This window comes from Paenibacillus sp. LHD-117 (assembly GCF_030929555.1).
Classification (GTDB): domain Bacteria; phylum Bacillota; class Bacilli; order Paenibacillales; family Paenibacillaceae; genus Pristimantibacillus.
Genome location: NZ_JAVFVT010000012.1, coordinates 1 through 57,671, shown reverse-complemented (window position 1 = coordinate 57,671; position 57,671 = coordinate 1). Strand labels below are relative to the sequence as shown.

Here is a 57,671-nt window from a genome sequence, read left to right as displayed (position 1 = left end):
GACGACAAAGATCCGTTCTGCGCGATCGACAGCGACTTTCGTCGGCGTATATTGAAAGCCTTCTCGTAATAGCGATGATTCCGGCGCGCCGATCTCACGGACGAAAGAACCATCGGCTTCCAGCACGATGAGCCTTCTGTTTTGAGTATCGGCCACATAAATAAGCCCCTTGTCATCTACGAAAACGCCTTCCGGCCCCTTAAGCGCATCCGGCTTGCCATGGTTGTCGAATTCCGATAGGACTTGCTCAACCTGCAGCGTTTCATCCAGAACGACTATTCGGTTATTGCCGGTGTCAGCGACATAGATGCCATTATCCGAACTAACGAACAGATCTTGCGGCGCTCCGAAAGCCCCTATTCCTAGGTCGCCGCCGTTTATATTTGTCTCCAGCACGTATGGACTGGGGGATGGCACCGCATCGCCCCAAAAGTTATACGTATAGTTATAGTTCTCCTTCGGGCCCGCATGCACAGGAGCAGCGAACCCGATTAAGAACGTCATGATGAATAATACCGCAATCGTTCTTTTCAAACGGCTTCCCCCCTGTTATTCTTTCAGACCTGATGTGGACATCGTCTGGATAATATTGCTCTGTGTTACGATGAATACCGTCACAGGCACGGAAAGCATGAGCAGCGCAACGGCTGACACGGTTCCCGTTCTGGCAATACCGCCTGCGCCAATCTGTCCGAACACGTAATCCACTGTTTTTAACTGCTCGCTAAATATAAATCTTGATGAACCGCTCGCCCACAAGTTTTGCAACGAGAAAATGATCAGCGTAAGCCACGCGGGCTTCACGATCGGCATAATAATGGTCCAAAAAATCCGGTATTCGCTTGCTCCGTCAATCTTTGCCGCTTCCAGCAGCGCATCCGGAATTTGCTCAATGAACTGCTTCATCAGGTATAATCCGAGCGTCATGCCGAAGGCGGGCAAAATGATCGCCCAGTACGAATTGATTAACCCCAGCCAAGTAATCGTCATATAATTGGGCACTTGCGTTACGTAAGAAGTGAACATTAGAGACAGAACAACGATGCTGAACAGCACCTTCCGTCCCGGAAACGATATTTTGGCGAGCGGATACGCGGCAGCCGAGGCTAGAATAACATGGCCGACCGTCCCGATAATTGTAATGAAAAACGTGTTGAATACATACCGGGAAAATGGCACCCACGAATCCGCAAATATATAGGAGAGGTCCGTAAAGTTCTTTAATGTCGGGTTGCGCACGAACAGCTTGGGCGGAAACAGAAATATTTCGTTAATCGGCTTGAACGCGTTATTAATCGTAAAGACGAGCGGCAGCGCCATGAAGCAGGCGACGATGCCAATCAATACAAATAACGTGATATCCATGCCCCAAGAACGATTCAAGCGCTTCCCCGGTTTTAACAGTTGTACCTTCATTCTATTCTCCCACCTTCTTCAGAAGCGTCTGTGTGACCAGGTTGGTCAGGAGCATGATAGAGAACAGAACCGTCGCTATAGCTGAAGCATAACCGAGCTCAAATCGGATCGTACCGTAATCGATCATATGCGTGACGATGGTATGCCCGGCATAATTGACGCTTGGGAATCCCAGCAGGGCAATCGAAACCTCCGCAACGGCAAAAGCGATCGAGATTTGTATAACGGCTCCGAACAACAATTGCGGCCGCATCGCAGGCAAAGTTATAAACCATAGCTCCTGCCAACGGTTTCGCACTCCGTCGATCGCTCCCGCTTCATACAGCGTACGGTCTACGTTCTGAAGACCGGCAATAAACGCAAGGAACGAGGTGCCAAGACTAAGCCACAGCTGAACCATAATCAGGATGCCGAGCATATAACGCGTATCTTTAAGCCATTGGATCGGTTCCAGAATAAAGCCCCAACTCATTAAAAATGCGTTGGCCAATCCGTATGAATCGCTGGAAAACAGAAGCTGCCACACCAAATAAGTGTTGCCTGAAATAGACGGCACGTACAGTACGAGCGTCAGTACGGCGCGAAGCTTCGGCGGCAGCTCATTAATCAGCCAGGCGAACAGGAAGCAGGCCATATAGCTGACCGGCCCTGTGATCGCCGCAAATAAAAGGGTGTTCTTTAATGCAATCATGAACACGTCATCCTGCACAAACAGACGCGCATAGTTTTGCCAGCCTACCCATTTCGGCGCCTCCAGCATGTTGAAGTACGTGAAGCTGAGCAGCAGAGACATCAAAACCGGAAGAACCGTAAATGTAATGAAAATAATGAAGAACGGCGCCAGCAGCGCATAGGCATGTCTATGTTTTTTAATTTCGACTAAAGTTTTTATAACGGCCCCTCCCCTCATTCCTTGTAGGGTAGATTGAATTCTTTCCGCTTCAGCGTAATTTCTTCATTAATATAGCGAACATAGTTCTCTATCGTTTCCCGCGGATCATTGCCTTGAACGACAACGCTGTGGAACGCGTTGTCGATATGGCGGCCGGACATATATCCGCCCGGCACTTCCGGAATGCCGCGCACCCAGTCCATTTGCTCCTTGAGCGCTTCATAGTCTCTCCTAGGCCACGGCAGCAGCGATTGCGCTTCAAGATTCGCGGTCGGGTAACGCGCCGAGGTGCCCAGACGAATTTCCATTTGCCTTCCGAAAGCAAGCTGCGTCTCCGCACTCGTCCACCACTTCATAAATTCCCACGCCTCTTCCTTGTTCTTCGCTTGCTTCAGCATGACCGACGCTGTTCCTCCGCTGCCGACATCGCGGCGGATTTGTCCATTCGCGTCTATCGTGCCCGGTACCGGAACGAACTCCCATAGCCCTTTAATTTCCGGCGCAAATACGCTTAGCATGTTATACATCGTATAATCCTCGATCCCGATCGGCATTTCGCCCGTACGGAAGCGGTTCGCGAAATCCATTCTGATCGGCAGCTTATAATTGACGTACAAATCGGTCCATTTTTTGAATTGCTGAATCGCAATTTCCTCATCCAAACCGGTGACCAGGCCGTCATCGCCGTATAAGGCGCCTCCATTCTGGAACAACAGCATCGCCATTGCGGCGTTCGGCGGAAGGACCGATACGGTCGCTTCGTCGGAGAGACGCGGCATGCCGAAAACCAGCTTATTCTTCTGCAATTTCGGTATAAGCGCATAAACATCTTCCCAGGTTTCCGGAGCTTTAAGCTTCAGCTCATCTTCAAGGATATCCTTGCGATAAAACATTACCGGGAACGTCTGCTGCTCCGGAAGGGCGAAATAGCCGCCGTTATATTCGTAGGGAACGATAGCGCTTTCATGGAACCTCTTCGTTACTTCCTTGAAATCCGGGAATATGGACAAGTCCTGCACGGCGTTGCGCGTCGCATAGTTTACAGGAATATCGTTGCCCATTTGCAGCGCTACGTCGGGGCCTCGACCGGCTATCGTAGCCGACTGCACCACGTCTGCTCCAACCAGTCTCAAATCAACGTTGATTCCCGTTTCATTCGTGAACGTATCATCGATGAGACGCTTCATAATCTGCGCCTGATCCCTTGCGGTCGTTATCCATACGGTTACAGTTTCCCCGGTCGCGTCTTTCTTTGAAAACTCATCGTATTTCTCCGTAAACGAAGCGAGGAACGATTGAACGCCGGAGCTGACATTTTGCAACGAAGTGGCTTCCGGATCAGGCAATGTCGCTCCCGGTGAGCTGACGATCAAATAGTCAATCGAAAGCGGCTGCTCCTTAAATGCGTTCAGCCAGTTACCCACTCCGCCGACGTTCGTCTTAAAGCTGTCGATTCGGGAAGGGACGGTATCCGGACGCTCAGCCATATCATTCAATTGATGTGCAAGCGTTTTCAAAGCCGCCGAGCGCTCGCTGCCTTCGCCGGATCCATCGATCAGCTCGGCCACATCGAACAGAACATCCCGCTCTTTGGCGAACAGCTCGGTCATCTCTGGAATCCGCTTATCCAGCTCGTAGTCGCGGAACGTATCCGGAACCGTGCCGGTAAAGCTAATGATTTGGCGGTACATGGCATTAAGCTGCAAAATGCTGGATTCAACCGTCCGAATAATTGGCGCCATGTCCCCTAATGTTGTCTCCAAACGGATCGTATGCGTGCCCTCGGTCAAATAAAAGAGATACGGCTCGTCGGCGGAATTTCCGATAACGCCCATTTGCCAATCGGCGGCATAAGGGAACGCCATCCCTCTTGCCTCGCGGAACGGAATTTCTCCGTCAACGTACAAGGTGCGCAGCGCGCTGCCGTCCCGCAAATAATTTTGGCGATGTTTGACGGCGATTTGGTATAAACCGTCCTTCGGCACTTCAATTTCCCATTCGATCCATTGTCCCGGCATACGCCAGTTCAAGCCGCCAATCGCATTGTTCCGAAGCTTGGATACATGGAAGGGCTCATTGGCAGGGCTTGTGCGATCGTTATAGGGCAGCAAGGTTGGAGATGACTTTGTCGATGTATGTTCGCCTTGAACTTTGACCGAAAAGCGCTCCGCCTCCTCGTATCCCTTTTCCTTATATATAGCAGCCAACTGGTCGTAAGTCGGCATTTCTTCCACGTTTATCAGCTTGAAATAATCGATTGTCAGCGGTTCTTTCACGGATTCCAAGGATAAGGTGTGTTTCCCCTTCGAGAAGTAAAAGAGATACGGTTCTGTATAATAGCCTGTCGTATCTTGCAGGAGCGTCTCCTGCCATTCTGGGGCTTCAATCTGAGCCGGGATCAAATCATTGCCGCGATGATCCCTTATGAAATCATTCGTCTCGTTTTTCCATATCCGGCTGAATACCAGACTTCTTGCTTCCGAGAACGGCAGCTTGCCGTCAATGCGAATTTCTCTTTCTACATCAGATTCCTTGCCTTCCGGAATAAAAAAATTCATCTGCAGATTATAGAGTCCATCCTTAGGAACCTCGAATTCCCAGTTCACAGTGCCAGAATCGCCTGTGAGGAGCGATTGTCCTTGACCGTCCTCCGAGTCGTCGACAACGGACACCTCCATATCCTGAGCGCTTGCATAGCTCTCTCCCTCAATCTTTACTTCGACATCGGGTCTTGAGGCGGATGATTGAAGCTTCGATAAATATTCATCATAGCTCCCTCTCTTGTAGGAACCGCCCAATTGCGCGATTTGCGATACGTCGTATTGCGTGTTTCCAGCCATTACGGCTTGACCGCCAGACGTGCCGGACCGCGAAAATGAGACGGATACGGCTGCGATGATGAAGAGCGATATGCCGATTAATATAAAAAGCGGTCGCCGCATGACCTTCCCCCTCTTATAGCCGCCGTAATCCCGCATGTGCAATGCTGCGGGATTACGGGACAAATTATAGATTGCAAATATTTAGATCAATCACTTGCTTTCGTCGATCAATTTTTTAATATTTGCTTCGAATTGCGGCTTCACTTTTTCGACAGCCGTAGCCGGAGACACTTTGCCTTCCGTAATGTCTGTAATTACGTTTCCAAACAAGGTGCCTGCATCAGGAATCGCATAGAACGAAATGTACCCGATGCTGTCAAGCATCTGAACACGCGTATCCATTGATTCTTTCGATGGGTACGAGGTCTCATACGATTTCAAAGTCAGCTTGCGGCCTTCTTCAAACAGGTTGATTTCGTCAAATATGCGAATCGCCGCTTCCGGATGCTTCGAATATTTGGACAACATGTACATATTTCCGTATGGCGTGTAGCTTACATGTTTGTCTGCTTTCGGACCTTTTGGAATGAATACATAACCGATCTCTTGACCCGCTCCCGCCAAGCCGTCCTTCAAGCCGCCAAGCTCCCAGCTGAAGCCGCCATAGAGCACGCCTTTGCCGGCGATAAACTCAGCGCCTCCATTTTCCGGTTGCGGCTGCATGATCGACTTGTCAACGTTATACAAATCGGATACGAATTGCAGCGCGGCGATCGAATCTTCGCTGTCCATGGAGAACTTAAGGTCGCCATTGGCATCTATATCGATAGACGCATTGTTTGTGTGAATGAATTGCTCGGTAAGCGCATTCACTTTTCCGTAAGCGCCCGCAATACCGTAGACATCTGTTTTGCCGTCGCCGTCTGTGTCTTTTGTAGCCGCTTTCGCGAACTCGCGCATTTTATCCCATGTCCATTCGCCTTTTTGCTGCAATTCATATGGATCTTCCAAACCAAACTTCTCAACGAGCGTTTTGTTGTAGAAGAAGCCGTATGGCGACGGTGAGCCGTCATAGAAGCCGTATTGCTTGCCGCCGAAGGAGCCGCCCTTCTTCATCCAGTCATTGTATTTCGGATCGTTCATATCGAGATATTCATCGATCGGTTGAAGGAAGCCTTTATTTACAAGTGTCGGGAACGCCCAGAACAATTCCATCACTACGATATCCGCGAACGGCTCGCCCGCAAGGGAAGTCGTCGTGAAGTTCTCGACGTATTTGCCATAGTCGCCGAACTTTACGTATTCAATTTTGGTGTTATATTTTTTTTCAACTTCTCCGAGCTTTTGAATCATCAACTCATCAGAAGGAGTGCGGTCAGCTTCCGCTATCCCACGAGGATCCGCGCCGTCCCACCACAATCCGATTTTGATCGGCTCGCCTTTCAGATCGAACTCCGCTTCCGGCTCAGGCGTCGGGGTTGCGGATGGCGACGCTGAGGGCGTATTTGAAGCAGCTTGTCCGTTGTTTGGCTGTTCTCCATTATTGGAGCATGCGGCCAGGGCGATAGTGAGAATCAATGAAATAAGAACTAATGGTTTTTTAAGCGCTTTCATTTCAATTCCTCCAAATCGTATTATTTTTCAATACATGTGACGAACCAAAAATACCCCCTAAAGCTTTTTCCAATTCGCCCCCCCTTGCTTGAAGGTAGAACCTCGGCGTGAACAAGTTTGATATGACGTTCTCCTATAATGATGTATCCTCTTTACAGGAATTTCGGCACTCCTTCAAGTATAGGATATACCATATAACTCATCACATTTGTATTATAGCTTCATATTTGAATTCTGTAAATAATAGATATACCATTTTTGAAATTTATAAATCAAAAGAAAAAGAAAAACCTCTCGCAGTTATAACTGCGAGAGGCGTTAGTATATCAAATTCACTCGACCGTAATGGAGCAGATGCCTGTTGATTGTCGTTCGATTAACCGGACCGGAACTTTTATCTTCACATTCTCCGGACTGCCGCTTTCGTTTGCGGAAATGATCAACTCGGCAGCTTTGCGCCCCAATTCATAAAAGTCCTGCGCAATTGTCGTTAACGGCACCTCGACATGCCTTGAAACTTCATCATCGTCGAATCCGGCAATGGAGAGCTGTCCTGGAATATCAATGCCTAATTCCAAACCGTTTTTCAGCAGCTCGACAGCCAATAAGTCATGCTCCGCTTGGATGGCGGTCGCTTTATGGGATTGCAGCCGGGCAAGCATAGCTTTATAGAACTGCTTCGAATTTTTCTCGGTAACGTCCCGGTAAAAATCCGTGAAGATCAGCTCGGGGTCAATCGGAATCTGATGATCCTTTAAAGCTTGGCAATATCCAAGATAACGGTCCCTGACAGAGCTCCGGTATTCGATGCTGACGCTGGAGACGAAAGCAATTCGTTCGTGTCCGAGCTCGATAAGCCTGCTCGCCAGCATATATCCGCCGTTATAGTTATCGGAAACGACGCTGTTCACCTTCAAACGGTCAAAGTATTGATCTACAGTAACAATAGGATAACCATTGCTGCAAATCGCATTGACCACTTCCACATTGCTGATTGTACTCAAAGGATACAAAATAATGCCGCATATTCCACTTTTCGACAGCTTGGAAAGCAGATTCTTTTCTTTGTCCTTGCTCCAATCGCTATTATGAATGCTTAGATAATAACCTTTGGAATCAATATAATCTGTTGCGCCTTTAATATAATCGAGCTCATTGGTAGCCAGATACGGCAAAATCATAGAGATAATCGGACTCGCGTTTTGAATAACGCCATCATGCGTCCGATTTGGCACCTTCTGTTCTTTAACATAGCTGCCGCTGCCTCTTTTGCGGTAGATCAGGCCTTCCCGCTCGAGCTCGATAAAAGCGCGTTTCGAAGTAATGCGGCTGACGCCGTATTGCTCCGCCAGCTCTATTTCTGTTGGAAGTTGCTGTTCCGGCGCATACTGGCCCTCTTCGATTTTGCTCTTCAATTCGTCTAGAATAACCTTATACAACGGTTTATTATCAACTGTCACTCAAAATCACTTCTCTCCATCCCAGATCAATTCGATTGTTATATTGTATTGATTATAAATAAAGTATACCATTTTACGCAACTTTTATATATAATTGTCTCGGCATTCGCCGAGGCAGATGGGACAAGGCTTCCTTCTTTTATTCTTTGTCAACTTCAGACCATTTAATCTTTTTTTACGGTTCATTTTGTTTACATTATAACAAATGAAATATAAAATGTGTATTGGATATATCAACAAAAAGAGAGGGGATTTATCATGGTTCCTAAGTGGTTTGAAGAGGCTAAGCTAGGCATCTTTATTCATTGGGGGATTTATGCCGTAAAAGGAATTTCGGAATCTTGGTCCTTTTATCACAACAGAATCTCGCATGAGGACTATTTGAAACAATTAGACGGGTTTACGGCAAAAAATTTCGACGCCAACAAGTGGGCCGACCTGATCGCCAAAGCGGGGGCGAAATATGCAATCCTAACAACAAAGCACCACGATGGCGTGGCTTTATGGGATACTCAGTACTCCGATTTAAATGTGGTCAAACAATCACCTGCAAATAGGGATCTTGTGAAAGAATACGCAGAAGCAATGACGAACAATGGGATACGGCTGGGAATGTACTACTCCTTAATAGATTGGTCACACCCAGATTATGCGAGCGTATATGAAGGCGGCAAAGTGCCGGCGGATCTAACTACGGTCAATAAGTTCACATCCCCTGCCAACGGTATTCAAGACGAAGAAAAGTGGAAACGATTCCTCGCTTTTAATAACAACCAATTAGGAGAACTGTTATCAAACTACGGACAAGTGGATCTATTATGGTTCGACGGGGACTGGGAGCGAAGCGCCGAGCAATGGAATTTGCCGGAATTCAAGAACTACTTGAAATCCTTTAATCCGGAACTAATCATTAATTCTCGGTTGCAAGGACATGGTGACTACAAGACGCCGGAGCAAGGTATTCCGATCACAAGACCGGAAGGAGCTTGGGAATTCTGCACCACCATTAACCGCTCTTGGGGCTATCAACCGGCCGACAACACATATAAATCTCTGAAGCAGATCATCCGAATGTTTTGTGACTGCATAACCTTGGGCGGCAACATGCTGCTCAATATCGGTCCGATGGAGGATGGAACGATAGACAAAAGGCAGGAAGATATTTTGCTGGGTCTCGGCGCATGGATAAGCGCTCATGAGGAAGCCATCTATACGACAACCGAAGGAATTCATACACGTTATTACTTGGGCGGCAGCACCATATCCAAGGATCGGCAAACGCTCTATCTCTTTGTATATGATGATCCGAAGGAAAATATCTGTCTGAAAGGGTTATCCAATGCCATTAAAAAAATCACTGTGCTTCACTCGGGGAAAGAGCTTCGCCACGAAATCCATGGGGGCGTGCCTTGGTTTAATATCCCGGGTACCACTTGGATCTATATGACCCCTGAAGATACGCACGAAGATGTAACCGTTCTGAAGCTGGAACTGGAGGGCGAACTTGATCTGTACGGCGGCGCCGGCGAAGTGGTGACGCATAATTAATACAGGAAAGCGCGAGATCTCCGTAATCGGAGTTCTCGCGCCCCAAAAGATCATTCCTTTGTAACAGAAATTACGACTTTAACCAATCCAATGTGAAGGTACCGAACTGAATGTCCATGTTATTCCAATCCGAATAGTCATATACGCGTTCATACAGGACACCGATTTCGCCGGTTTTTAATACCGTCAGGCAGGAATAACCGTAATACCCGTCTTCGATCACTTTGCTGTAAGGCCATGTTAATCCGCCGTCTTCGCTTAAGCGAACCGTGCCTTTAATTCTTGTCTTCTCATCGGCCGGATTGGCGAAGAGCACACGCACCTTGCCGTCTCCCTGATCGGGATACAGAATAACGCTGGATTGGCAGATCGGATCGAGAAGCGCCATGTCGAACGTCACTTCGCCCCAGGTTTCTCCTCCGTCCGTACTCGTCGTCACCGCGGTTCGTTGGAGCCCGTAATGATTCCTCAAATAATACTTCAGCTCACCCGTTGGCATTTCAATAATCTGGGATTCCGTCAAGTACTGCTTCCCTTCGGAGATCGTCCTCGCCGTGAGCACATTGCCGTCCAGCTCTCTTCCATCGTTCGGAGACGCGCCGCGCTGCCAAGTAGCTCCATGATCGTCGCTATAGATGCATGCGCAAGAAAGATGCCCTCCCTCATTCGAGAAATAAATCGGGAATACCAATCGGCCGGCCTTGTTCCCATGCTTTAACTGAATGCCGCACCCGGGACCGGATCCGATAAACCGCATCCATTCCTCTTTCACCAAGAGATTCAGTTCTTTCGGTTTCGACCATGTAAGTCCGTCGTCTTCGCTTTGGATGATTTGTAAATAGGACGTTCTCGCTTCGAGTAAACTCTCCTTTGGGTCGATGCCCTTTTTATAATACATATTCCCACGGGGCTCCCCTGACTTGAACGCATATCCTTCGGCATCAACTCTATAATCCGTGGCGTGTCCCTGCGAATCCGCAACGTCTCCGCCCTCGCCGAGGAAATACACATTCCCTTCCGCGTCATATAGCTTTCTGCGGCCATCCGAATCAAAGGCTATTCCGGACTCGCTTGCCCAAAGGCCGATTCCGCCGGGGGTATGGCAATAAAGCATGAAAATTGTGCCGGTTATTTCATCCTGCAAGAGGGCCGTATCAATCGCAGCCGCACCGTCCAATCCTTCCCCGGCGAAAGAAACCAGCTTTTGCACGGGACCCCACGTTCTCCCGTTGTCTTCGCTCCGTCGGATCGTTGCGTCGATCTGATTCGGATTATCCGTCTGGTCTACGATCCTGGCATCAATACCCGCAATCACGGTTCCTTTGTTCGTTGTAATCATCGATGGAATCCTGTAGGCTTTTGAATCGGCTAAATTCGGATAAAATAAGGCTTGCGTTTCGATATTCGGCATCTGCGAAGTCTCCCTATTGCTTTATTACTTTCAGTTAGAGAGTATAATAGAATTGAAGATGTTGCAAAAATGCCGAGCCAACTCTCAACTCTTCTTCGGTCACATCTTTCAGCCTCGTTATTTGTTGCGGAAAAAAGGAAACAGCACCGTTTGGCTTTCGAGCGTATATAAGTTTTCCTTCGTAACGACCAGCGTGTCCCCAGCTTCTTGTCCTGCTTCTCATTTCGCGCCCGCAACCACTGGAGTCTACAGGGATATCCCTTGGCGACTTTGGATTTCATCGTGTATGGGTGACTCATCCGACTAGCCCTGCCTCTAATCCAGTTCGTATACCTTGGCTCGTGCATTTGCCTCCAGCTTCCTTCAGATTCCGCCTCACCCTAGAGATGACGCCCATGCTGGACTACCACAAAAAGCAACCCCGAAGCGTCCGCTCCGAGGTTGCCTGTACCGCAAGATTCTATTGCTCGCGTACGTTGACGACGATGCTCTCGACCAATCTGCCATTCACGAAAGGCAGCAGCCTCCAAACGCCCGCCTCGGGAAGCGACATGCTGCTCGGCAAATGCGCGTCGGCGCCATTGTTAGCCCCTCCGAGATTACGCCCTTGAAGAACTGGAATCATCTCCGTAGTCCCCTGCTTGACGGCCAGCACTTCGAGCTCCCCTCCGTGTTTGAAGGTTTCCCCCCAGAAATGCCACATATATTTGTTCGGCTGCCCGGCAATAAAACCCGCATCGATAAAGCCCACCTTGCCCTCGATTCCCGTCATCTCGTAGTTCTCCGTCCTAAAGGACGGGCTTAGCTCCCAATCGGGCTCCGCGACATCGAGCTCAACCCTCGCGTACGGCGCGCCGTCCAAGCTCACTTCGAATCGCCATAACCCGCCGAGCGGCAAGGCGAAGCTCACGGTATGCCTCTTTAGCGTAGCGTAACCGCTGCTCGGGTTTTCGATAACGGAGACGGTCGGAGGGGTGACTGCCACGGTCTGGTTCGTTGCGTCATGCACCGCTTGTATCTCAAGAACCTTCCCCGCTAAGTTCGCAAAAGGTTCCGTAAAACTAAAGATATACCCGAATTCCCTGCCGGCCTTTAGCTCCGGATCGGGGTATACTTGCAGCAATAGCTCCCCGTCCTTGTAATAAGCGCCTCTCGGCTGCCGCTCCGCTTCCTTAACCGGGAGCCAACCGGCCATGCCTGCCGCATAAAAGACCCCCATCCCAAGTACGGCCACAGCGCAGACAAGCGCAACCGGCCAACCGTAACGTCTCGCGCGCGCATCAGATGTAATTCTTCTCCGCACGTTTTTTCTCAGCTCCTCGTTAAATTGCGATTGGGCGAACGGAGCGGCTTTCAATTGCTCCTCCCAGCCCGCATGCTCATCCTTCATCGTCGTCAGCCTCCTTTCGCTCGAGATTCGTCCAGCAGTTCGGACATTTTGCGTTTAGCCCGGGAGAGCCGTGACTTGACCGTTCCCTCGGAAACGCCGAGCGCCGAAGCGATTTCCGTCATCGTCATCTCGTAATGGTAAGCCATCAGCACGACCTCGCGATGTTTCCGTTGGAGCGTCATGACCGTCTCCCATACGCCGCTCGCTGCAATCTGGCCGAATACGATGTCCTCCGCGGATTCTGCCGCACCCGCCGCATCCTTTTTGATCGCGACGGCGTCCGTCAAAACGACCTTTCGGAAGAAGGCGCTCCTCAGATAATGAAGAGACTTGTTGCGCGCGATGCCAAGCAGCCAGCTCTTCACGCTCGATTCGCCCCTGAAGGCGTACAGCCGTCTGTACGCGACAATGAACGTCTCTTGCGCGATGTCGTCCGCGGCATCCCGCCTGCGCGTCAGGAAATAAGCGAATCTCCAGACGTCTTCCCCGTATTCCCTCATCAAATCCTCCAGCACCTCGGCCCGATCGTAGCCTGGCGCAAGATACCGCAAATAATGTTCGCTCACTACGATCCCCCCTTACCCATACGTTCCCTCAGCAACGTCGAAAGTTCCATATGCGCTTTTTTTTGTTTAAAAGATTTGAGGCAGTTCCGGCCGATCGTCGCATGGTTGGAACGAAAAAAAGTACCGCTGGGCTTCGCGGTACTCCTTATCTATATCGCTTCGGGGCTGTTCCTGAAGTCGATCAGGCAGAGCCAGTACGCTTTCGCGAGAAGCCTGCGAGGTAGACGAGGAACGCGGCTGCCATCGCCGCGATGAAACCGAAGCCGCCGAACAGATCCAGCTCGGAGGCGAAGTAACCGAAGCCGATCCCGGTCGTGACGAGCGCCGCGTTCAGGCCCAGCGACTGGAACGAATCCAGCGTCGCGCGCATGGTCGAATCGATGCGGTGATGCAGGTATCCCGCGGCCAGCGGTTCGATGACGCCAGCCGCCATACATACAAGGAACAAGGCGATCAAGCCGCTCCAATCTCTCGCGCGCGCCAGATAGGCGAATCCGACGGCAAGAGCCGCGGTAATCAGCATTAGCAGCGTTCCGAGCTTCATCCGTTCCTTCAGCTTGTAGGCAAGCAGATTGCCCGGCAGTCTGGCGAGAAACAGCGCCGCTGAGAATACGCCGAACGCCGCGACGGGGATCCCTTGCCGTTCAAGGTAGAGCTGCCAAAATTCGTCGACGAAGTTGATGGCGGCACCCGTGATCATCCCCGTTAGTACGACAGGGTAAATACCCGGATGGCCCCTGAAGAAGGCGATTGACTCCCGCACGTAGGTGCGGATCGGGATGGCGGAGGCATCCTCGTTCGTTACTCCCCTCCCAGGCTCTCTTAGCGACAACGTGAGCACCAGCGCGATCAGCATGCTGACGAAGGAAAGCCAATAGTTGAACGAGAAGCCGAACTTCCCTGCGAGCAGGCTTCCCGATAGGGCCGCGATCATGATTGCGGCGATGTCGAGCGCGTTCATTCTGCCGACGATCCGCTCGAAGGAAGATTGTTCGCCCGCTTCTTGCAGCGAGTCGTACAGAAGCGCATTGTCCGCCCCGCTGCTTGCGGAGCTGGCGATCGCCGTTAGGAAAACGACGAGGGCGAAGTGCCAGAATTCCGTGGCGAATAGAAGCAGGAGAAACTCAAGGCAGCCGATGAAGGCAGCCGTGAGCAGCATGCGTTTCCGCCCCCATTTGTCGGCGAATATGCCCGTGGGAATTTCCAGAATTACGATCGTGAGGGCAAAAATGATCTCCGTCAGCACGACCATCGGAATGGTCATTCCCCTCTCCTCCCAGAACAGCCTCTCGATCACGTACGCCGGGATCAGATGCTGGAAGAATCGGATGAAATATAGTTTTCTTACATTAGACATGTAGATTGGAACCCCTCTCTATGAGCATGACGTTTAGATGTTGTCATGTTCACATGGGGGCGCTCGGGCTGAGGCCGCAAATTAACAAGGAGGTCGGATCGTGGCCACTTGGCATGCTCCTTTCGAGTAATGTTTATTGGATACGGACTAGAGCAGCAGCTCCAGCCATTGCTCCTCCGTAATCGGCCCGAAGTAGTAGGGAAGGTCGATCGCCGCCGAGAGCTCACGGAGCGACGCCGCGTCGTAACGCTTGCCCGCCAGCTTCGCCGCTACCTCCGCGCTGTCTCCCCTACCGAAATAATCGCCGAAGATCGCGGCTTCCTTCACTACGCCGTCTTCTACTTGGAGACGCACGTCGAAGGTTCCGACCCCCTCGATCCGCTTGCGCTGCTGAACGTTGAAGGCAGGCGATCTTCCGTAATTCCACTCCCAGCTCCGATACCGCTCATTCGCCAGCTTATGCACGTTCTCCCAATCCGAGTCCGTCAGCTCGTAAACTTGCGGCTCGCCGCCGCCGTCTTCGAAGATCGACGCGAGCAGCGTTTCGCAGAACTGCTCGACCGTCATCGGCTCTTGCAGAAACTCCGAAATGTTCGCCACCCTGCTGCGGATCGATTTCGTCGCTTTCGAGACGTATTTCTCCGCGTTCACCTTAAGCGCGGACACCACGTTCTCGATCTCGGAGTCGAAGAGCAGCGTGCCGTGGCTGAACATTTTGCCTTTGGTGTGGAATTGCGCGTTCCCGGAAATTTTACGTTCGCCGACCTGCAGGTCGTTCCGTCCGGTCAGCTCCGCTTCGACGCCAAGCTTGCGCAGCGCCTTCACGACGGGCTCCGTGAATTTCTTGAAGTTATGGAACGATCCGCCTTCATCCTGCATGATGAAGCTGAAGTTGAGGTTGCCGAGGTCGTGGTAGACCGCGCCGCCGCCCGACAGCCTGCGAACGACGTGAAGCTTGTTCGCCTCGACGTATTCGGCGTTGATTTCTTCGACGGTGTTTTGATTTTTGCCAATGATGATGGAAGGTTCGTTTATATAGAACAAAAGGTAATCGTCTTCGGCCGGCAACGAACGGAGAATATATTCCTCCAGCGCTAGGTTGAGCGCCGGGTCCGTTATACCCTTGTTGCTTACGAAACGCATCTTTTTTCCTCCTCGGAAAAGTTCTCTTCAGGGAGATTATACCTCTCGCGCCGCGGACCTTCAACGTTGCGGCTTGCATCCGGCGGACGGCGGTTAAGAGTTAACGGGATTGGCGGACATGCGGTCTGTTCGGTATACTGGCAACAGGCAAGATAGCGGTACGAGAAAAGGGAAGGAGAGGATTGTGATGGAATACCGTCGTTTGGGAGAAAGCGGGCTGAAGGTGTCCGCGCTGGGACTCGGCACGAACGCGTTCGGCAAGCGGTCGGACGAGCGGACCTCGATCGAGATTATTCGGCAAGCGCTGGATCAAGGCATCACGTTTATCGATACGGCCAATATATATGCGGGAACGGAGTCGGAGCGGATCATCGGCAAAGCGCTGGAGGGACGTCGGCACGAAGCCGTCCTTACGACAAAGGCGGGATTGCCGCGGGGCGCGGGCGTCTATGAGCGGGGTTCTTCCAGGCGGCATCTGATGGCGGAGCTGGAAGGAAGCCTCCGTAGGCTGGGGACGGACTACGTGGATTTGTACCAAATCCATACGTTCGACCCGGAGACGCCGCTGGAAGAGACGCTCCGGGCGCTCGACGACATGGTTCGCTTGGGCAAGGTGCGTTATGTCGGCGCGTCCAATTATTTCGCATGGGAGCTCATGAAGGCGGTCGGCATCAGCGATCGGCTGGGTCTGGGCCGCTACGTCTCCATGCAGACGAGCTATTCGCTCGCCGACCGGACGCCGGAGCGCGAGCTTATCCCGATGTGCCTCGACCAAGGGCTCGGCATCATCCCGTATTTCCCGCTCGCGGGAGGCATCCTGACCGGCAAATACGGCACGCCGCTGGACGCGCCGGCCGGCTCGCGCGCGGAAACCGATCCCGGCTTCCGCCGATTCCTCGGCGAAGCGACGGTTACGCTGGCGCATCAGGTTGCCGCATTGGCGGAGGAGCTCGGCACGACCGCCAGCGCGCTGTCGCTCGCTTGGCTGCTGCGGCGGCCCGCGGTATCGACGGTTATCGTCGGCGCGACTCGGTCCGAGCAGCTGCGGAGCAACCTCGCGAGCCTCGCGCTCGAGCTGGACGACGCGACACTGGCGCGGCTGGACGAGATTAGCGCCCCGTTCCGCGGGGGCGAACCGTTCGCGATTTACCGGCTGCCGTAGGCGCCGGGCGCGGTGAGCGGGCGCGGTGAGCGGGCGCGGTGAGCGGGCGCGGTGAGCGGGCGCGGTGAGCGGGCGCGGTGAGCGGGCGCGGTGAGCGGGCGCCAAACACGCAAAAAGGCAGTCCAATACCCGGTGGGTATGGACTGCCTTTTTATCCAGCCGCGTCACTGGCTAGTAGATTGCTCCGGAAATAACACCCGAGACTTATGGCGATATGATTGTAGTCGAAAAATCGAATACAATCCGGCCTTTGGAGCTAGATTCGACGAATCTATTCGAAAATCCGTCTAGAATTCATCCAAATTTAGAAATTCGGATCATTGTGTACGAAAAATCGTCTACAATGGCCTTCCGTTCGATGAAGAAAGGCATGTTACTTAATGATTTCGACGCTGCCCGTCGCTTGTTCTGGATACGATTCCGCGATCGCGCCTTTAATGGTCATTCGCACCTGGTCCCCGATTTGGACCGCCTCGTAGGACTCCTGCTCGACAGCTAACCAGATCGCGTTCGGGGACACGTCCACGAGCAGGTTCTCAAGCGACACCTCTCCGTCGACCTTCTCCGAAACGATGAGCAGCCTGCCGCCTTCCTTGGCGACCACGTACCCCGATCCGTGATCCCATTGTCCGGACGAACCATCCGGCAAGCCGGCCCCATCCTTGTTGGCCGAACATGCGCAAGCGACAACGAACAATCCGATCATCACGATGATGAGTTTCTTCACGACTTCCCCCCTATGCGATCTTGATGTTCTAAACGCAGCTTAGAGGGGAAAGTTGCGCCTGTCGCCTCTTACTTATCCGCAGGATAAACAAGCCCGATCTGGCTTCTGGCCTCGTCCATGATTTCCATGACGATTCGGGACAGCTCATGCGAATTCATTTCCGACTCCGTTTTGCCCTCCTCGATCAGTCGAATAAACTCCTCCACCTCGTAAAACATGTTGAACTCCACCGTCGGTCTCGTTAAATCTTCGCTACGGCCGTCGCGGAACTTCAGTTGAACGATTTCTGGCTCGCTTATTTTGTCGATGACGAGATTGCCGTCTTCGCCTTGAATTTCGTTAGGGATCGCGGAGCTTGTTATTTTGGAATAAATCATGACCGCGTCCATGTCGTCGTATTGCATCAGGATGCTGCCTTCCCCGTCGACGCCCGACTCCAGCATGAAACCGGAAGCCTTCACCGCGTTCGGCCTGCCGAACAACGCGACCGCCGGATAGAGACAATAGATGCCGATATCCATCAAGGAGCCGTTCGAAAATTCGGGACGGAATGCGTTCAAGACGGTGCCTGCCCTATAAGCGTCATAACGCGAGGAATATTGGCAGTAGCTAGCAAAATACCGCCGGACCGGACCGATCCGCCCGATTCCTTCGCGAACAGCCCCGAAGCCAGGCATGAGCGTGGACTTCAGCGCCTCCATAAGCAACACGCCGTTCCGCTTCGCGGCGTCGATCATCGCTTCCAGCTCGCGGCTGTTCGATGCGATCGGCTTCTCGCACAAGACGTGTATGCCGCGGTTCATGGCCGCGATCGCGTACTCGGCATGCAAACTATTGGGGCTTGCGATGTACACCGCGTCGATCTCCCCGCCTGTGAACATTGCATCCATGTCCGTATAGGTGTGCGGAACGCTATATTTCTCCGCAAACTCTTTCGCGCGATCCTCCGTGCGAGAGTAGACGGCAGCTAGCTTGAAGCGCGGATGCAGCGCCGCTCCCGCCAGAAATCTTTCCGTAATCCAGTTGGTGCCGATAAGTCCGAATCGTATCATGGTGATGGTCTCCTTTTTTGACAAAAACAAATCGTCTATATTATAGTGGGTCGGAGCAACTGACGAGCATTCATAGGAGGTCTTCATATGGAAAAATACATATTGCTTGCGCCTGTTCTAATCGTGCTTGCCACGGTTGTCGCCATCTATTTCGGACATGCCAGACCGAAAGGAGGGCTCTTGTTCGGCGTCACGCTGCCGGACGAAGCTCTAAAGGACGATAAGGTTCTCTCCCTGCAAAAAGAATACCGGAAAAGCTACACGCTGTTTGCGTTGTTCGCCGCTGCCGCGGCGTTGCCGATCCTATGGTTCGGCGACACGTTTTCGCTGGGCTTCATCTACGTTTTTCTATGGCTGGCAGGCGTGATGTACACTTCCACAGTACCATTTAAGAGAATTCACTACAAGGCGGCCAAGCTGAAACGGGATAACGACTGGTTCGCAGCCGGCGCCAAAAAGAACGTTCGCATCGACGTCGACATCGCGCTCATGAGAGGCAAACAGCCTCTGTCTCCCTATTGGTTCATCGTGCCGGCGCTTATGTCGGCGCCGCTCATCGTCATCTCCTTGCGGGACGGCGTCGGCGTGCTGAGGCTGTCCGGTTTCGCTTCGCTTGTCATGACGGCCGTCATGTTCTTGCTTTATCTGGCGTTCAGCCGGGGCAAAATGCGGGCGCACAGCCGGAACGCGGTGCCGAACGCTGCGCTTAACCAGGCGGCCAACCGGCTCTGGTCGATGCTTTGGTTATCGCTGGCCGTGTTCGAGGCGGCGAACGCTTTTGTCGCTTACAACGTGCTCTCGAAGGGCAACTCGGGAGATCCGGGCCTATGGTTCGGCGGAATCTTTATGGTATCGCTCGTCCCGCTGATCGGCATCTTCGTCGTGCACCAGCATATCAAGGAGCTGGAGTACCGTTACGGCGATACGGACGGCAGCAGCTATCCGGCCGACGCCGACGCCAACTGGCGGCATGGCTTGTCCTATTACAATCCGAAAGATCCTGCCGTTTTCGTTCCGAAGCGGGTGGGCATCGGCTCAACGCTCAACATGGCGACGCGGACAGGCAAGGCGGTGTATTACGGCGCTCTTGCGGCAGTCGCGGCCATCGTGATCCCGATCGCGATTCTGATCGTGCGGGCGGACACGAGCCCGCCCCAGTTGGTCATCGGCGAAGGCGAGACGATCATCATCGAGGATGCGATGTACCCGCTCGAGTTCGCGCTGGACGAGGTGCTGGAGCTGACGCTGGAAGACGAGATGCCGAGCGGCTTCCGCCAGAACGGGATCGCCACATCGGAGTACGCGCGCGGCGATTTCAAGCTGACGGAGCTGGGCGAGGCCAAGCTTTATGTATTTAAGAAAAACGCTCCGTATATCCTCATCAAACTGCAGGACCGATACGTCGTCTACAACGAGAGAGACGCCGCCGCGACGGAAGCGTTGTACTCGGAGCTCCGGGAGCTGCTGAAAGGGTAGCGCGCCCTCATCAATCCTCATCTGCCAGTAACTCGCGGAGCATCCTGTCGCGGTTGTTCAGAAACTGCGAGGTGATCGCGTAATGCTCCGTCTCCTCCCAAGTCGTTCTCCTGATGCCGTCGCTCGATAACTGGTAGATCCACGCTTCGGGATAGGCCATCAGGATCGGCGAATGCGTCGCGATCACGAACTGGGAGTTGTCCCGGATGAGATCATGCATGCGCGCGAGCATCGCGAGCTGCCTCGAGGGCGACAACGCCGCCTCGGGCTCGTCCATGATATAAAGTCCGCGCCCGCCGAACCGATGCAGAAACGTCGCGAAAAACGATTCGCCATGCGACTGGGCGTGCAGCGAATCGCCTCCGTACGAGTCGATCAGCTTCGGGGCGTTCGCCGTTTCCCGGTCCAGCTCGTCGATGTAAGTCGCCACGTTGAAGTAGCTCTCCGCCCGGAAGAAAAAACCGTCCTTCGGACGCTGAGCGCCGCGCACAGGACGCAGATACCGATGCAGCTCCGAATGCGTATGCGCCGTCTCGAACGAAAAATTGATCGTCCCGCCTTCCGGATTAAACCCGAGCGCGACCGCGATCGCCTCCACGAGCGTCGACTTGCCCGCCCCATTCTCGCCGACGAGATAAGTCACCTTCGGATGAAACTCCAGTTCGTCCAGCTCCCTTACCGCATCCAGACTGAATGGATAACGGTCGAAGGAAGGGACGTCATCCCTTTGAAGGTACATTTTGCGCAAGAAGTGGCCGTTCCGGTGTATCGACATCACTCGCTCCACTTATCGCCTTGCAGCTGCTTCCATACGGTTTTGTTGCTATATTGCTTCTGCGAGCTGATGTCCTCGCCGAACCAAGCCGGCGCCTCGAAGGCATTCGCTTCCTCTAACGACTCGAATTCGACTTCCAGTACGGAAAGCCGGATTTGATCGTAGATATCGATCTCGATCGTCACGCCTTCCCACTCGGCTGTGATCCGGTTTTTGGTCAGCGGCCTGAAGCCGAATGCCATCACGACTTGTTCGTAAATGCCGCCCGTAATCTCGTATTCCACTTCTTCGCGCACCAAGCCGTTGCCGTTCTTGAACGTATGCGTATAGGATATTTCGCCGCTCCCGAGCTCCTCGATCCGCCTGACGCGCAGCTCCTGCGTCTCGTCGATCGCGAGATACGTTTGTTCGATTCGCTGCTCCTGCCGCACATGCAGCTCGCTTGTTTCGATAATTGTCCGCGGGTCGCCATTCAGCAGAAACTTCCTTTCGATTTCCATCGCCATAAATCCTCATCCTCTCGCGTTAGCGAATCTATACGGTTTTACTTGAAGCGCGCCAGCAGCCGGTTCACCCTGGCCGCGATCTCTTCCAGATTCAAGTTGGCCTGATCAAGCTTCAGGTAGCTCTTCTTGACGGCGTCCAGCAGCCATTCCGGTATGCGGCGCCCTTCGAAACCCGCGTAAAACTTCTCGTATGCCCAAGCCAGGTGCTCCCAACGTTTATCGTTGCCTTCCTTGACGTATTCGGAGACGTCCAGCACTTTGCCGCGTCCGTTCTGGAGAATGACATTCTTCAGATGGATGTCCCGGGGATTCAGTCCCCGCTCCCGCGCCAGCCGCCGCGCTTCATCGACGTCTTCCATCGCCCGCGCCGGAACCGGGATCCCTTCCATCAGACATTCCAGCAGCGTAGGTCCGGGCTCGTAGCTTATCACCAAATAGTTAGGGCCTTCTCCATGCAAGGTCGGGAAATACGGAATCCCTTCGAGCCGTTTATAGACGTCGCGCTCGGCCGTTTTCTTATGCAAGGCATGGTCCGAATATATTTTGAACGCGTAATCCGGCGTAGGCGCGTAACGAAATACAGCCGCGTCCGTCCCGATCCCGATACAGCTCAGCCCCTCTGCCCCGCCGGAAATTTCGACTTCCTGATTGCGTTCGTCGCCAACGACGCTAATTTTGCCCAACGCTTGCTCCGCTTCCCGCCAGTCCGTGCGCATCGCCGCTCCCCCTCGATCTGTTGCTTCATCTACTTGATTAAACCAGCTATCTAAAAGTATACCACCTCTGCAGCCGAAGTTCACAGAGCGGCATCCTCCCATTTCCAGAGCAAGGATGGCACTGAATCCCAACCCTGCAGATTTGAGCGCCGTTACCAAGTTCCGACTCTCTTTAACTCGTTGACACGTTTCCTCCAAAAAAAATAACCGGTCCATGGCATCCCGCCGCGGACCGGTTCACGCTTCCTCAATTTTTGGCTCCATTCGCTCCGCCCGCCCCGTTCGCGCTCAGCAGGGAATTGAGTCCTTCGAGCAGGCTGCCGCCGCCGGTGAGGGAGATCGTGCCGATCTTCTCGCAGATCTTCTCCAGGAACTCCAGCTCCTTCAGACGGTACAACGTTCCATTCTCGTCCATCAGCTTGGCCGTGTTCAGCAGGCTTCGCGTGGAAGCCGTCTCCTCGCGGCGCGTGATCAAGTTGGCTTGCGCCTTTTTCTCCGCCAGCAGCACCGTGTTCAGTATGTCCCGCACGTCGCCGGGCAGAATGATGTCCTTGAGTCCGGCGGAAACGAACTTCACGCCATACGCTTCGCTGCGTTCGTTCAGGCGGCCCAGCACGTACGCACCGATCTCCTGCTTCATGCGCAGCAGATCGTCGAGCTTCATCGTGCCGACGTACTCCCGCAGAATGAGCTGCAAGAGGATGTACACCTGATCCTCGAAACCTTTGATCTCCAGCGCCCGAAGCGGATTCGCGATCCGGTATTGGCAGACGAAGTTCAGCCGTAGCGACACTTTGTCCTCCGTCATGATTTCCTGCCCCGTCATGTCAAGCTGCTGCTGGCGCAAATCGGCCGTACGGACCGCGACGCTTACGGCGCCTCTCCAAAAGAAATAACGACCGGGACGCAGCTCCCGCTGGAGCACGTTGTCGTAGAATAACAGGCCGGTCTCGTGGCTCGCGACCTCGACTACCTGGATGTAGCCGGTCAGTCTGTTCAAAATCGGCCGAACAAGCTCGGCGGAAGCTTCGGGGCTGCGCGTATCTGCAGCGGTGAACGAATGTTTCTTCAGCACGTTCCAAAAGGCGTACACGCCGGGCGTCAGCAGCTTGGCGAACCTTCCGTCCTCGTAATGAAGCGCGTATTCGCCATCCGCCACTTCGACGACGTGCAGCTCGGAGAGCAGCTCCGAGTCCCGCAGGAACAGGTTAAGCTCCCTGCCCGCGGGATCGAACGGCTCCGTCAGCTCCTGCTTCTCGACCGTATATCCGGACCAAGCCGCGAACCGGTAGGTGCCCGGGCGGAGCAAACGCTCGTAGCTTCCCTTCTTGAACAACAGTCCTCTTTCGTTATCGGTTACGATAATCGTTTGTATCATGGTTTTGGTCTGGGAGGTTGGCTCCATTAACAGTGGAGTGCTATACCATTAGCATATCGCCCTTATGCGACCGGGAATCGAACCCGAATAGTCGGTTAACGGCCGCGGCTCCTACAGCATACGAACGCAGAGACTGCGCCCGCACTGCGGGACGAACGGGACGTCCTCGCCCGGGTAGGCCGCCGGCGTTTCATTAACCTCCTTCATCATGCCGCATTCATGGCCCGACGAACATGGCGGAAGTATGACGACGGCAGGAAAAAAATTAATCTTTTGGCACCCGCCCCATCGCTGTTACAATATATTGAAGATTAATTGACCGGGACGACAAGGGAGGAGCATCGAACGATGGCCAGGGAAAGCTTCGATAAGGAAATCCAGTTTCTGCGCATGCTCGCGCTCGCCAGCGGTGCGTACAGCCGTCAGCAATACGCGGAGCGGCTCGGCATCTCCGTCCACACCTTCGACAAAATGATGAAGCGGCTCAAGGAAATCGCCGCAAGCGTGCTGCCCGCTCGAACGGAGGCGCAGGAAGCCAAGGAAATGGCCGAGCTGCTGCGCTTCAGTTATTTGGACGCGCCGGACCCGCTGCTGCTGTTCCTGTTCAGGGCGAAGTCGCTGAAGGAAAGCGAAACGGAGCGGCTGTCCTGCCTGCTCGCTTCCCTGAAGGACGGCCACAAGACGGCGATGGAGCTGCTCGACGATTGCTGCGCGGCGATGTCCCAAGAGCTGGCCCCGCCCGACGAGAAGACGATCCGCGGTGACCTCAAATATTTGGAAGGCGTCGGCGTCATCCGGCGCGAGCCGGGTCCAAGGCCGTACCGATACGGGCTTTGGCAAGGCTTCGCTGAATCGCTGACGGCGGAGGAGCTGCTGGATTTGCACGATTACGCCAGCATGATGGCGAATACGCGGCTTCCGTCGGTTCAAGGGTATTTGCTGAAGGATACGCTCAAGAAGCGGCTTATGGGCGGCCACGGGTACGACGCGGAGGCGCTGGACGCCTTTTTGTATAAATATCATTACCATTCGCGCGTGCTGGACGAGGCGCATCTGTTCTCCCTGTTCGAAGCGATTGGGTCGTGGAGCCGGGTGTCGTTCCATTACTTTTCGCCCAAAAAAGAAACCAGCTACGCCTCGCGCAACACGAACCCGCTGTATCAGCGGGAGAGCGACGGCAGCCGGGAAAGCTGCTTGCCGCTCAAGATCGTGTACGACCACCAATACGGCCGGTGGTATCTGCTCGGCTGGGGGGCCCGGCATGGCGTTAAGAAGTATCGGCTGGAGGGGGTGACGGAGCTGAAGCTCGGAGAGGCTGCCGAGGAAGCGGAGTTCGCGGAGAAGCTGAAGCAGCTAGAATCGCGCATCCGCCACAGCTGGCTGATCGACACGGGGCGCAAGACACTCGTGCGTTTGCGATTCTACAAGCCCGGCCCGTCCATCCCGGATTTCGTGCGCGAGCGCGTCATCCAGCAAGGCCAGTGGGGCGAAATTACGGATGAGCGAGAAGACTCGTTTATCTATGAAATCGAGGTGAACGGCACGATCGAGATCAAGCCTTGGATCCGAAGCTTCGGGTCGAGCTGCGAGGTGCTGGAGCCCGCACGGCTGCGGGAGGAACTGATCGACGAATGGAAGGAGCTGGCCCGCTATTATGAATCCCTTTGAGAAAATTTTCAATTACCGCCTCCTCTCCCGTCTCGACGATCATGGCGCCTCAGCCGTCACCTCGCATGAGCGTACCTGGCTGAAAACGATGCTGGCGCATCCCGCCGCGGAGGAAGCGTTCCTCCCCTCCACGCTGGAGAAGCTTCGCGAGCTGCTGCGGGACGACCCGGCTGCCGACTGGACGCCGCATCTCGTCCATAAAGGCGACGGCAAGGAAAAAATGGTCTACCATCCGCTCATCCGCGACATTCGGAGAGCGATCCGGGACGGCAGTGCGCTTAGCTTCCGCTACGCGACCAAAAGCGGTCCTCCGCTCGAGCAGCGGACCGCGTACCCGTACAAGCTGGAATATTCGATGGTCAAGCGGGAGTGGTATCTGCTCTGGTACCATTCGCGCAAGGAAATGGTCATGAGCACGCGGATAGCCAAGCTGTCCGAGGTGACTGCCCGGCCGAGCGAAGCCGGTGCCGCCGAGCGGTACGCCGCCAAAGCGGCCGCCTATTTGGCCGCCCGCAGATCCGAAGCCGTCATCGCCATCGTGCCGGAGTACAACGAGGAGCTGTCGCGCATTCTGTACGCCTTCTCCTGTTTCGAGCGGGAAGTGCTGTACGACGAGGCGCTGGACGAATATCGGGTGAAGTTGTTCTTTTCGTTGAACGAGCAAGAGTACGTGTTGTCGAAGGTTCGTTTCCTTGGCAAACGAATCCGCGTCGTCGAGAACGACCGGCTGATCTCCCGCATGAAGCAGACCGTCTCTTGGGCGCTCAGTCGGTACGGGGAGGCTAGGGAGTAGGAAGATAAAAAGCCGGCACGTGGTATCACGGGCCGACTCTAGCGATGAAGCAAGAACAGCGAAAGGGCAATCGCCACTTTCGCTGTTCCCTCATCTGCATTACCTACGATCGAAGCTAACGGTATAGTGGGAAAGAGGGGCAATGGTCACGACCGTACAATCGATCATGGCATGTTCCCCCATCACCGTCCGCATATCTCCTGACCGTTCGGCAAACACTCTCACCTTCGCAGGAAATTTCGTCGGATTGTTCAGCATGACCCGAAGCTCTGTTTCATTCCGCTCCAAAACCTCGGCATCAATATGATCGATCGCGCATACAAATCCGGTGTCTGGCTGAATGTATACGCCCGGCACTTCAAGATAAGTAAGCATGGCGGAAACCTCGCACCAGCAAGAGCCTCCGGCTATAGCTCCAATATTTTCCTTGCCTTCCCAATCGCTTGTATTGACACGTTCGCCCATCCAGCCCGGCGGAGAGAAGCGACCGGTCGGCAGACCTCCCCAAGATATCTCTAGAGGCCGATCTTCCCTGGATAGATACTGCGGCAAATGATGTGCAATTTCCTGAATCAGCTCCAGATATGACGGATTTCCGGTTGCCCGGTACAGCTTAAACAGCGAGACGCCCGACAGGGTGCAGATGCCCGGCGCCGCATGCTTATTCTGTACGCTCGCCCATACCGCGCCAGCCGAGCGCAAATCAAGCTTGCGAAATTCGGAGTCCAAAGGATATTCATAATCGTAGGAGACACACCAGGTTGCGCACAGCTTGGCCGTATCTTCCGCCATCTTCAGCCATTTGCGCTCTCCTGTCGTTTCGTGCAGCGCCACATAGGACTCCAGCAGCGCAAACGCCGATTCGCTGTCCGGGCACTGGCTGATTTCGCCCGGCGCCCCGGTGGTCACGCCTTGCGAGACGAAGCGCTCATAATAATCGTCAGCCGACTGCTCCGCAATGGCCAAGTAGTCTGGGCGGCCCAAATATTGTCCGGCAAGCGCCAATCCGGCAGGCGCAATTCCGGCGCAGGCGCTTCCGCCGATGATTATCGTTTCTTTGTCCGCATCGACAAACTGCCCGAATTGCTTATGATTCTTCCACAGACGGACAAGCGCGTCGCAAGCTTTGATCAGGCCATCCTTCCAGACATCGGAAATCTCTTCATTCCTTTTATCCAGGAGCATAAACTGTTTGACCAAAAAATAGACCGCGTCCGCATGTTTTCTTATCAGCAGCTTGCCCGTATCCTCGTGCGCCCTGAATGCGTCGCCCAGCAGTTGTCCATGGCTGAAGATCCCGTAGAAAAAACCGGAAGCCGCTTGTACCGTATTAAACATGAAGTCCAGCGTTTGCCGCGCCCTCTCTTGGGAAAGCTCGCTGCCGATTGCCAGCTTCGGCAGCGTGTTGATACCGCCGCCGACCCATCCGGTCTGCCATTGGCCGAAAGTGGGATCGGGCGATGTCGATGACCGGTAAAAACCGTGCTGCTGCTGCCAATTATCCCGATTATACTTCTCCTCGAGGATTTCCCATGCCGCCGAGAAAGGGATCTCATGCCGCAGCCGCACCTTGCCTGTCAAATCCTTTCGAATACCGGCAAAATAACCGTATAACGAAGGAATGTCGGGGCAATCGAAAACATGCAGCCTGAACGAAAGCGTCACTTCATCTCCATTTCGAAAATCAGCTCCCCGGTCATCTGAGCTCTCCTTCGAATTGCACATCCTGTAATGGAATCGTCTGACAGCCGGAGCGGAAAGCGAGATGACAGCCTTCGTCCGGTCCTCGTTTTCTTCCAATGAGATGCCCGATTCTCCCAGCCTCGTTCCTTGCGCAGCCAACATGAACAATCCTTTATGATCCGCGCGGCTGCAGAAGCCAACCGCAGGAGTGGCCATATCTCCGGTCCTCACCTCAAGCTTCGACGGTCCGTTCTCCAGACTTAATCTCGGCACATCCGTAATGATCGTTGGAATATCCGGACCGGTCTCCTCTTCCAGAGTCAGCATTGGCGGGTACTTCTCCTTGGTTGCTTTGAAGCGATTGCCATTATAAGCGGCTGCCGGCATCATGACATAATGATCCTTCGACCACTGGTCAAGCATAATGTCAACCGAGACATTGGCCTCGCTTAGCGAACCTTCGATCAATTGGAACGTCACTTCACAATCGAGTACATCCCTCTTGTTCTCCACAGGCGACCACTTGCAGGCGATGCTCCAGCGCGATTGTTCCAAGAAAAGCTGTTCATTGCCTTCATTCATCAATTCCACCTCTGCCGACCCCGTCGGCACAACGCCGTCAAACTTCGTTAATTTGGCGACAATTCGGCAATTGGCGGATTCCATCACCTGCATCAATCCGCCGTTCATTACGCATCGCCTGCTTTATTTATTTCTAATGTGACGATTTCATGCGGCTGCAGCGTCAGCGACACAGCGCCATGGCCGCGACCATCCAGCGCGATAGACCCGTACCGCTCAACGCTTGCCTTGTCTCCGCCGGCAAATCCGGCGTATTTCAAAGGCAGCTCCAGCGTCACGCTCTTGGTCTCGGGCACTGGATTGAATACGACCAGAATGGCAGGCACATCGGCCTCAGTCGACACATGCATAACCGCATCCGGCTCATATCCGTTAGGCCGCGCCAAATGCACCATTTCGCCTGCCAGCGTCCTGCGGTACCGTTTGTAAAAGGAGATCCATTTGTCATAAATACGTTTCGTATTCTCCCCTATATAAGAGTACTTCCCATACAGCACACCGCTGTGCCCATATCCGAACAGACCTCCAAGGGCATGATCGTAGGTTGCCGTATTCTCCTCCGAAGCTTCGATGCTGTGGCCGTGATAAATTTCCAGATTACACGAGCCCCATGTTGCGCAAGCGGGATCCTTGTACCTCGAATCATACATAAACGCTCTTGTCTGGATCACCAATCTCATGCCGCCCATCTCATTCTGGTCTTCTTCCCGATAACCACCGGGACGCTGGTGCAATCCCAGAAACATCGCTTGCATCTCTTGCGGAGCCGTAATCGTTTTATTCCGTTTGGTCAGTTCGTGGAAAAACCGTTTCTCCCAATTCCAGTTCATAAATTCAACGCTTTGCGGAGTCGGATGCTTGTGGTCGCTCGCCAAACACGGCAAGCCGTGATAAGGCCCGTCAATAGCCAGACCGTCGAAGCCTATTTCATCAATCAAATGAAGCAGCTTTCCTTCGATATATTCGCCCCAAGGCGATTGGTAGCACATATTGCCAAGTCCTTCCGGGTTGTAATGAATGCCATCCGGACCCCTATACTGCCATTCGGGATGATCCTGACATATGCGGCTCCTATGATTAGCGATCGTTGTCGAGCAGTAAGGAAGCACTTTCAATCCCTTGTCGTGGTAATAGTCTACCAACCGCTTCAAGTCCTCCTCGCCTCTTGGAAACAGATTCGGACGTGGAATGTAGTCGCCCACATTCGTAAACAGCTGGCCAACGAACAGCTCAACCGCTTCTACGCCATCTGCCGCAGACTGGTCTGCCACCTTCAGCAGCTCTTCGTAGGATTGGCATGTGGAGACAATCCTTTTAATATCCGGCGCCGTAATCCACGGTGCGATTTTTTTGTACAGACGGTGCAATATAATGGAAGCTTCGTCCCGGTCGCCGGAGGTGACGGCTTCATAGCACTTGAAAGTCTCGAAGCTCTCGCCGGGCTGCAGCTTCATGCCGATCGGCTTCGGGAACTCCATGCGCGTAAAGGTAAAGTAATATTCATCTTCTTTCATAATGTTCCAGTAATAATCGCTGAACACCGAGAGCTCGACTTTTCCTTCGAACAGTCTGACGATATCGACGGTCACATTGTCAATGGTCACCGGCGTCCCGGATTCGTTTATTACTTTTACGCTTTTGGTCAATAGCGGGAGTTCATCCGCAATTTCATATTCGATAACCAATTCGATCGGGGGGATCTCTTGGCTTCGGCCCTTACAATGCAATCGCAAAATATCGCCGAAGCTCCCCCTGTCCCGTTCTGTTCCGGTTACCGTGAAAGCGCCCTCCCTGTCCCAGTTCGACCGGTGTTTCCACGGGCCCGCTTCATAAGCGCGCCCGTTAATGGTCACTGCAGCTTCGTAAGGGAGCGACGATTCGAACGAGAAGACGGGGTACCAGAAGTCGCCCCGCTCCTCTCCGTTCGGCCGTATATGGAATACGGTTGTCGCCAACCCTTCCGAAATATCGATTTCACGCAACAAATACGCGTTAGACATCGTGATTTTGTTATTTTGAATGTGAATACCCATATTCGGCCTCCGGTCTATCGATTATTGCGCCATTAATTCCTCGTATGCTTGCTGCGCTTCCGCCATCACCTTGTCGCCGCCCATTTCTCTCCACTCGGCCACATAGTTATCGAAATCGCTGACAGGCTTCTTGCCTGTGATCATATCAAGGAAAGTCTGCATCGTCAGCTTATCCAATCTTTCTTTGTGATCATTAAATACCGGCTTTACAATCGGGCCCAGGATGTCGTATTTGCCCTTGCCCATATGAATCAGCTCATTCCGCATCGGCAGCAAAGATTTGTCTTTGGTATTGAAAGCAGCCAGCTCTTCGTTGAAATCGTCATTCCATCCGCCCGGCACAGAGTAAGCACCGTCAAATCCATACTTCCACCGTTCCTTCTGATCGTCGTACGGAGGGATGAATTCATAATTTCCGTCTGCCGTCTTTTTGAAGGTTTTCCCTTCTTCCCCGTAGGTTCTTGCAATGATCGCTTCCAAATCAAATGAAGTATATTCGAATACCTGCAAGTACTTGATCATTTTGTCGTGATCCTTTTCGAGCTGCTTGCCAAACATGATATCGACTCCAAACAATGCGTTGCCCTGAACCATGCCGAATTTCCCCTCCGGTCCTTTCGGCCCCGGAATCATGGCAAAGCCGGCATTCGGATTATTTTTATGGAGATTTGTATAAATGTCATTGCAGCAGAACACGCCGTCCGGAGCAAGCCCGAACCAATAGCTGGAGACGGCTCCCGCTTTCTCCTGAATCATTTTATCCTGAACATTGCTATCCTTGTTGACGATAAATTCGGGATCGATCAGCTCGTTCTTATACCAGCGGTTCAACACCGTCAACGCTTCCTTCGCTCCCGGCATAATCTCTCCGCGAACCACCGTTCCGTTCTCTTCCGTGAACGCTCCCGGATATACGCCGTATGCTCCGAATACGAAATCAAACAAGCCATTGATGTCAGCTGCCGTACCAGTAACTCCATAGGTGTCCTTATTACCGTTGCCGTCCGGATCATCATGCCGGAATTTCGTCAAAGCGTCTTCCATTTCTTCGATCGTTTCCGGTGTTTTGGCAATTCCTACTTTGCTAAGCCAATCTTGACGAAAACCTACGACCTTGCCGGTTGGCGCCAAGTCCCATACGCCAGGCAGTCCGTAAATTTTCCCGTCTCTGCGCAAATATTGAAAAGGATCGTCGCCAAGCACCTTCTGAAGAAATGCCAAATATTTCGGGGCATACTGCTGCAAGTCCTCCAGTTTGATCTCAGCCACTACATCCTGTTCGATCAGTTTATCGTACTCCTGATAATTCAAGCCTTTCCACCAGTCCGGAGTATCGCCGGAAGCAATGGAAAGATTCAGCTTTTCTTTGGACGTATCCGGTGAAGCTACGTAAAACTCGGCATCGAAATTGAACTTCTCTTTCAAGGCATTCATGTAATATCCATCGATTTTTGTTTGTTCCGGATAAAATGTCCAGAAATGCAGCTTCATCTTCTCGTCAGCCGTCTCCGGTTTCGCAGCATTGTTCGTCTCCGACTCGCCGTTTTTCTCTTCCGTAGACGGCGCTTTCCCGCATCCGGCGGCCAACAGGATAATCAAAGTCATGATAAGGACCAAACTCAATACCATTTTTCTGCTTCTCAATGCAATCATCTCCTCATCACATGTTATTGAACACCATCATCATGCAAGCTGCGCTCAAGCATTTAGCCCTTCACAGCGCCCACCATAATGCCTTTCACAAAATATTTCTGGATGAACGGATATACAATCAGCATTGGAAGAATGGATAACATGATGACCGTTGCCTGCAGCTGCCGTCCCGAGAACGGACTTTTCTCCTGCAGCTTGGTAAGTACATCGTTGAACTGGGTCGGATTATTCAGAATAATAATCCTTCTGAGCACCAGCTGCAGCATTTCCTTATTCGGGTTGTTCGTGTAAATGAGCGCGTCGAACCAAGCGTTCCAATGATAGACGGCTACCCAAAGCGAGAGCGTAGCGATAATCGGCATCGACAAAGGCAGCACAACTTTGGCCAATATCGTCATATATCCCGCACCGTCCACCATCGCCGATTCTTCCAGGCTTAACGGCAGCGACCTGAAAAAATTTCGCATAATCAGCACGTTGAATGTGCTGAGCATGGCTGGAATGACAAGCGCCCATATCGTGTTGTACATGCCCAAATATTTGATCAGCAAATAATTCGGAATCAAACCCCCTCCGATAATAAACTGGATCAACATAAATCTAGTAAACCATTTGTTAAGCGGCAAATCCGGTTTGGACAACGGATAGGCGGTTATCGAAGTAGCCAATATGCTGATAACGACTCCCAAGCATGTGCGGATAATCGTATTTTTGTAGCCCACCCATAAGGCGTCAAACTCCAACGCAAGCTTGTAGCTGTCAAACGTCGGCATGGACGGTATGAGCTGAAACGAGCGATACGCCGCGTCACCGCCGTCCAGCGATATAACGACTTGCGTCCAGAATGGATATAACGTGATGAACAGCACAACCGTCATTATTGCGTACAATAGAACATCTGCCATCTTATTTCCGTAAGATCTCGTGACCAAGACGATTCTCCTTCCCAGAGACAACAGCGCGACGATCTACCACAACGTATGTTCACCGCCGCCCATTTTTTTGGCCAGCCCATTTACTGTGAGCATGAGAACCAAACCGACCAGCGACTTGAACAGCCCCACCGCCGTTGCATAGCCGTAGTCCATATCCACCAAACCTTTGCGGTACACGTACGTATCGATAATGTCCGAAACATCGTATACATTCGTGTTATACATATTGAATATTTGATCAAACCCGGCATCGAGGATTCCCGACATGGACAATACGAGCATAATGCTGATCACAGGCATAAGAAGAGGGATCGTAATATAAAGCATCCGCTTCAGCCTTCCCGCCCCGTCTACGACAGCCGCCTCATGCAGATGCGGATCAATGCCGGCGATCGCCGCGAAATAGATGATCGAGCTCCAACCGAAGCTTGCAAGCACTGAGGTTGCGACAAGAACAGCCCGGAAATATTGCTGATCCGCCATAAAGAGGATCGGATCGCCGCCAAACAGCCTGATGACGGCATTGACGGGCCCATCCAGCGAAAAGATGCTCATAAAGATGCCGCCCAAAATGATCCATGAGATAAAGTGTGGCAAATACGAGACGGTTTGCACCGTTTTCTTGAACTTCGCATTCCTTACCTCGCTCAACAGCACCGCGAACAAAATCGGAATCGGAAATCCCCACAGCATCTTGTACAAGCTGATCAGAATCGTATTTTTCAGCACAACGAAGAAATATGGATCTTGAAAAGCATTCCTGAAATGTTCCAATCCGACCCATGGGCTGTTGAAAAAACCTTTCGTAATGTGAAAATTTTCAAAAGCGATAAGCAATCCGTAAATCGGAATATAATTGAATATGGTTACGTAAACAACGGAAGGAATCATCAGCAGAAGCAGAACGCGGTATTTTTTATATGCGCGTCGCTTCTCCTTCCGGTTGTCGGTCCCGAGGCGCCTTGCCTTGCCAGGTGGATCGACCACGGCCGTTACATCCCCCATCAGGCATCTCCTTCCTATATTTTGAAATGAATGCGCATTCACTTTTGTCTTTATTGTAGCACCGGGCCTATTAGGCATCATTATCACTTATTTGATTTCACTATTGATTATTTGCTGTCTTGCAGATCCGATAATGCGTCCTCTACCGGCTTGTTAAATCGGGGAAGCGTTATGATCATTGTTGTTCCATGGTTCTCTTCGGAATGAACAGAAAGTCCGTATTCGCTTCCGAAATGCAGCCGAATTCGTTCATTCACATTACTGAGCCCGTATCCGGAAGACTGCATCAGCCTTACTTTGTAGAGAAGCTCCACGTTCATTCCAGGGCCGTTATCTTTGATTGCGATCCGTATCTTCTCTTTGTCGAGACTGGCAGTTACAATTAGTTCTCCCTTTCGATCCGGCATCTGTTCAAGCCCATGTTTGATCGCATTTTCCGCAAGCGGCTGCAAAATCATGTTGATAGTGTCATATTGGTAAATGGTTTCATCAATCTCGTAGATTACATCAAAGCTATTGTCGCTCGTGATCAGCATAATGTCCAAATAGGACTTGACGTTATCCAGTTCATGGCGCAATGAAATCAGATTTTCTCCCTTATTCAAGGCAGTTCGATAATATTTCGACATAGCGGTGACGATGCGGCTAATTTCGTAAGATTTCGTTTGCAGCGCTTTCCAATTGATTGACGAGAGCGTATTATACAGAAAGTGAGGATTCATCTGCGCCTGCAGAGCAATAAGCTCCTTACGCCGCACTTCGTGAAGCAGCTCGTTAATATGAACAAGCATATTTCCAAACCTTATGGTTAAATCACCGATCTCATCCTGGGATGTGCTGTGAACCTCAATGTCCAGCTCACCTTGCTCCACACGTTTCATCCACCTGTGAAGCTGGTAAATACGGCGGAGCATTCCCTTCGCGAAGACGGATATGATTCCGAACAAGATCACGATGCAAATACCGGTCACGATAAAAGTCGCATGAAGAATGGGAACCGCGTTGCCCGTTACCTCCTGTACGGGTACATAACAAAAGAGTATCCAGTCTGAATTGGGGATATCTTCCTTGAACATAAATGTACTGGTGCTGTTAATGGACGGCATATCGTCAACATGGCTTGCATTCGAATAGATAATGTCCCCTTCCGGACTCTCGATGACCATGGTATACTCCTTAAGCAATTTCTCCGCTTCCTCGAACAGCTTGGCGGTCTCCACTCTTAAAAATAATACGTGCCGGCCCGTTGTGAACGTCTCCGGAAATTTGTTGACGGCGACGAGCCCCTTTCGGAAATCAATCCCGGTATCGGCATGCCAACGAACGCCAAACTTATCGATCGCTTCCCGGTACCAGCCTTGATCCTGCACTCCCGCTGAAGATCGAATAAAATCACCATATTCCGGCATCGCTCTCTCCGTATAGATGGTCAGCTTCGTCATCCCTTGATTTAAGGCGAAAAGATTTTTGAAATAAGGGTCTAAAAAATCATTTAATTGATTGGCAAGCTTGGAAAGATTCGCTTGATCTTCGGACTTATTAGACAAAATCTCTTCAATTGTCCGATTCCCAATCACCAGATTAATGACTGAATGGTAATGTTCGATATTGTCGCCGATACTATCGGCTGCCGTTCCGATATTTTTCTCAATGGCTTGCATCGCCTGATCGCGCAGAAGCTTTTTGGATTGCACATAGGAATAGATGCCCAGCACCAGGACGGGAATGAATACGATGATCGCGTAAGACAAGATTAGCTTCTGCTTGATTCTCAGCTTGTCCAATATTCGGCCTATTCTCCTTTTCATGACCGTTCGTCATCCTCCCTGTATTCGGACGGCGTTTTGCCATAATGGTTTTTGAACAACGCGGAGAAGTACGCGAAATTTTGATAGCCGGCCTCTTGATAAATATCCGTAATTTTTTTGTTCGTTTCCATTAGAAGCTGTGCCGCTTTTTCCAGTCTGATGGAAGTAATGTATTTGGTAATACTCTGTCCGGTATATTTCTTGAACAAACGGCTTAAATACGCAGGGCTTAAATAAACTTTTTTGGCGAGGTGCTCCAGTGAAATGTCTCTGCTGTAATCTTTTTCAATCAAGCTCACTACATCCTCGATCACTTTGCGAAGCGATTCCGTCGAGCTGTCGCTTTCCGATGTATGCGACTTAATAATCGAAAGCATTAATTGCCGCAGCTCATGGAGGGATGCGGTATTGTAGATTTTCTCTATATTCATCATAAAATAATTTGCATTTTGCGGAGTTGGACTCCCAATCAATAATTTGAGCAGTTCAGTACACACGAATTTCACATAAGTTTCTGAATCGGACGCAAGGGTTCTTACGCCTTCGATTAATATAAGCCCTTTGTCATGGCTGCTCTTTCCATGAATGGCCGATTGCATATGCGACCAAATTTCTTGCAATACCTCACTGCAGCAATCCGACTTTTTTCGAACCCCGCCTTGAGAATTGCCAGTAAAGATAACCGTACCGCCATCCAAAAAAAATCTGTTGGCCGCTATCGTTTCCATTTCGGCGAATTCCTCCGAGATATGCTTTAGCCTGATGAGCAGACCGCTAATAATAACGCATACGTTTTTGCCGTCCATTCCTTTGAAGCATTCGATCAGCTTATTTCCTATCTGCTGCAATTCCGCTTCTGTATCCTGCTCGCTGCCGGCATAGAATAGCAAGCTTTGCCGTTCATTTAAGTGAATGATATCGACCTCTCCGGTAAAAACCTCTTGCGCAATCGCTTCCATATCAAAATCCGCTCGATCAAAAAAACGACAGCCTGCGTCAAGCATAACCATTCGCAAATCATGACCGTCAGAGCCGAATACGGAATGATGAATTTGCTGCTCTGCTTCCAATAAACGGTCTTTTCCATAAACAAGATCGTACAGTGTCTTCTGTTTCTCGAAACGAAGCCCCTTCCCATAGGCTTCTTTCATCTTCTCCGCTTGTTCTCTCTCTTGGCGTTCTTCCTCGCACAACTGAATGACCTTTGATACAACACGCATAAACTCGCCAATTTCAACCGGCTTCAATATATAATTAATCGCATCCAAATCTATCGCTTTCCGGGCATATTCAAATTCGCCGTATGCGCTCATGAAGATAACCTTCACATTCGGAGTCTCATTTCTCACTTTCTCTGCCAATTGCAGCCCGTCGAGTCCTTTCATTTTAATATCCGTAATCAAAATATCAATCTGATGATTCTCAAGATACGCGAGCGCCGCTTCTCCGCTGTCCGATTCCGTAATGTCCAGCTCCCATTCGAACTGTTCAACCAGAAATTTCACTCCTTCTCTCTCAGTACGGTTATCATCTACAATCAATAAATTGAACACTTTAATCCCCCATTTCCTCGAGCATGGCGCAAAAACAGTTGAAGATACGATTCGTATATCGAATCCTTCCCGGCTTTGCGGATTTCATTGCCTTTGATATCTGACGGCACGGTTGACTTAAGCTCATCATAAGATCTAGGTCGCTCGAAACAAACAATAAAAAACAACAAAACTCCATTTTTTTAACGAAGCTTTCATTAAAAAACGTAGAATGGACTATACACAAAAGAAAAAACCTTCACTACCGCCTATCGAAGCGTGGAATTGAAGGCTCGTTATGATTTCCGGCAATTACAATCCCAATCCTTCATCACGAAAAAAAAATAGCTTCTGTGGCTCCTGGATCAATCCTGATACAATGAAATGAATAAGGAATGCGACGTTACGGGGAGAGTGAGACGAATGAACGATTCATTAATCGAGGACCGAGCGAAAATCTGCAAAGCATTAACGATAGCAGGCTCCGACAGCGGCGGCGGCGCGGGCATTCAAGCCGACCTGAAAACGTTCCAGGAGCTCGGCGTTTACGGGATGTCCGCCGTCACGGCGGTAACCGCGCAGAACACGCTTGGCGTCCACGCCATCTATCCCATGACGGCCGAAGCCGTGGCGTCGCAGCTTGACGCGGTCGGGACGGATCTTACGCCGGACGCGGTCAAGACGGGCATGCTGGCGAACGCCGCGATCATTGAAGCCGTGGCGGACAGAGCTGCGGCGTTCGGCTGGCGCAATCTCGTCATCGATCCCGTCATGATCGCCAAAGGCGGGTCCGAGCTGCTTCGGCGGGAAGCGCTCCGCATGCTGCAAGATCGGCTGATTCCGCTCGCGCGGGTCATCACGCCAAACATTCCGGAGGCGGAGACGCTGACCGGCATGGCCATCCGCACGCTGGCCGACCGGGAGGAGGCCGCTAAGCGGCTTGTTCAGATGGGCGCGGATTGCGTCGTCGTGAAAGGCGGCCATGACGAAGCAACGCGCGACGTCACCATCGACCTGCTGTACGATGCCGGCGGCGAGTTCCGCTGCTGGGAGAGCCCGCGCGTCGACACACGGCACACGCACGGCACCGGCTGCACCTACTCCGCGGCGCTGGCGGCGGGACTGGCCCGCGGCTTGGACGTACGCGACGCGACCGATCTTGCCAAGGCGTTCATTCGCGCGGCGATCGAGGACGGGCTGGACATCGGCAAGGGACATGGCCCGACGAATCATTTCGCGTACGGCCGGCGGCTGCGGGACTCGGAGAGGCGCGGTTGATGGTCGGCGGGAGCGTCAAAGTGACTGCTTTTGGCGTGGGCTCGAGGCCAGTTTGTCAGCTGGAGCGACTAACCAGCTGCTTTTGGCGCGGTTACAAAGCCAGGTTATCGGCGAGAGCGACTAACCAGCTGCATATGGCGTAGGCGTAACGCCGAGCTTTCCCATACATGGTAGTCGCTAGCGGCGAATCAGGCAAGTTTGCGGCTCGATTTCGCCGAGCTAGCCCCCCAATCCTGCAAAAGTGCAGCAATTTTTCCGATTCGAGCTCGTCCGAGTTACAATACTGCTTTTATACAGCAATTTTCTCCAAGTTCACCTCTAAACCCGCTTTGTAGGGGGAAATTGCTGCACATTCGCAGCAATTGTCCATGAATCGATGAAATGGAGTCTAAAAACATGTACTTTTGCAGTATTCATGTCTTATCATCGATTCGTCGGATCATCATTTCAAACGACACATTCTCTCCATAAAACTCGTTCATCATCTCGTTTTTCCCGCGAGCCGTGCAACCTTCGGACAAGCCTCCTCGTCTAGTTGTTCGACATCATGATCGAGGAGAGAATACATAATGACGAACAGCAAACCATGGCTCAAGACAGCAGCCTCTTTGACGATCGCCCTGTCGCTCGTCGCATCCGGCTGCAGCAACGGCGGCAATAACGGCAATGCGAGTGCCGGCAATAATGCCGCCTCATCAGAAACCGCCGAGCCGAGCGCTTCGCCGACGGACGCCGCTTCCGACGATAGCGCGTCGCCATCGCCGACTGCTTCCGCCGACGCGACCGCAACCGCCGACGCGACCGCATCGCCATCGCCGACGGATAAGCCGACCGCAACCACCGAAGCTGCGACGGACCCGACGAAAAAGCCCTCAGCGAAACCATCGGTTAAGCCGACCGCGAAACCAACTGCCAAACCAACTGCTAAACCAACGGCCAAACCAACGGCAAAACCGACGGCAAAGCCGACCGCCAAACCAAGCCCGACGGCGAAGCCGGAAGCGCCCGGCGATAACGTATCGGTCGCCGACATCATGGACAAAATCAATGGCGACGTCGAGCTGCCGCCATTGATCGCCGTTTCCGGGGAGCAAATCAAGGACTATTATTACTTCGACGGGGACGAGCTGCTGGAGAGCGGCATCTTCAAGCAGGCGCTCATGAACACGAAGGCGACGGAGCTCGTCGTCGTCAAGCTGAAGTCCGCCGACAATTATGATGCGGTGAAGGAAGGCCTGACGAAACGCGCCGAGGATATCATTGAGATATTCTCGACCTACCTGCCCAACCAATACGAGGATGCCCAAAACTATCAAATTCTCCGTCACGGCAATTACGTCCTCCTTTCCATCTCCCATGACCAGGCTTCGATCAAGAAGCTGTTCGAAGCATTCTTCAAATAAGATTGCGCAGTAAAAACTGAGAGACGCCCCCCGATCCGGGAGGCGTCTCTTCGTTCATGTCCGCGTTTCCGCAGCCGGATGTTTCTCTCGCTTGATACCGGTAATCGTTGCGCGTTTGCCAGACGCCATTCCTTCGGAGGACGCCGTAACCGCGGATCGTTTCCGATGAATAAAGACCGACAGTGCGGCGCACTGCGCGATCGTGAGCGCGGTCTGCAGAACCTGCTGCCACAGGTCGAGCTCGGAGCTGCCCCAGCCCAAGATCAGCCCGTTCAGCCGCATGAACGGGATATGGCCTACGAACGCGACGATACTGAACAAATGAATGAACCGATGATGGGCCGTCATTGTACTGCTGCGTACGCGCAGCACGCCGTAGAACAGCAAGGCCGTGTTCGGAATCATGCCGAACGTAAGCTTGTACGCATCCGTCCAATCAGCGAAGGATACTAGCAGAACGGTCTCCGTTATCGTAAAAGCGATAGAGAGGACGATCGCTCTTCGGATGCGCAGCCGCAAAAACCGTTCTTCGTATTTGGCGATCAAAGCGCCCATTACGACGAACGTCAGTCCGAAGCCGAGATAACGGGTCAGCCCAAGCTCCATGTAATGAAGCGGCGCAGTGTCAGGGAGAGCCGCCGTCATCCCTAGGAAGCTTCCAGACAGCAGTTGAATCACCACGTAAGCCGAAGCGGTCAAGATCAGGACCTTCCGAACGGGAAGCTTATTCAGCATCCAGTATGCCGCCGCAGCGCCGAAAAGCAGCGGCGGGATGAACCACAGCTGAATCATTGGCCCGTTCACGAATACGGCCATGAACATGATTTTGGCCTGGAGGAACAGATTGGAGATGCCGATTCCGCCTCGCGCCAGCGCAGGAACGATGAATTCGAACGCGAATAGGAGGCAGAACACGGCGTAGAACGCGGCAATCCGTACGATATACCGCTTGACGTAGGCGACAGGATTCGCGGAATGAGACCACCCCTTGTACAGGAGGAAGCCCGACACCACGTAGAAACACGGAACGACGATCCGCCCCGCCAACATAAGGAACGAAGCAAGCGGCGATAGCTCCATCCCTGCCATGGACGGAATGAGGAGCGCATGGGCGACCAATACGAAGAGCGCGCCGGCCAGCTTAAACAGCGTAATGCCCGGATAGAACTGTCGCATCAACATCACGCATGCCTCCGAAGCAGGCCGAGCTCGCTCATCGCGAGCAGCTTCATCTCCGCCACGGACACCTTTCCCGTGCCGGACATCGGCAGCGACGGGAGGAAAATCGTCTCCTTCGGCAGCTTAAACGCGGACAGGTACGGAGCCAGATCCGCGCGCAGCCGATCGGCCGACAGCTTCGCTCCAGGCTTCGGAACGACGCAAGCGCATATTTGCTCCCCGTATAACTCGTCCGGAATGCCGAGCACCATCACGTCTTCTACATCCCTCAGCCGCAGGATCGCATTTTCGATCTCGACCGGCGATATTTTTTCCCCGCCCCGCGAAATAATGCGATGCATCCGTCCCGCGATCGTAAGCTGATTATGCTCGTCCAGCCAGCCAAGGTCGCCGGAGCGGTACCAGCCGTCCTTCTGGTGGCATGTACGCTCCGCATCCTCGCGGATGTACCGCATCACCCGGTGGCCCCGAATGAGAATTTCGCCCTGCTCGCCAAGCGGCAGAGCGCGGCCCGTGACGGGATCTTCGATGCGGATCTCGATGCCGCTATCCACCTTGCCTGCCAGACTGCAGCTTTCCTGAAGGAATCGTTTGTACGGGATCAAACCGCCGATCAGGTTCGTTTGCTTCAACATCCGGTACAGCAGCTGCAGGACGATCCCACCTCCAATCATGCACGTTCCGCTCGCCACAACGCCCGCTTCTGACGATCCGTAGGTAACCAGGAAGAAACGAAGCTTCAGCTCCCCGGTTACCTTCTCAATCACCGTCGGATTCACGGCAGCGGATGTGAAAGCAACGCCTAACAGCGAGGATAGATCATATTGCTTCCGCTCCGGAGCGGCGATCATGCCCTGCAGCATATACGGGGTGCCGACCAGCACCCTGCACCGTTCCTTGGCGGTGATCTCCAGCGCCTGCACGGGATTGAACCGGCTTAACATGACCGTACATACGGCTGCGCTCCCCAGCGTGGTCAGGATAGCTGCGAACCCGCCCATATGGTAAAGAGGAAGCAAATTCATGATTTTGAAAAATTGCGTAACCTTTGTATTCAGCTTTGCCATCCCGGCCGAAATCCATCCGCCTTGGTTACTTCCCGCGGAGCGGGCAAGGAACGAAGCCGTCGTGCGCAGCACGCCCTTCGGCGCGCCCAGCGTACCTGAGGTAAACAACAGCACAAGCGGATCGCGGGAATCGACCTGGCTGCACGCCGAGCGAAACGCCTTTTGTTCTTCGTCCGTTCGCATCGCGCCGCCGGCAAGCTCCCGGTAAGAACGGAATCCGTTTGACGCCGCTGCTTCTTCGTCCCCGACGACGAATATTCGCTCGGGCCCGGGCAGCCAAACAGGAAGGTTATGCTTCCGGGCTCCGTATTCATCCAAAATCTCTTTTGCCATCGCCGGATAATGCTGCTTATGGCCTTCCGAGCCGAGAAGCAGCACCGACGGAGCCGCTTCGGCCAGGTAACCGGTCAATTCTTCCTTGCGGGAATACGCATTAAGCGGCACGACGATCGCTCCCAAGCAAGCCGCGGCATACATGGCAACGATCATCTCCATGCGACCCGTCATCAGGAGGGCGACCTTGTCACTCTTCCGTACGCCGAGCCGCTGCAAGCCGATCGCTAGCGACTGCACATCCTCCCAGATGGCGCCCCACGTGTAGCGCTGGCCCCATTCCGGGAAACAATAGGCGATCGCCCGGGGGCATTCTCTGGACCTTTTTTCCAACATTGCCGGGACTGTATTCGGATTTAATTCGCTGCGCCATGCCATCTCTGAACATTACCTCCGCTGCCTCGCGATCGGATGATTAGGCCACGCTGGCACGATAGAATACATGCAGCGTTGTGTACAGCATGGCGCTTTTCCTTGGCGGGTGATCTTTTTATGGAACATACTTCTTACTATATCACCAGTTTTGTTCTTTATAAAGAACAATTTGAATAAAAAAAGAGCGCCTCGGCAGGAAGGATCGCTCCTTGCCCCGCCGCGTCGCCCCGTCTTCCGGCTTGCCTAAGCTTATTCGTACGTAATCCCCGCATGGCGTTCGACGGCGTCCCGCACCAGCATGTACGTCTCGCCATTGGTGAGGCCGCCGGGATGGCTGATATTTGCCCATGTCTCCGGCGATATCCAGCCGCGCGACTTCAACTCTGCGACTGCGTTTGCCGGCTTGACCTGAATGCCGGCAGTCAGGAGCAGCGCATAGGCGGCATCCTCCAGCCTGACCGGGGCTTGGGACCGATGGTAGCTCCCTAGCGCATGATCGGGCTGGCCGTGGAAACGCGTGCCGTGCATCTTCGCCAGCCGCTGCATCATCGTCAAGTATCGGTCACGGGTCGATAGGCCGTCCAAATCCCAGCGCTTGTTGTCGTAGCCGCCGAGCGTCATGCCCATGCTGACCGCCGCGAGCAAACCCCGGTATGCCTTGTGTTTCCTGTAGGCAGGCAGCTCCAGGTCCCGCATGCGCAAGTCCATGCCTTGTTTCCCCAACCGTTCTTGAAGCTTCGCGATCCCGGATTTGGAAGCAGCAAGCTCCCGGAACGTCATCCCCTCTTCCATGACCAGCTTCGCCGCCGCTCCGGCCGCTTCGCCCGTCGCCATCCCAAGCGGGATGACGCGCGCGCTGCCGTGCGGCAGCGAATCGAAGCTCGCGGTGCGGCCTACGACGAGCAAATTGTCCGCCTTCTTCGGAACAAGCGTCCGGAACGGTACGGCGTATTGCATGGGCGACATCATGATCGCCCCCGTATCGTCGCGTCCCAACCGCTGAATGTCGACGTCGTAAGAGCCGTAAGCGATCGCGTCCCAGCTGTCGCGGTTCTCCATCAAATCCGCCATCGCGAGCCGGTATTCCCCTTGGATATGGCGGCTCTCGCGGATGTACAGCTCCGGCGCCGTGCCCGCATAGGTTAGTTCTTTCATCTCTTTAAACGTGTACTTCAAATAATCCACGATTCGCGGCGCTTCCTCCCGGCCGATTCTCAGCCCTTCTTGCACCGAAGCCGGATCGAGCGGATCCACGCCGAAGATATGCATGGCGTTAACCAATATCGTACCGTCGTTCTGCCTGCCGATATTAAGGCCGCGCAGCGCGACCTTATCGGGATCCGAGGACGGATAGTCGCTTGCCGCCAGAAATCCCCATGCGCTTTTCTGATCCGCGCCGGTATCCTTCCGCTTGCCGAAGGAATCCCACATCTCCTGCGTCAATCCGCTAAGCTTGAAGACGAGCGTCACCGCCATCCGCGCCTCCGGATTGCCAAGGTCCTCGCGGCCGATCGTGTACGGGACGCCGGCCATCGCGGCGATGTCGGCGTCCTGGGTCGCGTCGATGACCGCGCGCGCATGCAGGACGCGCCTATCCCCGCGCTCGTCGGTTACGATTAAACCCGCGACCGCAGCGCCATGCATCATAGGTTCCATTGTCTTCACGCCGAGCAGCAGCGATACGTTTTTCTCCGCCTTCACCATCTTAAGAAATACGTCTGCCGCGGCATCCACGTCGATCGAAGTACCATCTAGCTGATCGTACCATTCCTGGAAGATGCCTTTGTTCAGGAAATCGTGTTCGTCTTTCGCCTTCGCTCCCTCCGGCTGGCCTGGCGCTAAATTCAAGTCCAGCGAGTTCAGCCAGCCCATCGTAAGCAAACCGCCGAGCCGGTCCCTTCCTTTGCCGTCCACGAGCAGCACGCGAAGCCCGTTTCTGGCCGCGGATATGGCCGCCGCCACTCCTTCCGGATCCGTGCCGGCTACGATGACGTCATAACGATCTTTGGCCGACTTAAACGATAATCCCGAAGCTTCCGTATGGCCGTTTACTTCTTCGCGCGCGGTTCTCCATATCGATGCCGAACCCGCGATCACGACGAGAAGCAGAATCGCCGCGGCGGCTAACCGTCTCTTTCTCTGTGCCAATAATCCAGTCAGCTCCTGTCTGATTTCGATGTTGTTATTATTTTACGAAATGGAGAATTTATAGTCGGGGTTCCATGGAAAAAACTTGAAACCTATTAGGTTGATTCAAGTTCAATCCGAACGGTTAAGTACATTGAATCATAGATTCGCTGCGATATAATAGAGGTAGCGCGCATTGAACGAAATCTGAACGTTACCGAAGGAGAGGACCCATGGACATCATTCAACTGCCTTTGTCTGCCATCGAGGAGGACAAGGACCAGCCCCGCTACCAATTCGACGAGGAAGCGCTGCAGGAGCTGATAAAGAGCATCGAGGAGCTCGGACTGCTGTCGCCGATCAAAGTACGGACCATCGAAGGCGGACGGTACCGCATCATCTACGGCAACCGCAGGTACAAAGCCACGCAAATGCTGGGACGCGAGACGATCCCGTGCATCGTCTCGACCTCGACGGACGAGATGGAGATTTACTTGGAGCAGATCGCGGAGAACTTGACGAGGGAAGGATTCTCGCCGATCGAAGAAGCCGAAGCCTTCGACAAGCTGATGAACGACGGCCGGTTCCGCAGCTCGCTTAAGTTCCTATCCGCCAAGCTCGGCAAGCCGGAGAACTACATCAAAAACAAGTGCGAGCTGCTGAAATTCAGCAATGCCGTCAAGAAGCTGATCGTCGGCGGGACGGAGATCCGCAAGGACAAGCTGACCGAAGATCAGCTCATACCGCTGAAGGACTTGCCGATGGAGCATCGGGACCCGCTCTCGCTGATCGCAGCGAGGGACGAGCTTCCGGTCAGCGACGTGAAGAAAATCGCCAAGCTGTTCAAGGATAAGACGATCTCCGACAATACGAAGGAGAAGTTGCTGCTCAAAACCGGCAGCGGCTTGCTGGAGACTTGGTCGGTCTACGAGCAGAACCGGAAAGGCGCGAAGGCGGCAGAAGAGTCGGACGCTCAAGCAAAGCAAAAGAAAAAAGCGGCTGAGGGAGCGGCTGCTGCCGGTCCTTCGGGGCAAGCGACGACGGCCGCCGCGAACATAAGCGGGCAGTCCGCGTCAACCGCCGTGCAAGACGCAGGAGTGACAGTCGGAGATGGCCAACCAGACGGGAATCAGGCCCCTTCGCCTGCTTCCGCCGCTTCGCATTTCGGAGGCAAAAATGTGTCCGAGTTGCTGCGCAAGCTGCAGCAAGAGCTCCCGCGCCAGACAGAGCTGTCCGTCACGATCGCGAAGCTTGTCGGCGAGTCTGACGGCGAAGGTCAAGTTCTGTTCACGTACGAGGTCGACGCGGTCATCGAGCAGCTGGAACAACAGCTGATCTTATGGAAGTCCTTGCGCGAGAAATCCCCGCTTTAAAGCATATTTTCCCGAAACCGAAAAAAGGCCGAGCGCAAGACATCCTTGCAGCTCGGCCTTTATGCGTTGCTATAGATAAATATTTTCAATGAATACTATTATACCTGCAACAAAAATAGTCTAAGACTATACAATCTTTCGTCCATGAAAGGCAGGCGATTTTTTTGCAGATCCATGTTGTTCAAAGTGGTCAGAGTTTGTACGGTATTTCTCAAGCTTACGGCACTTCTGTACAATCGATCGCGCAAGCAAACGAATTATCTGATCCTTCGCGCCTTGTCGTAGGGCAAGCATTAGTCATTCCCATAGTAGGACGCTATCACTGGGTTCAACGGGGACAATCGCTATACGTCATTTCAAAAATGTATGGCTTGACCGTCAACGAGCTTGCTCAAGCCAACCGCATATCCGCTACCGCGGTTCTCCACGTGGGGCAGCGCCTCTATATTCCTCCCAGGCCGAAATCAACGATCGACGTGCTGCTTTATGTTGAACCACGAACGCCGGTTAGCCAAACGATGATTAATGAAGTGCGTAATAGAGTCAGCTCCCTTACTTATCTCGCGATGTTCAGCTACCGCGCGAATCGCGATGGAACGCTGGATGCGCCCTCGATTGACGACATCCCCAAAATCGCCAGCTCTGCTAAAGTGGTCAATGCCCTTGTTGTCAGCAATCTGGAGGAGTTTCAGTTCAGCGCCGACCTGGCCCATGCCCTATTTACCGATGAATCGGCCGCAACCCGGTTATTTGGCAATATCGTTCAAATTGCAAATCAAGTCGGCTACAAGGACATTCACTTTGACTTTGAACTGCTGAGAGCTGAGGATCGGGAGTTATATAACAACTTTCTTCGAAGAGCAAGAGACATTTTCCATGCTGCCGGGCTGACGCTATCGACCGCAGTCGGGCCAAAAACAAGCGATGCAACTACAGGAATTTACGGAGCCCATGACTTTGCAGCCCAAGGCAAAATCGTTGATTTCACCTCCCTTATGACGTATGAATGGGGGTATATGCAAAGTGCTCCTCAAGCGGTCAGCCCCATCGGTCCTGTTCGCAGCGTACTGCAGTACGCGGTTAGTGTAATTCCCAGAAACAAAATCCTGTTAGGGCAAAATTTATACGGCTACGACTGGACGGCGCCATATCCACCCGCGGGGGGAGCCCCGGCAAAGGCTTTAAGTCCCCAACAGGCAATCGCCATCGCATTAAGGGAAAACGCTCAAATCCAGTATGATTATCGAGCTCAAGCGCCTTTTTTCCGTTACACGGACGATGCAGGGGTTCAACATGAAGTATGGTTTGAGGATGCACGCAGCATTCAAGCGAAATTTGATTTGATCAAGGAATTTAAAATACGAGGAATTATGTATTGGAAGCTGGGCCTGGCATTCCCGCAAAATTGGTTGCTGCTGACGGATAATTTTAATGTCAGGAAAAGAACGTAATCTTATTTAGCTCAATAAAAAGCGGCAGTCCAGGACATTATCTTCTCGTCCAGGGCTGCCGCTATATCTGCTGAATAACGTTGCCGTTGCCGCTACGCGATGAAAAGCATCTTCGACTCCGCCGGCTCCAGCCGGATGGCGAGCTCGGTCGCGTCTGCCGCCAGCAGGGACTGCTCGCCCGTCCATAGATCGCGAACGGTCAGCTCATCCGAGCCGTCGATGCCGAGGCGCGGCAATGCGATCGCCCGCTCCGTCGCGGCTTCCGCGTCGAAGTTGAAGACGGCGACATAGAGTCCCCCATCGCCGGCCAGCACGAACGCGTCCTCGCCCCGCGTGCCGCTGCCTCCCTCGACGGGACGGAACGTCTCGCCGCGCTTCGCGAGCGCCATGACCGTCTCGTTCGTCATCCACGCCTTGGCGCGGCGGGCGGCTTCCTCCATGCGGTAATCGTCGCCGAGCAGCAGCGACGTGCCCGCGATGACGCCGGCGTTCAAACGGCTGCGTCCTTCATGCTCCGACGTCGCGCGCTGATTATCGCTTTTGAAGAGCACGATATGGTCCGGGTCGTTGAACCGGTACAGCCGGTCGCTGATCCACCAGCCGTACGTGACGGCGTTCAGCATGTACTCCGTGTCCTCGATCGTGCCGAACGCGTCGCAGGAGACGCGCCTGCTATGCGCGTAACCGTGCGGGAACAGCGGCGCGATCGACAGGTTGATCAAGAAGGGGCGGCCTAGCCGCTCGGGGCTCAGCGCCTCCGCGATCGCTGCCATTCCGTAATTGTACGCCTGGATGCCCGTGCGGATCGTTGGGTCCGCATGTTCTCCCTCCATGGCGCCATGCGCCAGGAAGTCCATTTTCAAATATTCGAAACCCGCTTCCGCCACCTCGTCCAGCTTACGCAGGATACGCGCGATCGCCTCCGGATGGGATGGATCGATCGGGAACGCGCCGTCCAGCTTCGGCAGCGGCCGCCCCGCTGCGTCCTTCAGCAGAATGTCCCTGTACAATACCTTCCCGTCCGTGCCTTCGACCGGCGTGTCCGGATTGCTGCCCCAGAACGCGAAAGGCGTATAATACGTGCCCGGCTTCTGGCCGTTCGCCTTGACGCGTGCCACCGCGTCCTTCAGCTGCTCCGCCGTCAAATTGTCCGAGAACGCGTCGAAGTTAACGTAAAGGCTTCCCTCCGAATCGGCGAAGCCGTTCTGCTGCAGTTCACCCGCGAAGAAATCCGACGTATGCGTATATACGTCGTAGTCGAGCTTCGCCATGACGGCCGACCAGCTGTTCCAGCCCATCGGCACGCCGCCGGACCATGGAAGCGCCGGCTTCAGCAACGCGTTGGCCTCGCCGAAAGCTTCCAGTCCGTCGCGATAGTCCTCGTACGCCCCGACGAAGATCGTCGGGGAAACAATCGACTTCCCGCGCACAGAGCCATGCGGCACCGTGTCGCGCGTCCGCAGATCGGACGCGCCTGCGGCGACCCGCAGGCGTCCGATCGCTTCCCGGAACGTGCCTTCGACCTCGATCGCCGTCTTCCACGTATCGTGCGTGACCGACCCGATGACGAAGCCGCGCCGCGATTCCGTGCGGTATACCGCCGTCGCTTCATAGCTCCGAACGCTGCCCGGATTGGCCTGGGACGCGAAGCGCACCCACTTATCGTTGTCGTAAGGGATGAACAGCGAACGAATCTCTTCCTTGGAGCCGTCGCCGAAGTCGAGCACGCCTCCGTCGTTCAGGTAAGCCGCGAGCGGCGTCAGTTCATTCGTCTCCCACTCTGCGTCCCGGCAAGCTTCCAGCTCCACCAGCGCGTACGGCAGCCCCTCGTAAAGCCGAATATGCTGCCGCAGCGCCGGCTTGCCGGAATCCGAATGCTCGAAGACGAACGAGATGCCCGCGCCGAACGCGTCATCGATTGCTTCCACCGACGTTTCGGCCACGCCATGCGACTGGTAGAACGCCGACCGTACGGTCTCCCCTCCGAAGCGCGCCTCCGCGTACAGCCCGCTCATCGCCTGACCGTCCTTCCATGCGACGTCCAGCGTTCCCGCCTCCAAGTTTGCCGTCACCCGCAGCAGCCCGTTGTCGGCCGCGAACGCGCCGTCCCTCTTCTCCAGCTTGATCGATCCCATTATCGTCGTCATCGTCCATCCTCTCCCTTTCTCCTATTCGCTATATGGCAACAATCAAAGGAAAAGGCCAGCAACGCTGGCCTCCCTCTTTTCCCTAACTCGTGATCAATTACTGCCACAGCTCCTTGCGGGCGTTGTAATTTGTCGTGTAGACGGCTTCCACTTTCTCGTCGCCGGCGGCTTTCATATCGGCCAACATTTTATCGAAAATCGAGCCCGCTTCCTCCGCCGTCGGAGCCATGATCGCTTTCGTGATCGCCTGTTTCGTGATGTCGCTGATTTTTTGCTCGCTCAGCGCCTCCGGCGTTCCGCCGGCAGGTCCCAGCCCGTCGAAGATCGCGGTGTCGAATACGGTATCCGACAGGTTCTTGATCGCCATCTGGTCAATCGGGGAACGCTCGTAACGGCCGGGAAGATCGTACGGCGTGCCGTCCGCGCCGGGGCCGTTCTTGATGAACCAGGTCCACTTGCGGATGCCCGTTTCCTTCGTGTACGCGGCCCAATCATCCTTGAAGCTTTGCAGCACTTCCGGACGCGGCGTATGTTTGCCGTCCTTCATATCCCAGTGCGTGCCTTCGATGCCCCACATGAGCAGGTATTGCCCTTCTTCGCTAGCCAGGAAGTTGATGAACTGCATGGTGCGTTCCGGATTTTTGTTTTTCTTCGTAATCGCGATCGCGTCCCAGCCGAGCGAGCTGCGGCCGCCGTACGTCGTCTTCGACGGGTCCACGCCGTCCGCGACGACTTTGTAAGCGAACAGCTGCGATTCCTCGCCGCGGTCCTTTTTGATGATCGTGTTGGAGTTGCCAAGGTCCCAGTAGGCGCCGGTCGAAGAGAAGATCGTGCCGGTTGCGATTTTCTGTTCCCAAATCTGGCGTTTGTTGATGGCCCATTCCTTATCCATAAGGCCGGAGCGGTACAGGTCGTTCATGTACAGGATCATGTCCTTGTACGACGGATTCTTCACGTCGTATTGCAGGACGCCGTCATGCTCGTAGTAGTTCGTCAAACCGAACATGCCTTTAAAAGTGCCCATCGTGCCGCCGAAATTCTCGCCGTCCATCGTCAGCGCGATCGTGTCTTTGCCGTCGATTTGCGGATATTTGGCTTTGAAATCGGACAGCAGCTGCTTGAATTCGGAAGCCGTGAACGGAACGCCGCCGTCGGCTTTGTCCGGCGCCAGCTCCTTGACGATATCCTTGCGCATGTTGAAGCCGAACACAGGTTCATGCTCCAGGCCGTACCAATTCGACAAGTAGTAGTTTTTGCCGTCTTTGTAACGCGTTTTGTTCAGCACGTCGCCGTACATCTTCGCCACGTCCGGGCCGTATTCCGCGATCAGGTCGTCCAGCGGAACGATCGAACCCGCGTCGATGTATTTGGCGACCAGGTCGCTCGATCGATCAAACATGATCATGTCCGGCAAGTCGTCGCTCGCCAGCATCAGATTCAGCTTCTCCGTCGGATTGCCCGTCGGCTGTTGGATTTCGATCGTCACGCCCGTTCGTTTCGTTATCTCTTGAGCCACGGCGTTATCGAACTTGTCGCCCGTGTTTTTATCGAAGAACGTAATCGTGATCGGATCTGTTCCCGGATCCTTGGTTTCGCCTTCCGCTCCGCCGTTCTCGGCGGGTTGATTCGTCGACTGGCTGTTCCCCTCTTTGTTCGAAGAAGCGCAAGCGGACAATAGCGTCATGAGCATGATAGCCGTAAGCAGCAGCGTTAACCCTTTTTTGGTGTGCATACAAAAGCCCCCTTATTCGTTATAATAATCGATTTTTGAAGCGGCGAGTCGGCAAACCGTGTTCGACCGAAAACGAAACACCTCCCCCTGCTAATATGGACAGCTGCCCCCGGATCAGCTTTTGACAGCCCCGAGCGTCATCCCTTTCACAAAATATTTCTGAAGGAACGGGTATACCATGATGATCGGCAGCGTCGCCACCATCGTCGCAGCCATGCGGATCGTATCCGGTGAGACCGCCAGTCTCTTCGACGAGTTCGCCATCTGCTGCGCGTCACTGACCATCGAGCCCGTCTGGTATTGGTTCAAAATTTTGACGAGCACCGCCTGCAGCGTCTTCAGGTCCGGCTTGTACGTGAACACGTAGGAATCGAACCACGCATTCCAGTGACCGATTGCCGTGAACAACCCGATCGTGGCGAGCACCGGCGTCGTCAGCGGCAGAATGATGCGGAAGAAAATTTGCAGGTAGTTCGCGCCGTCCATTTTCGCCGATTCGTCAAGCTCTCCCGGCAGCCCTTGGATGAACGTTCTTACGATGATCATATAGAACACGTTCATAAGGCCCGGAACGATGAACACCATGAAGCTGTCGATCAAATGGTAACTTTTGAGCACCATATAGTACGGAATCAGCCCGCCGCCGAAATACATCGTGAAGACGAAGTACAGCGTCCAGAACCGGCCCGCGACCAGCTCCCGCTTGCTTAGCGAGAAAGCCAGCATGGCGATCGTCAGCACCGCAAGCGGCGTTCCGATGACCGTTCGAAGCACCGTCACCTTAATCGCGGTCCATATTTCGCTGTCGTTCATGATCTGCACGTAGCTGGCCAGGCTGAACTCCCTCGGCCACAGGTACAGATTGCCCCGGAGCGTGTCCTCCGCGCTGTTCAGCGAGATGATGAACACGTTCCAGAACGGATAGAACGTAATGATGAAGACCGCGACGATAAACGCGTACACGAGGGTCATAAAGAGAAAATCTTTTTTGTCCTTTACCATGCAGCTTTCCCCTCTTCCATTTTGCTAGAACAACGACTGCTGTTCCATTCGTTTGGCCATCTGATTCACGGAGATGACCAGAATGAACGCCACGACCGATTTGAAAAGTCCGACGGCCGCGCCGTACGAGAACATGCCGTTCTGCAAGCCGTATTTGTACGTGTACGTATCGATGACCTCCGAATACTGCATGACCGTGTTGTTCTGGAGCAAATATTGCTGGTCGAAGCCCGCGTTCAGAATGCCGCCGACGGCGAGGATCGCCAGAATGATGATCGTCGGCCGGATCGAAGGCAGCGTGATGTGCAGCATCTGCTTCAGCCGGCTCGCGCCGTCCACCTTCGCGACCTCGTACAGCTCGGGGTTGATCGCGGCTATCGCGGCGAGATACATGATGGCGTTAAAGCCCATGTCCTTCCAGGCGTTGGAGAGCGCGATGATCCACCAGAACAACGGACCCTTCTGCATGAACTGAATCGGCTCGTCGACGAAACCGAGACCCATTAGAATGTTGTTGATAACGCCGCCCGACGATAGCATCGTGATGATAATGTTCGCCGCGATGACCCAAGAGATGAAGTGCGGCATGTAGGACACCGTTTGGAACGTTCGCTTGAACCAGCCGTTCCGCAGCTCGTTGATCATTAGCGCGAGGATGATCGGCAGCGGGAAGCCGAACAGCAGCGACAGGAAGCTCTGTGCCAGCGTGTTGCGCATAATGCGGATGAAATCGCCGTTCGTAAAAAAGTATTCGAACCATTGCAGGCCGACAAAGTCCGTCGTAAAAAATTGTTTGAAAAACGAGCCGCCCCCCGGCGAGTAGTTGATGAAGGCCATGTACAGCCCGAACATCGGCACGTAGGAGAACAGCAGGGTGACGACGATGGCCGGCAGCATGAGCACGTACAGCAGCCGCTGTTCCTTGAGCCTGCCCGCCAATCCCGTTCTGGACGCGCGGATGGCACGAGTCCCTTGCCCCTCGGGCCGCGCTTTCGGTTGGATGATCATCGTGTTGCCCCCTATGGATGGATTGCGCTTTCATTGCGTCGTGTTCTCATTATAAGCTCGTCGCATCGGTCGAACGATATCCGAATTTACCGATTCATGACCGAAACGAACACACTTCGTGCCCTTCCATTGTTGAATAGCGGCATAGCCGTTAAACTAAGAAGAAAACGCTTCATCCTATTGCCAATCATTCAAATTAACGAAAAAAGGCGGGTGCCTATAGATGTACAGCGTTCTGTTGGTAGACGACGAATCGATCGAGCTGGAAACGATGGAGCAATACGTCCCTTGGGAGCAGGTCGGCATCCGGATCGCCGGAACGGCCCGTAACGGCAAGGAAGCGCTGGGCAAGCTGAAGGAGCTGAAGCCCGATATCATCGTGACGGACGTGCGCATGCCGATCATGGACGGGCTGGAATTCGGGCGCCGGGCGAAGCAGATCGACAAAAGCGTCAAAATCATTTATTTGAGCGGCCATAACGAATTTCAATATATTAAGTCGGCGCTGCAGATCGAGGCGGCCGGCTACGTGCTCAAGCCGATCGATATGGAGGAGCTGATGGCGCTCCTCGAGAAAGTGAAGCGCAAATGCGAAGAGGAGCAGCTTGCGAGCGCCGGCGGCGGCTGGCTGCTGGAGAAGCTGCTGCTGCGCATCGTACGCGAGCCGAGCGCGGAGCGCCGCTTCGACTGGATCAAGCAATGGGAGAGCCGCGCGGACGGCTTCTCCGCCGGTCAGCCGTTTGGCGCGGCTTATTGGACGTTCGAGCCGCCGGCGTTCGCGAGCGGCGGCTCGCCTGCGGCGAGTGCCGATGCCGATGCGGCATCGGCATCCGGCGGCGCCGCTCTCAGCGATGCGGCGTCCGGAGCCGCTCCTTCCGAGGGCATCGGCGATATGGCCGTCGGCGCCGCGGAGACGCTGCGCGTCTTGCTGAGACGAAGGCTGGACGCCGCGATCGTCCTCGAAACCGGCCCCCAAACGTTGTTCGTCCTGTTCCAAGGAAACGCGCAGCATGCGGATCCGACGTATTGGGAGCTGCTTCGCGAGGAGCTTCTGCGGGAAACGGGGCTGACGGCGGAGGCGACGGTCGGCTTGTCCGGTCCTTACAAAGGCTTTCATCTGCTGAAGGAAGCGTTCGAGGAGTCCCAGCGCTGCAATGAGGAGAAATTGTATCGGCAATCGGGTGCGGTCATCGTGCCTGCCATGCTGGGGGGCGCCTCCGCGACCGACCACGGCGCCGATCAGATCGCGGCTGGTCTTATCGCGGCCATCCAGTCCTACGATGCGGAACAAGCGGAGCAACTGCTATCCGCTTGGTTCGCCGGCATCCGGCAGCGGCGGGTCGAACGCAGCTCCGCCGTCCGGGGCGTCATCCAGCTGCTCACGGGTCTCGAGCAGCATTTTACCTCGCTGCTCGCTGGGCCCGCCCGCAGCCATCTGCTTGCCGATCATTGGAGGGAGATGTCCAATCTCCCAACGATCGCCCATTATCACGAGTACGCGCTTCGTTTCTGCAGAGAGCTTCTCAAAGCGGCGGGCGAGCGCGACCAAGACCGCAATCAATCGATTGCCAGCCAGATCGCGAGAATGCTGGAGGAGCGGTACCATCTCCCGGTCACGGTCGAGGATATCGCCAAGGAAGTGTACCTGTCCCCGAACTACGTTCGGACGATTTTCAAAGAAAAGACGGGCGAGACGATATTGGATTATTTGACCCGCATCCGGATGAACCATGCTTCCGAGCTGCTGAAGGACAGGGCGCTGAAGGTCCGCGAGATCGCCCATCGGGTCGGCTACGAGAACGTATCGTATTTCTGCTCCGTCTTCCAGAAGCACAAGGGCAGCACCCCGAACGAATATCGCAAAATGCAGCTTTGAACTACATCGATGAGCGGAGTGATCGAAGATGGGAAATATGCCGGGTTGGCTAATCAAACCTCTCTATAATTGGCGGCTTCGGGAGAAGCTGTTCGTCATGTTCCTGCTCGGCGGCATCCTCCCCCTGCTCTTCTTCGTGCTGTATTCCTACTCGACGATCAGAGGCGAGCTGTCTTCCCAAATGGTGGCCAACACGCGGTCGACCGTGGCCCAGATTAACGCGAACCTGGAGAGTAAACTAGAGACGTACACGAAGTTGTCCGCCACCCTGTACCTGGATAGCACGCTGCGTGCATACCTCACTAACGATTATTCCAAGGATCCGTCCTTGTTCGTCGATGCTTACAAATACATCAACAACGCGTTCGTCAACATGCTGACGACGAATCCGGACATCGATTCCATGACGATCTATAGGAGCAACGAGACGCTGCCCGTCGACGATATGTTTATCAAAAGAATGGATGAAAACTTCCGCGAAACGCTCGCCTATCAATCGCTGAGCGGCAGCTTCGGCAACGTCCGCTTCGTAACATCGCCGTCGGAGCCGGACATGCCCGCGGTATTCACCTTGTCGCGGATGCTGAACATCAATAGCATGAGCAATCCGTACGGCGTGCTCACGATCAACATTCTCGAATCGGATATTTTCCGACTCATGGAGAAGGAATCGATGGACAAGACGGTGCTCATCGTGAACGAGCAAGGAACGGTCATGTCGGCCAGGGACAAGACGCTGCTCAATCAGCCGATTCCCTTGCCGGATGAACTCCCGGGCGACCCCGCCGGACAATTCGACAGCATCTATGACGGCAAGCAAGTACTGGTCGTCTACAACACGACGAAGTTCGGCTGGAAGAGCGTTGCGCTCATCCCGTATGGCAGCTTCTTGTCCAAAGCGAACGCGGCCGCGAAGCGGATACTGGCTTACGCGCTCGCGAGCGTGACCGTCATGGCGCTGCTCATCTATATCGCGGCGCGGCTGTTCACGAAGCGCGTGGAATCGCTTGTCGGGATGATGAGGCAAATCGAGAAGGAGGAATTCGAGCTCGGCGATATTCGTCCACTCGGCCGGGACGAGATCGGACAAGTCGGCAACGCGCTGCGGAGGCTGTCGCAGCGGCTGAGCACGCTCATCTCGGACGTGTACAAGAAGGAAATCGACAAGCGGGAAGCGGAGCTGAACGTTCTGCAGGCGCAGATCAACCCCCATTTCCTGTACAACTCGCTTGCATCGATCTCGTCGTTGGCCATTCGAAACGCGGACCCGCGCATGAACAAAATGGTGACCGACCTGGCCAAGTTTTATCGGATCTCGCTTAACAAAGGGAAAAACACGCTGTCGATCCACGAGGAAATCCAGCTGACGCAATACTACGTGTCCATTCAGCAAGTTCGGTTCGCCAATCTGCTGCGGGTTCATTACGACATCGACGAATCCGTGCTGCCTTGCCCGATCGTCAAGCTGACGCTGCAGCCGTTCGTGGAGAATTGTATCAACCATGCGATCTGGGACCAAGAGCTTGGCATCAACATCATCATCCGCGCTTATCGCGATCGCCAGGATATCGTCCTCAGCGTCGTCGACGACGGCATGGGCATGCGGATGGCCAGCGGGCGGGAGCTGCCGCAAAGCGGGGACACGCTGTCCGGCTACGGCATCCGCAACGTCGACAACCGAATCAAGCTGCTGTTCGGCGACTCGTACGGCGTCTCCATCTTCAGCCGGCTCGGCATCGGCACGACGGTATCGATCCGGATTCCGGGACGGTGACCGACTGGTAAGACGCTAATCGCCCCGGAATCCGGATTCCATGGACCAATCCGGCAAAATAAGAGTGCTGGGGGTCACAATCCCAAACGTTGATTATTCGGGCATATAACGGCTCTACGGAGACCATCGATTAATGGCGGGCTTTGAGATTCAACGGAAGCAGCGGACGTTATTCGGCTCATTTTAGTCGATTAGAAAATGTAACGGAAGTAGCGGCCCTTATTTATGTTTTTCAGCCTGAAAAACGCCATTTTCAATGGAATAGGTGCTCATAGTTCCGTTAGATTTCCATTTCGGCTCATAATCGCATAATAAGAGCGCGGAGTTCCGTTGCTATGAACGTTTTAGTCAAGCCCTTGCATTTTGCACCACCAAAACACTAGGCGCGGGAGCAAATAAGCGAGCGACGGTCGGCACGCTGCTATCCGTGGGTTGGTTACCAC

42 protein-coding genes (1 of these 42 running past the window's edge) are annotated in these 57,671 nt (G+C 53.8%); 11 read left to right on the top strand and 31 right to left on the bottom strand.

Annotated elements, in window-relative coordinates:
• The 6 genes from RB620_RS11260 to RB620_RS11235 form a co-directional block, all read right to left on the bottom strand.
• On the bottom strand, positions 1-534 hold the start of the coding sequence (locus tag RB620_RS11260) for a YIP1 family protein (protein WP_308094343.1). The gene continues 1,530 nt to the left of window position 1, outside the view; 534 of the gene's 2,064 nt are visible here — the first part of the coding sequence; the start codon lies at positions 532-534; its stop codon lies off the left edge, out of view.
• A 15-nt stretch (positions 535-549) separates the two neighbouring features.
• Positions 550-1,416, bottom strand: a complete 867-nt coding sequence (locus tag RB620_RS11255; RefSeq protein ID WP_308094341.1) for a carbohydrate ABC transporter permease — start codon at positions 1,414-1,416, stop codon at positions 550-552.
• A gap of 1 nt (position 1,417) precedes the next feature.
• Positions 1,418-2,326 carry a carbohydrate ABC transporter permease gene (locus tag RB620_RS11250; RefSeq protein WP_308094340.1) on the bottom strand — a complete coding sequence of 303 codons (909 nt, stop codon included), beginning with the start codon at positions 2,324-2,326 and terminating at the stop codon, positions 1,418-1,420.
• Entirely contained in the window at positions 2,323-5,250 is a 2,928-nt protein-coding gene (locus tag RB620_RS11245; RefSeq protein WP_308094338.1) for an extracellular solute-binding protein, read from the bottom strand. Before RB620_RS11245 ends, RB620_RS11250 begins: the two co-directional genes overlap by 4 nt.
• A 90-nt stretch (positions 5,251-5,340) precedes the next feature.
• Positions 5,341-6,744 (bottom strand): ABC transporter substrate-binding protein, encoded by a 1,404-nt coding sequence (locus RB620_RS11240; RefSeq protein WP_308094336.1) that lies wholly within the window; start codon positions 6,742-6,744, stop codon positions 5,341-5,343.
• Positions 6,745-7,076: 332 nt separating this feature from the next.
• The gene (locus RB620_RS11235) at positions 7,077-8,204 is read right to left on the bottom strand and encodes a GntR family transcriptional regulator (RefSeq protein WP_308094335.1); all 1,128 of its coding nucleotides are present in this window, start codon (positions 8,202-8,204) and stop codon (positions 7,077-7,079) included.
• A 258-nt stretch (positions 8,205-8,462) separates the two neighbouring features.
• Here RB620_RS11235 and RB620_RS11230 point away from each other — a divergent pair, with 258 nt between their 5' ends.
• Positions 8,463-9,752, top strand: coding sequence for an alpha-L-fucosidase (locus RB620_RS11230; RefSeq protein WP_308094334.1), 1,290 nt, complete (start codon positions 8,463-8,465; stop codon positions 9,750-9,752).
• Between the two features lie 70 nt (positions 9,753-9,822).
• On the opposite strand, the gene RB620_RS11225 is transcribed toward RB620_RS11230, so the two are convergent.
• From RB620_RS11225 to lplA, 5 genes are all read right to left on the bottom strand, one after another.
• Positions 9,823-11,163, bottom strand: coding sequence for a sialidase family protein (locus tag RB620_RS11225; protein ID WP_308094333.1), 1,341 nt, complete (start codon positions 11,161-11,163; stop codon positions 9,823-9,825).
• 460 nt (positions 11,164-11,623) lie between these two features.
• Positions 11,624-12,553 carry a DUF4871 domain-containing protein gene (locus RB620_RS11220; protein WP_308094331.1) on the bottom strand — a complete coding sequence of 310 codons (930 nt, stop codon included), beginning with the start codon at positions 12,551-12,553 and terminating at the stop codon, positions 11,624-11,626.
• Between the two features lie 5 nt (positions 12,554-12,558).
• Positions 12,559-13,119, bottom strand: a complete 561-nt coding sequence (locus RB620_RS11215) for an RNA polymerase sigma factor (protein ID WP_308094330.1) — start codon at positions 13,117-13,119, stop codon at positions 12,559-12,561.
• Positions 13,120-13,300: 181 nt separating this feature from the next.
• Positions 13,301-14,476 (bottom strand): MFS transporter, encoded by a 1,176-nt coding sequence (locus RB620_RS11210; RefSeq protein WP_308094328.1) that lies wholly within the window; start codon positions 14,474-14,476, stop codon positions 13,301-13,303.
• Between the two features lie 147 nt (positions 14,477-14,623).
• Positions 14,624-15,619: a lipoate--protein ligase gene (lplA, locus tag RB620_RS11205; RefSeq protein ID WP_308094327.1), complete on the bottom strand. Its 996-nt coding sequence runs from the start codon at positions 15,617-15,619 to the stop codon at positions 14,624-14,626.
• A gap of 187 nt (positions 15,620-15,806) precedes the next feature.
• Between lplA and RB620_RS11200 the strand changes: the two genes are divergently transcribed.
• Positions 15,807-16,781 carry an aldo/keto reductase gene (locus RB620_RS11200; protein ID WP_308094325.1) on the top strand — a complete coding sequence of 325 codons (975 nt, stop codon included), beginning with the start codon at positions 15,807-15,809 and terminating at the stop codon, positions 16,779-16,781.
• 373 nt (positions 16,782-17,154) lie between these two features.
• On the opposite strand, the gene RB620_RS11195 is transcribed toward RB620_RS11200, so the two are convergent.
• Both RB620_RS11195 and RB620_RS11190 read right to left on the bottom strand, forming a co-directional pair.
• A complete protein-coding gene (locus tag RB620_RS11195) occupies positions 17,155-17,508 on the bottom strand; it encodes a DUF3221 domain-containing protein (protein ID WP_308094324.1) in 354 nt (117 codons plus the stop codon).
• A 68-nt stretch (positions 17,509-17,576) separates the two neighbouring features.
• A complete protein-coding gene (locus tag RB620_RS11190) occupies positions 17,577-18,560 on the bottom strand; it encodes a Gfo/Idh/MocA family protein (RefSeq protein ID WP_308094322.1) in 984 nt (327 codons plus the stop codon).
• 87 nt (positions 18,561-18,647) lie between these two features.
• On the opposite strand from RB620_RS11190, the gene RB620_RS11185 reads away from it, so the two are divergent.
• A complete protein-coding gene (locus tag RB620_RS11185; protein WP_308094321.1) occupies positions 18,648-20,036 on the top strand; it encodes a DUF5808 domain-containing protein in 1,389 nt (462 codons plus the stop codon).
• A gap of 10 nt (positions 20,037-20,046) precedes the next feature.
• Here the strand turns inward: RB620_RS11185 and RB620_RS11180 are convergent, their stop codons facing one another.
• From RB620_RS11180 to RB620_RS11165, 4 genes are all read right to left on the bottom strand, one after another.
• A complete protein-coding gene (locus tag RB620_RS11180) occupies positions 20,047-20,811 on the bottom strand; it encodes an AAA family ATPase (RefSeq protein WP_308094319.1) in 765 nt (254 codons plus the stop codon).
• Complete coding sequence (locus RB620_RS11175) at positions 20,811-21,317, bottom strand: CYTH domain-containing protein (protein ID WP_308094317.1); 507 nt, start codon at positions 21,315-21,317, stop codon at positions 20,811-20,813. Before RB620_RS11175 ends, RB620_RS11180 begins: the two co-directional genes overlap by 1 nt.
• A gap of 38 nt (positions 21,318-21,355) precedes the next feature.
• Positions 21,356-22,033 carry a serine/threonine protein kinase gene (locus tag RB620_RS11170; protein ID WP_308094315.1) on the bottom strand — a complete coding sequence of 226 codons (678 nt, stop codon included), beginning with the start codon at positions 22,031-22,033 and terminating at the stop codon, positions 21,356-21,358.
• Between the two features lie 247 nt (positions 22,034-22,280).
• Positions 22,281-23,411, bottom strand: coding sequence for a slipin family protein (locus RB620_RS11165; RefSeq protein WP_308094314.1), 1,131 nt, complete (start codon positions 23,409-23,411; stop codon positions 22,281-22,283).
• A gap of 348 nt (positions 23,412-23,759) precedes the next feature.
• Here RB620_RS11165 and RB620_RS11160 point away from each other — a divergent pair, with 348 nt between their 5' ends.
• Both RB620_RS11160 and RB620_RS11155 read left to right on the top strand, forming a co-directional pair.
• Positions 23,760-25,079 carry a helix-turn-helix transcriptional regulator gene (locus RB620_RS11160; protein ID WP_308094311.1) on the top strand — a complete coding sequence of 440 codons (1,320 nt, stop codon included), beginning with the start codon at positions 23,760-23,762 and terminating at the stop codon, positions 25,077-25,079.
• On the top strand, positions 25,066-25,872 hold the full coding sequence (locus tag RB620_RS11155; RefSeq protein WP_308094308.1) for a WYL domain-containing protein: 807 nt from the start codon (positions 25,066-25,068) through the stop codon (positions 25,870-25,872). Before RB620_RS11160 ends, RB620_RS11155 begins: the two co-directional genes overlap by 14 nt.
• Before the next feature lie 99 nt (positions 25,873-25,971).
• Here the strand turns inward: RB620_RS11155 and RB620_RS11150 are convergent, their stop codons facing one another.
• The 7 genes from RB620_RS11150 to RB620_RS11120 form a co-directional block, all read right to left on the bottom strand.
• A complete protein-coding gene (locus tag RB620_RS11150) occupies positions 25,972-28,245 on the bottom strand; it encodes a glycoside hydrolase family 47 protein (protein WP_308094307.1) in 2,274 nt (757 codons plus the stop codon).
• Positions 28,245-30,170 (bottom strand): alpha-galactosidase, encoded by a 1,926-nt coding sequence (locus RB620_RS11145; RefSeq protein ID WP_308094305.1) that lies wholly within the window; start codon positions 30,168-30,170, stop codon positions 28,245-28,247. The genes RB620_RS11150 and RB620_RS11145 overlap by 1 nt, the downstream gene beginning before the upstream one ends.
• A 21-nt stretch (positions 30,171-30,191) precedes the next feature.
• Positions 30,192-31,814 carry an extracellular solute-binding protein gene (locus RB620_RS11140; protein ID WP_308094303.1) on the bottom strand — a complete coding sequence of 541 codons (1,623 nt, stop codon included), beginning with the start codon at positions 31,812-31,814 and terminating at the stop codon, positions 30,192-30,194.
• Between the two features lie 62 nt (positions 31,815-31,876).
• On the bottom strand, positions 31,877-32,755 hold the full coding sequence (locus RB620_RS11135; protein ID WP_308094301.1) for a carbohydrate ABC transporter permease: 879 nt from the start codon (positions 32,753-32,755) through the stop codon (positions 31,877-31,879).
• A 36-nt stretch (positions 32,756-32,791) separates the two neighbouring features.
• Positions 32,792-33,763: an ABC transporter permease gene (locus RB620_RS11130; protein WP_308094299.1), complete on the bottom strand. Its 972-nt coding sequence runs from the start codon at positions 33,761-33,763 to the stop codon at positions 32,792-32,794.
• Between the two features lie 107 nt (positions 33,764-33,870).
• Complete coding sequence (locus tag RB620_RS11125) at positions 33,871-35,571, bottom strand: sensor histidine kinase (RefSeq protein WP_308094298.1); 1,701 nt, start codon at positions 35,569-35,571, stop codon at positions 33,871-33,873.
• Positions 35,568-37,124 (bottom strand): response regulator transcription factor, encoded by a 1,557-nt coding sequence (locus RB620_RS11120; protein ID WP_308094296.1) that lies wholly within the window; start codon positions 37,122-37,124, stop codon positions 35,568-35,570. Before RB620_RS11120 ends, RB620_RS11125 begins: the two co-directional genes overlap by 4 nt.
• Positions 37,125-37,526: 402 nt before the next feature.
• Between RB620_RS11120 and thiD the strand changes: the two genes are divergently transcribed.
• A complete protein-coding gene (gene thiD, locus RB620_RS11115; RefSeq protein ID WP_308094294.1) occupies positions 37,527-38,381 on the top strand; it encodes a bifunctional hydroxymethylpyrimidine kinase/phosphomethylpyrimidine kinase in 855 nt (284 codons plus the stop codon).
• 569 nt (positions 38,382-38,950) lie between these two features.
• Positions 38,951-39,784: a DUF4358 domain-containing protein gene (locus RB620_RS11110; RefSeq protein WP_308094292.1), complete on the top strand. Its 834-nt coding sequence runs from the start codon at positions 38,951-38,953 to the stop codon at positions 39,782-39,784.
• Between the two features lie 54 nt (positions 39,785-39,838).
• Here the strand turns inward: RB620_RS11110 and RB620_RS11105 are convergent, their stop codons facing one another.
• From RB620_RS11105 to RB620_RS11095, 3 genes are all read right to left on the bottom strand, one after another.
• A complete protein-coding gene (locus RB620_RS11105; RefSeq protein WP_308094290.1) occupies positions 39,839-40,966 on the bottom strand; it encodes an acyltransferase family protein in 1,128 nt (375 codons plus the stop codon).
• Positions 40,966-42,741: a class I adenylate-forming enzyme family protein gene (locus tag RB620_RS11100; protein ID WP_308094288.1), complete on the bottom strand. Its 1,776-nt coding sequence runs from the start codon at positions 42,739-42,741 to the stop codon at positions 40,966-40,968. Before RB620_RS11100 ends, RB620_RS11105 begins: the two co-directional genes overlap by 1 nt.
• 246 nt (positions 42,742-42,987) lie before the next feature.
• The gene (locus tag RB620_RS11095; RefSeq protein WP_308094287.1) at positions 42,988-44,886 is read right to left on the bottom strand and encodes an FAD-dependent oxidoreductase; all 1,899 of its coding nucleotides are present in this window, start codon (positions 44,884-44,886) and stop codon (positions 42,988-42,990) included.
• A gap of 212 nt (positions 44,887-45,098) precedes the next feature.
• Between RB620_RS11095 and RB620_RS11090 the strand changes: the two genes are divergently transcribed.
• Both RB620_RS11090 and RB620_RS11085 read left to right on the top strand, forming a co-directional pair.
• Complete coding sequence (locus tag RB620_RS11090; protein ID WP_308094285.1) at positions 45,099-46,238, top strand: ParB/RepB/Spo0J family partition protein; 1,140 nt, start codon at positions 45,099-45,101, stop codon at positions 46,236-46,238.
• Between the two features lie 164 nt (positions 46,239-46,402).
• Entirely contained in the window at positions 46,403-47,689 is a 1,287-nt protein-coding gene (locus tag RB620_RS11085) for a glycoside hydrolase family 18 protein (protein WP_308094283.1), read from the top strand.
• Between the two features lie 92 nt (positions 47,690-47,781).
• Here the strand turns inward: RB620_RS11085 and RB620_RS11080 are convergent, their stop codons facing one another.
• The 4 genes from RB620_RS11080 to RB620_RS11065 all read right to left on the bottom strand — a co-directional run bounded on the left by RB620_RS11080 (position 47,782) and on the right by RB620_RS11065 (position 53,578).
• Positions 47,782-49,836: an alpha-galactosidase gene (locus tag RB620_RS11080; protein WP_308094281.1), complete on the bottom strand. Its 2,055-nt coding sequence runs from the start codon at positions 49,834-49,836 to the stop codon at positions 47,782-47,784.
• Positions 49,837-49,933: 97 nt separating this feature from the next.
• The gene (locus RB620_RS11075; protein ID WP_308094280.1) at positions 49,934-51,568 is read right to left on the bottom strand and encodes an ABC transporter substrate-binding protein; all 1,635 of its coding nucleotides are present in this window, start codon (positions 51,566-51,568) and stop codon (positions 49,934-49,936) included.
• A 114-nt stretch (positions 51,569-51,682) separates the two neighbouring features.
• Positions 51,683-52,570 (bottom strand): carbohydrate ABC transporter permease, encoded by an 888-nt coding sequence (locus tag RB620_RS11070; RefSeq protein ID WP_308094279.1) that lies wholly within the window; start codon positions 52,568-52,570, stop codon positions 51,683-51,685.
• Positions 52,571-52,594: 24 nt separating this feature from the next.
• Entirely contained in the window at positions 52,595-53,578 is a 984-nt protein-coding gene (locus tag RB620_RS11065; RefSeq protein ID WP_308094278.1) for an ABC transporter permease, read from the bottom strand.
• Between the two features lie 223 nt (positions 53,579-53,801).
• Here RB620_RS11065 and RB620_RS11060 point away from each other — a divergent pair, with 223 nt between their 5' ends.
• Together RB620_RS11060 and RB620_RS11055 are read left to right on the top strand one after the other, a co-directional pair.
• On the top strand, positions 53,802-55,454 hold the full coding sequence (locus RB620_RS11060; RefSeq protein ID WP_308094276.1) for a response regulator: 1,653 nt from the start codon (positions 53,802-53,804) through the stop codon (positions 55,452-55,454).
• 28 nt (positions 55,455-55,482) lie between these two features.
• Positions 55,483-57,228, top strand: a complete 1,746-nt coding sequence (locus RB620_RS11055; protein WP_308094273.1) for a sensor histidine kinase — start codon at positions 55,483-55,485, stop codon at positions 57,226-57,228.
• Positions 57,229-57,671 lie beyond the last annotated feature (443 nt).

What these genes read in the sequence shown, in the direction of transcription:
- RB620_RS11255 (WP_308094341.1), bottom strand. Translation starts at nt 1,416, where the DNA reads ATGAAGGTACAACTGTTAAAACCGGGGAAGCGCTTGAATCGTTCTTGG.
- RB620_RS11250 (WP_308094340.1), bottom strand. Translation starts at nt 2,326, where the DNA reads ATGAGGGGAGGGGCCGTTATAAAAACTTTAGTCGAAATTAAAAAACAT.
- RB620_RS11245 (WP_308094338.1), bottom strand. Translation starts at nt 5,250, where the DNA reads ATGCGGCGACCGCTTTTTATATTAATCGGCATATCGCTCTTCATCATC.
- RB620_RS11240 (WP_308094336.1), bottom strand. Translation starts at nt 6,744, where the DNA reads ATGAAAGCGCTTAAAAAACCATTAGTTCTTATTTCATTGATTCTCACT.
- RB620_RS11230 (WP_308094334.1), top strand. Translation starts at nt 8,463, where the DNA reads ATGGTTCCTAAGTGGTTTGAAGAGGCTAAGCTAGGCATCTTTATTCAT.
- RB620_RS11225 (WP_308094333.1), bottom strand. Translation starts at nt 11,163, where the DNA reads ATGCCGAATATCGAAACGCAAGCCTTATTTTATCCGAATTTAGCCGAT.
- RB620_RS11220 (WP_308094331.1), bottom strand. Translation starts at nt 12,553, where the DNA reads ATGAAGGATGAGCATGCGGGCTGGGAGGAGCAATTGAAAGCCGCTCCG.
- RB620_RS11210 (WP_308094328.1), bottom strand. Translation starts at nt 14,476, where the DNA reads ATGTCTAATGTAAGAAAACTATATTTCATCCGATTCTTCCAGCATCTG.
- lplA (WP_308094327.1), bottom strand. Translation starts at nt 15,619, where the DNA reads ATGCGTTTCGTAAGCAACAAGGGTATAACGGACCCGGCGCTCAACCTA.
- RB620_RS11200 (WP_308094325.1), top strand. Translation starts at nt 15,807, where the DNA reads ATGGAATACCGTCGTTTGGGAGAAAGCGGGCTGAAGGTGTCCGCGCTG.
- RB620_RS11190 (WP_308094322.1), bottom strand. Translation starts at nt 18,560, where the DNA reads ATGATACGATTCGGACTTATCGGCACCAACTGGATTACGGAAAGATTT.
- RB620_RS11185 (WP_308094321.1), top strand. Translation starts at nt 18,648, where the DNA reads ATGGAAAAATACATATTGCTTGCGCCTGTTCTAATCGTGCTTGCCACG.
- RB620_RS11180 (WP_308094319.1), bottom strand. Translation starts at nt 20,811, where the DNA reads ATGTCGATACACCGGAACGGCCACTTCTTGCGCAAAATGTACCTTCAA.
- RB620_RS11175 (WP_308094317.1), bottom strand. Translation starts at nt 21,317, where the DNA reads ATGGCGATGGAAATCGAAAGGAAGTTTCTGCTGAATGGCGACCCGCGG.
- RB620_RS11170 (WP_308094315.1), bottom strand. Translation starts at nt 22,033, where the DNA reads ATGCGCACGGACTGGCGGGAAGCGGAGCAAGCGTTGGGCAAAATTAGC.
- RB620_RS11165 (WP_308094314.1), bottom strand. Translation starts at nt 23,411, where the DNA reads ATGATACAAACGATTATCGTAACCGATAACGAAAGAGGACTGTTGTTC.
- RB620_RS11160 (WP_308094311.1), top strand. Translation starts at nt 23,760, where the DNA reads ATGGCCAGGGAAAGCTTCGATAAGGAAATCCAGTTTCTGCGCATGCTC.
- RB620_RS11155 (WP_308094308.1), top strand. Translation starts at nt 25,066, where the DNA reads ATGAATCCCTTTGAGAAAATTTTCAATTACCGCCTCCTCTCCCGTCTC.
- RB620_RS11150 (WP_308094307.1), bottom strand. Translation starts at nt 28,245, where the DNA reads ATGAACGGCGGATTGATGCAGGTGATGGAATCCGCCAATTGCCGAATT.
- RB620_RS11145 (WP_308094305.1), bottom strand. Translation starts at nt 30,170, where the DNA reads ATGGGTATTCACATTCAAAATAACAAAATCACGATGTCTAACGCGTAT.
- RB620_RS11130 (WP_308094299.1), bottom strand. Translation starts at nt 33,763, where the DNA reads ATGGGGGATGTAACGGCCGTGGTCGATCCACCTGGCAAGGCAAGGCGC.
- RB620_RS11125 (WP_308094298.1), bottom strand. Translation starts at nt 35,571, where the DNA reads ATGAAAAGGAGAATAGGCCGAATATTGGACAAGCTGAGAATCAAGCAG.
- thiD (WP_308094294.1), top strand. Translation starts at nt 37,527, where the DNA reads ATGAACGATTCATTAATCGAGGACCGAGCGAAAATCTGCAAAGCATTA.
- RB620_RS11110 (WP_308094292.1), top strand. Translation starts at nt 38,951, where the DNA reads ATGACGAACAGCAAACCATGGCTCAAGACAGCAGCCTCTTTGACGATC.
- RB620_RS11105 (WP_308094290.1), bottom strand. Translation starts at nt 40,966, where the DNA reads ATGTTGATGCGACAGTTCTATCCGGGCATTACGCTGTTTAAGCTGGCC.
- RB620_RS11100 (WP_308094288.1), bottom strand. Translation starts at nt 42,741, where the DNA reads ATGGCATGGCGCAGCGAATTAAATCCGAATACAGTCCCGGCAATGTTG.
- RB620_RS11090 (WP_308094285.1), top strand. Translation starts at nt 45,099, where the DNA reads ATGGACATCATTCAACTGCCTTTGTCTGCCATCGAGGAGGACAAGGAC.
- RB620_RS11080 (WP_308094281.1), bottom strand. Translation starts at nt 49,836, where the DNA reads ATGACGACGATAATGGGATCGATCAAGCTGGAGAAGAGGGACGGCGCG.
- RB620_RS11075 (WP_308094280.1), bottom strand. Translation starts at nt 51,568, where the DNA reads ATGCACACCAAAAAAGGGTTAACGCTGCTGCTTACGGCTATCATGCTC.
- RB620_RS11070 (WP_308094279.1), bottom strand. Translation starts at nt 52,570, where the DNA reads ATGGTAAAGGACAAAAAAGATTTTCTCTTTATGACCCTCGTGTACGCG.
- RB620_RS11065 (WP_308094278.1), bottom strand. Translation starts at nt 53,578, where the DNA reads ATGATCATCCAACCGAAAGCGCGGCCCGAGGGGCAAGGGACTCGTGCC.
- RB620_RS11060 (WP_308094276.1), top strand. Translation starts at nt 53,802, where the DNA reads ATGTACAGCGTTCTGTTGGTAGACGACGAATCGATCGAGCTGGAAACG.
- RB620_RS11055 (WP_308094273.1), top strand. Translation starts at nt 55,483, where the DNA reads ATGGGAAATATGCCGGGTTGGCTAATCAAACCTCTCTATAATTGGCGG.